Origin of the sequence: Phenylobacterium sp., assembly GCF_030693625.1 — a bacterium.
Taxonomy (GTDB): domain Bacteria; phylum Pseudomonadota; class Alphaproteobacteria; order Caulobacterales; family Caulobacteraceae; genus Phenylobacterium; species Phenylobacterium ferrooxidans.
Genome location: NZ_JAUYAF010000024.1, coordinates 55,777 through 110,535 on the forward strand (window position 1 = coordinate 55,777; position 54,759 = coordinate 110,535).

Consider the following 54,759-nt stretch of genomic DNA (forward strand, 5'->3'; position numbering starts at 1 on the left):
GTCCGGGATGTCCTCCACCCGGTCACGAAGCGGCGGCAGCCGCAGCGGGGCGACGTTGAGCCGGAAGAACAGGTCCTCGCGGAACAGCCCCTGCTGGATCAGGCCCCGCAGGTCACGGTTGGTGGCGGCGATGATCCGCACATTCGGCCGGCGGCCAGTCTTCGGGTTCAGGGCCGGCTCGGAGCCGTCGATGACACGCAGCAGCCGGGTCTGGGCGTCCAGCGGCATGTCGCCGATCTCGTCCAGGAACAGGGTGCCGCCGTCGGCCTCGACGAGCTTGCCGTGGTCGCCGTCCTCGCGGCCGAACAGCTCGGTCTCCACCCGCTCGCGCGGCACTGCCGCCAGGTTGATGACCACGAACTTGCCGTCCTTGCGGCGTCCCATCTCGTGCAGGGCGCGGGCCACCAGCTCCTTGCCGGTCCCCGACTCGCCGAGGATCAGCACGGTGAGGTCGGCGCCCACCAGGCGGGCGATCGTCCGATAGACGTCCTGCATGGGCCCCGAGCGGCCGATCAGCGGCAGGCGCTCGTCGCGCACGGCGCGGGCCTGGGCCTTGGATGCCTCGGAGTCAGCCGGCTTGGCCAGGGCCCGACGCGCCGCCGAGGTCATGTCGTCCAGGTCGAAGGGCTTGGAGATATAGTCGAAGGCGCCCACCTCGGCGGCGTTGACCGCCGTCAGCAGGGTGTTCTGTGCGCTCATGACGATGACCGGCAGCTTGGGGCGGTCCTTGCGAATGCGCGGCAGCACGTCGAAGACGTTCTCGTCAGGCATCATCACGTCGGTGACCACCAGGTCCCCCTCCCCGTCCGAGACCCACTTCAGCAGGGTGGTGGCGTTGCCGGTCGCCCGGACCTGGTACCCAAGTCGGGCGAAGGCCTGACTGAGCACCAGCCGGATCGAGGAGTCGTCGTCGGCGATCAGGATCTTCTTGTTGGCGTTGGCGATCGCGTTCATGCCGAGACGTCCTCTTCAGATGCGATGGGCAGCAGCACGCGGAAGGTCGTGCGACCGGGCTCCGATTCGAAATCGATCAGGCCGCCGTGGCCTGACACGAGCTTGGAGACCAGCGCCAGGCCCAGACCTGCGCCGTTGACCTTGGTGGTTACAAAGGGCTGGAACAGGCTGTCGCGCAGATGCAGCGGAATCCCCGGGCCGTTGTCCTGGATGCGGATCTCCAGAGGCGCGCCGCGCAGGGCTTGCCCCTTGGCGGCCCGGACCCGGACGCCGTGACGGTAAGCGGTGTGGATGGTGACCTCGCCGCGGTTGTCGCCCCGGCTGTGGGCCGCCTCCGAGGCGTTCTTCACCAGGTTCAGGAAGATCTGGATCAGCTGATCCTCATCGCCATAGGTCAGCGGCAGCGAGGGGTCATAGAGATCCTTCAACACCAGGCCGTCGGCGAAGCCGTTGACGGCCAGCGCCCGCACACGGTCCAGAACCTGGTGGATATTGATCGGCGTGCAGACCGGCAGGGCGTCGTCGGAGAAGGCCTCCATGCGGTCCACCAGCCGGCGGACACGGTCGGTCTCGTCGACGATCAGCTGGGCCAGCGGGGTGTCTTCGGCCTTGGCGCCAGCCTTCAGCAGCTGGGCCGCGCCTCGGATCCCCATCAGCGGGTTCTTGATTTCGTGGGCCAGCATGCGGCCGAGACCGACGATGGTGCGCAGACCGGCGGCCTCAGCCCCCGTGCGCTCCCCGCCCAGGGCGCCGCCCTTGACGTGCAGCGTCAGCAGCACCGAGCCATCGCCGAGCGGGGCCGCTGCGCCGTCGGCCTCGAAGGAGGGATGGCCGAACAGACTGATTTCCACACCGCGCTCGCGGACCGGAGCATCCTCCTCCAGGGCCCGATTGAGCAGGGAGACCAGGGCCGAGCCTTCCGGCAGGGCCGCGCCGAAGCGGCCCCGGGTCAGCAGGCTGAGCCCCTGGCCGAAAAGGGCCTCAGCGGCCTCGTTCACCGCCACCAGGGCGCCGTCGCCGTTCACCACCAGGGCTGGTTCAGGGGAGAGGTCGAAGGCCGCAGCCTTCAGGACATCCAGATTTATGCCGCTGCTTGCGGCCCTTGTTTGACTGTTCATGCCGCCAATCTCGTTTGGGGATCGCGCCAGAGCGCGATGAGGCCTTCCTCGACCAGGGCGGGATCCTCCAGGCGGCAGAGCGCGGAACGTGCGATCTGCCTGGCCTCGACCTGCATGGGCCAGGGCGCGTTATCGACATAGGACGCCAGATGCTTGCGGAAGATCCGCAGGCCCAGACGGTCGCCGTAGAAATTCAGGCTGTCCCGGAAGTGCTCCAGGGCGATGCCCAGGCGGGTTTCGACGTCAGGTTCGACGAAGGTTCCGCCGTTCAACTCGGTCTCGATCTGGGTGGCGACCCAGGGTCGGCCATAGACGCCGCGCCCGACCATGACGCCGTCGGCGCCAGACTGGGCCAGGGCCTCGCGGGCCGTGGCGCCGTCGACGATGTCGCCATTAACGATAACTGGGATGGAAACCGCAGCCTTCACCGCGCGGACGGCGGTCCAGTCGGCGACCCCCTTGTAGAACTGGCTGCGGGTGCGGCCGTGGATGGTGACCGCCTTGGCGCCGCGCCGTTCCGCCATCGCGGCGATCTCGGGCGCGTTCCTCGACTTGTCGTCCCAGCCCAGGCGCATCTTGACGGTGACCGGGATGTCGACGGCGTCCACCGTGGCGGCGATCAGCGCCTCGGCAAGGTCGGGCTCGCGCATCAGAGCTGAACCGGACTGGGCGCCGCCGGTTACCTCCTTGGCCGGACAACCGAAGTTCAAGTCGATGATGTGGGCGCCCGCCTGCGCGGCCAGCAGGGCGCCGCGCGCCATGTGGACCGGATCACGGCCGACGAGTTGAACCACCATCAGGGGAAGGCCCTCGCCCACTGCGGCCCGGCGCACGACATCGGGTCGGCCCCTGGAGAACTCGGCGCAGGCGACCATCTCGGTCGCCACATAGGCGGCCCCAAGCTTGCTGGCCGCCCTGCGGAACGGCAGGTCGGAAACGCCGGTCATGGGCGCGATCCACGCCCGACCCAACACTTCGATATCCCCGACCGCGAGCGTGTTGCTCATTTTGTAATCAACCCCATCGCCGCCTTTTTAGGCAATTTGTGCGGCGCCGTAAAGCCTAGACAGGACACGATCGCCCTCTAAACAACGTCGCCATGAACTTTTCTGCCGTCGTTGTCGCCGCAGGCTCTAGCACCCGGGCCGGACCAGGGGCGCCCAAGCCCTGGCGCAGCCTGGGCGGACGACCGATTCTGCGCTGGTCGGTCGAGGCCCTGAGCCGCGCCGGAGCCCGAGAAATCATCGTGGTCACAGCGCCTGAGCGCACGGCGGACGCCGATGAGGCCCTCGCAGGTTTGGCGAGTTGGAAAGCCGTCCCGGGCGGGGTCACGCGGGCTGAGTCGGTCCAGGCGGGCCTCGCCGCGCTCTCGACCCCCGACGAAGAAGCGGTTCTTGTCCACGACGCCGCCCGGCCCTTCGTGACCTCCGCCCACGTCCAGAGCCTGCTGGTCGCCCTGGCCGAGGCTGAGGGCGCTGTTCCCGCCCTCCCCGTGGCCGACACCCTGAAGCGTGGCGTGGACATCGTCGCCGAGACGGTGTCGCGAAACGGCCTCTGGCGCGCCCAGACGCCGCAGGCGTTCCGCCTCCGCACCCTGAGGCAGGCCTATGGCGCCTGGCCCGCCGACGCGGAGCCCACCGACGACGCCGCCGTGGTGGAGCGCGCCGGAGGCAAGGTGGCCCTGGTCCCCGGCGATCCCCTGTTGATGAAGCTGACCTATCCGGAGGACTTCGCCATGGCCGAACAGCTGGCGGGCGGGCGGCGGATTGTCCGCACCGGCTTCGGGGTCGACGCACACCGCTGGGGGCCAGGCGAGGCGGTCTGGCTTTGCGGGGTCAAGATCGACCACGACCAGACCCTGGTCGGCCATTCCGACGCCGACGCCGGCCTGCACGCCCTGACCGACGCCATCCTGGGCGCCATCGGCGAAGGCGACATTGGCGAGCACTTCCCGCCCACCGATCCCCAATGGAAGGGCGCCTCCTCTGACCGATTCCTCGTCCATGCGGCCAAGCTGGTGGCGGCCAAGGGCGGATCGCTCCTCAACGTCGACGTCACCCTGATCTGCGAGCGTCCGAAGATCCGCCCGCACCGCGACGCCATGCGCGCGCGCCTGGCGGAACTGCTCGCCCTGCCCCTCGACCGGGTCAGCGTAAAGGCGACCACGACCGAAGGCATGGGCTTCACCGGCCGGGGCGAAGGCCTGATGGCTCAGGCGGTGGCGACGGTGGAGACGCCCGCCTAGGGCAGCCAGTCCCAGCGTTCCTTCATCCGGCCGTAGAGGGCGCCCACGAGGTTCGTGTAGTCGTCGGTCCAGGGCCGCGCGAGGGTGGGTTCGCTGGGCGTCCAGCGCCGATCGGCCGCGAAGGCGGCGAGCGCCGCCTCGTTGCGCGCCACGATCAGGGCGTCCTCCGAAGATTCCCACAGCATGGGCGAGTTCTTGGCCGCGCCATGCCGCTGCAATAGCGCCTCCCCGCCGGCGGCGTAGGCGACCGCCATGGCCGGACTGCGCAGATCCAGGTTCCGGTTCGACAGGTGGAGGATCAACACCCCATCAGGCTTGATGTGGGTCAGGTAGGCCTTCATCGCCTCCACGGTCAGCAGGTGGGCGGGAACACTGTCGGAGGAGAAGGCGTCGATCAGCAGGATATCGAACTGGTTCGTCGGTTGCCGGGCCAGGGTCAAGCGGGCGTCGCCCACCACGTAGTCGATCTGGCCCTTGGCGCATTCCGTCGTGTAGCTGAAGTGTGCTGGGTCGGTGGCGACGCGGATCACCAGGGGGTCGATCTCGAAGAAGGTCAGGTGATCTCCTGGCCGGGTATAGGCCGCCACGGCCCCTGTCCCCAGGCCCACGGCGCCGATCCGCAGGACGCGCCTCTCCCCCAGTCGCTGGGTGAACACCTGGCCGATGGGGGTCTCCGGCGCGTAATAGACCAGGGGACGGCAGCGCCAGCGCGGGTCCTGGGCCTGGGCGCCGTGCAGGGTCGTACCATGCGAGAGCATGCGAACCGTGCCTCCCATCTCGGGCAGTTGCAGCTCCGACTGTCGGACCACCCCGAAGAAGCTGCGCCAGCTCTTCAGTACGTCGACCTTGTCGCCCGCACCCTCCGCCGCCAGCGAGATGATGGTGATGATCCCGAAGAAGACGATGCCGCGGCGGCGCACCAGGAAGGCGCAGACGACGGCCACGGCCAGGGCGACCTTCACGAGCAGCAGCATCAGATCGTGGCCGGTCATGCCGAGCATGTCGGCGCGGCCGATCTGGCCGGTATAGGCGGCGAAGGTCGCGACCGGCGCCGCGACAGCCGCGAGGCAACCGAGCGCGAAGGTCACCCAGCGCCAGCGCTCGATGGGCCCCTCGCCCCAGGGGCGGACCAGACAGGCCAGCGCCAGGACCAGGGGATACTCCCAGACATTGTTGAAGATCGCCGGGGCGAGGAAGGCGTTGAACCCGCCGCCCACCACGCCGCCGAAGGACATCCACAGATAGAACTCGGTCAGCCGGCTCGGGTTCGGCCGCCGCGCCACCAGGGCCTGGTGGCACATCAGGGCGGTCAGGAAGTAGGCCGAGAGGTGGATGAATAGCTGCAGGAAGAGGTTGCTGGCCTTGAAGGGCAGCAGGGAGGCGCAGGCCGCCACGGCGGCGGCCTGCAGGATCAGCGTCGTGTCTTGCGAGATCGCCGGCTTGGTGGAGAAGGCGATGATGAAGGTGACCAGGTAGAGGGCCAGCGGCACCACCCAGATGAAGGGGGCGGAGGCCACATCTGTCGTCAGGTGGGTGGTGACCCCCATCATCAGGCTGGAGGGGATGGCTGCCAGGACGACCCAGGTCAGCCGGTTGCGCCAGGTAGGCGCGTCGCCGCCGGCCTCGGCGGTCTCGGTCACAACGGGCGCGGGCGCAGCGGCCCCCCGGGTGACGAAATACATCAGCGCGGCCATCAGCAGGATGAAACCGCCGTAGCCCAGGCTCCAGCCCATGGCCTGGGCGTGCAGGCTGGTGAGCGGCTCCACGACGATCGGATAGGCCAGCAGCGCGATCAGGCTTCCGAGGTTGCTGGCGGCATAGAGGGCGTAGGGTTCGGAACCGCTGTCGGCGTGCAGCGTGCGCGCGTGCCAGGCCTGCACCAGGGGCGCCGTGGCCGACAGCACTGCGAAGGGCGCGCCGATCGAGACGGCCATCACCCCTAGCAGCCACAGGGCCGGATGCTCCGAACTGGGCGCGCCAAAGACCCCGGTGACATGCATCGGCAGCACCAGGGCGGCGAGGATCATCGCAGCCAGGTGGATGCCCGCCTGCATGCGGATCGATTGCACGCGTTGCAGCGAATGAGCGTAGCCGTAGCCAACCAGCAGGGCGGTCTGGAAGAAGGCCAGGCTGGTGTTCCAGATCGACGGCCCGCCCCCCAGCAGGGGCAGGACCAGCTTGGCGATCATCGGCTGGACCAGGAACACAAGGCTGGCGCTGGCGAAGATGGTCAGCACGAACAGCAGCGGCGATCGGCCCACGGCGGAGGTTGCGGCGACGTCCTGCGTGGTCATGTTTCGAATCGTCTTGTATCCGGGGTCGCGGCGATGTTGTGGTCTCGCTTCAACCTTGCCTAGCTGTGTCGGAGTCGCGCGCCCATGTTTTCCCTCGAGATCGAGACCCTCGCGCGCCTGCTCATCGACGAGGCCCGGGAGCGCAACCTGCGTATCGTCACCGCCGAGAGCTGCACCGGCGGCCTGGTGGCCGGCGCCATCTGCTCGATCTCCGGTGCGTCGGACGTGTTCGAGCGGGGCTTTGTCACCTACACCAATCGCGCCAAGCAGGAACTTCTCGGCATTCCGGGCGACCTGCTGGCCGACCTGGGGGCGGTATCCGAGCCCGTGGCCCGCATGATGGCCGAGGGCGCGCTGGAAGCGTCAAACGCCCACATCTCAGTGGCCATCACCGGAGTGGCGGGTCCCCACGGCGGCACCTCGTTCAAGCCCGTGGGCACGGTCCATATCGCCACGGCGCGGACCAACCACGGCCTGATGCACCGCCAGGAATTCTTCCAGTACGAGACCCGGTCGGAAATCCAGCTGGCCGCCGTGCAGGTGGCCCTGCAGGCGCTACGCGACCGGATGAGTTAGCCGTAGAGCGCCTTCGCCCGAGCCTCGAAGCACGCCATCAGCTTGTCGACGGCGTGTGAGAAGTTCGAGGTCAGCAAGGCGCCCAGCATCTTCGACTTGAACTCGAACTCGATGTCGAACACGACGCGGGTCCCCTCGCCCTCGGGCTCAAACCTCCACCGGTTGCGCAGGGATTTGAACGGTCCCGAGATCAGGCCGACGTCGATCTGGCGCCCTGCAGGGTCGCGGCGCACGCGGGTGGAGAAGGTCTCCTTCAGGAAGGAGAAGCCGACCTTCGCCTCGGCGTCGGTCCAGCTCATGCCCTGGCTGTCGGTGCGGCTGTTCCAGGTGCGCATGCCCACGATCCACGGCACGAACTGCGGATAGGCCTCCACGTCGCCAACCAGAGTGAGCAGCTGGTCCGGCGTGTAGGGCAGAGTTCGGATGACCTGGTGGCGCAAGACCTAGGCTGCGTCCTTGGCCCGGCGGGCGGCCTGCAGCTTGGCGAAGTCCTCGCCGGCATGGTGCGATGAGCGGGTCAGGGGGCTGGCCGAGACCATCAGGAACCCCTTGGCCCGCGCGATCTCCTCATAGGCGTGGAACTCGTCCGGCGTCACGAACCGGTCGACCGCGGCGTGCTTGCGGGTCGGTTGCAGGTACTGGCCGATGGTCAGGAAATCGATGCCGGCCGAACGCATGTCGTCCATCACCTGCATGACCTCCTCCTTGGTCTCGCCCAGTCCGACCATCAGGCCTGACTTGGTGAACTGTTCAGGGTCGCGCTCCTTCACCCGCTCCAGCAGGCGCAGGGAGTGGAAGTAGCGGGCGCCTGGGCGGATCGACAGGTAGAGGCGCGGGACAGTCTCCAGGTTGTGGTTGAAGACGTCGGGCTTGGCGTCGATCACCAGCTCGGCGGCCGAGGCCGGCTTGCGCAGGAAATCCGGGGTCAGGATCTCGATGGTGGTGCCGCTGGCCTGGGCGCGGATCGCGCGCACCACCTGAGCGAAGTGGTCGGCCCCACCATCGGCCAGGTCGTCGCGGTCCACCGAGGTGATCACCACGTGCTTCAGGCCCATCTTGGCCACGGCGTCGGCGACGCGGGCGGGCTCGGTGGGGTCGAGGGCCTGCGGCTTGCCGGTGATGACGTTGCAGAAGGCGCAGGCCCGGGTGCAGGTGTCGCCCATGATCATCATGGTGGCGTGGTTGATGCTCCAGCACTCGCCGATGTTCGGGCAGGCGGCTTCCTCGCAGACCGTGGTGAGGCCGTGTTCCTTCACCAGGGCCTTGGTGACCGAATAGCCCGGTGAGCCCGGGGCGCGGACACGCAGCCATTCGGGTTTGCGCAGCATCGGCGTGTCGGGCCGGGACTGCTTTTCAGGGTGCCGCGGCCTTGCGCCGGTGACGGTGTCGATAACGGTCGCCATGCCCCCTAGATCGGCGTTCGGGCCGCTTGGATCAAGCCACGATTGAGCAGCCTTGCGCCACAGCGGTGAACTGGGTTCAAAGACGGCATGGTCCGCGCCCTGGCAGTCGCCGCTTTGCTCCTGTTGCTCGCGGCGTGCGGCCGCGGCGATCTGATGGGGCCGTTCGCGGAGACCCAGGCGCCGCCGGCGCTCAGCCCCCGCTTCTACCCGCCAGAAGGCTGGGCCTGGGGCTTCATTGAGACCGGCGGCAAACCCGCCCAGCGCTACGGCGTCGCCGCCGGCTGGCGGGCGCCCAGGGCCACGGTCGTGATCCTGCCGGGCTACGGAGAGTCGGCCGAGGCCTGGTTCGAGACCGCCAGCGGCCTGATCCGGCGCGGCTACACCGTCTGGATCCTCGAGAGGGCGGGTCAGGGCGGGTCGGCTCGCTACACCCTGCCCCGCGACCTTGGGTTTGTTCCGAGCTTCGAGCCCGATGTCGCCAATGTCGGCGCCCTGGTCCGGGTGGTGATCCGTCCCCCGGAAACCTCCCCGCTGATCCTGCTGGGCCATGCCGACGGCGCGGTCGTGGCGCTGCGGGCCGTGGAGGCCGGGCTGAAGGTCGATGCCGTGATCCTGTCGTCGCCGGACGTCGCGTCGCGCGCCGTCAGCGCAGACTCGGCCCAGGCGCTCGCAGGCCGCGCGGGCCTCGGCCGACTGCCGTCGACCGACTGGCGGCCCTGGAGCCGATCAGCGCCCGACGCGCGCGGCCAGGGCCTCACCCACGACGCCTGGCGCGGGCGGGTTCAGCAGGCCTGGCAGACCGCCAATCCGGACCTGCGCATGTCGTCACCCAGTCTCGGCTGGCGCGGCGCCCACCAGGCCGCCAGCCGCGCGGCGGAGGCCAACGCCGGCGCGGTGAAGGCCGAGGTCCTGATGCTGCTGCCCGACAAGACCACCAAGGAAGCCCTCGCGCTCTGCAAGGCCCTGCCCCACTGTCGCTCGGTCGCCGTCCCGGGCGCCTTTGCGGCCCTGCACCTGGAGGAAGATCGCTTCCGTCAGCCCTGGATGGACCAGGTCACCGGCTATATCGCCGCCAGAGTCGAGGCCGAGCGCCAAGCTGAAGTCGCCCCGCCTGCGGCCGAAACCCCGGCCCCGGCCCCGACTCCAGAGGAGAATTCCCCGCCCCCGCCCTGAAACCGCCTCACGCATTGTAACGTATCCTTGCAATGACGAACCCGGACGATAGGCTTGCGCTCCAAGAACCGGCGATCCGATCGGGGAGGTCTTCGCCTTTGTCGCGTACATTTGATCCGCTTGAGAGCCAGAAGACCCTGTTTGGGGCTCTGCTCGACGCCCGCGCCCAGTTCGGCGCCAAGAAACCGATCCTGGAGGACCAGGAGCGCAATCCGCTGTCCTATACCGACATGATCCGGGCCGCCTTCGCGCTTGGCCGGAAGATCGCGGCGTTCACGGAAAAAGGCGAGCGGGTCGGGGTCATGCTGCCCGCAAGCTCAGCCGCCATCGTCACCTTCTTCGCCCTGCACGCCTTCGGGCGCGTCCCCACCATGCTGAACTTCACCTCCGGCATCCGGAACCTGAAGGGTGCCTGCAAACTGGCCGGGGTGAAGCGGGTGCTGACCGCCCACCGGTTCATCGAGCAGGGCCAGCTCCACGATCTGGTGGACGCCTTGGAGGAGGTCTCGACCGTCACCTACCTGGAGGAGGTGCGTGAGAAGATCGGTCTGGCCGACAAGATCTTCGCCGCCACCGCCGGCGCCTTTCCCAGGGCCTTCCTGGCCGAGACCAAGCCAGACGATCCCGGCGTCATCCTGTTCACCTCCGGCAGCTTCGGCGTGCCCAAGGGCGTGGTGCTGAGCCAGGCCAATCTAGTGTCCAACGTCTACCAGATCGCCTCCCACATCCCGCTGGATCCGGACTGGGTGATGTTCAATCCCCTGCCCACCTTCCACTGTTTCGGCCTCACCGGCGGCGCGCTGTTGCCCATCCTAACCGGCATGAAGGCGTTCCAGTATCCTTCGCCCCTGCACACCAAGGTGATCCCGCCGCTGCTTAAGGATTCCAAGGCTTCCATCCTGCTGGCCACCGACACCTTCCTCAACCAGTACGCCCGGGTCGCCGAGTACGACGAGTTGGCCGGACTGAAGTTCATCGTCTGCGGCGCCGAGAAGGTGCGTGAGGAAACCCACAACCTGATACGCGACAGCTTCGGCGACGTGCCGGTGCTGGAGGGCTATGGCGCCACCGAGGCGGCCCCGGTCATCGCGGTCAACAAGCCCATCGACAACCGTCGCGGCACGGTCGGCGGCCTGCTGCCTGGAATGGAGACCCGCCTGGAACCGGTTCCAGGCATTCCCGGCGGCGGTCGGTTCTTCGTGCGCGGCCCCAATGTGATGAGCGGCTACCTGCGCCCCGATGGCTCGATCGAGCCCCTGACCGATGGTTGGCACGATACGGGCGACGTGGTGGACCTGTCCGACGATGACTGGGTCACCATTCGCGGGCGGGTGAAGCGCTTCGCCAAGGTCGGCGGCGAAATGGTCTCCCTGACCGCCGCCGAGGATCTGGCCGTCGCCGTCTGGCCCGACAACCGGCACGCGGTCATCGCCATGCCCGACACCCGCAAGGGCGAGCGCCTGGTGCTGGTCACCGACCGGCGCGACGCGGACTCCAGCGCGCTGGTGGCCCACGCCAAGGCCATCGGCGCGTCCGAGCTGAACGTGCCGAAGAAGATCCTCAAGGTGCCTGAAGTGCCGGTCCTGGGCACGGGTAAGACCGACTATGTCGCCATCCAGCGCATGGTTGAGGCCGAGGGCCGTCGCGCGGCATAACGCGCAAGAGTCCTAATCGGCGCTTGGCTGCCGTGGGGGAGCCGGGTCCATCCTGGCTCTGAGAGACGCAAACCTGCCCCGAGAGGAATACGCCATGGCCGAAGCCTGGATCATCGACGTCGCCCGCACCCCGCGTGGCGTCGGCAAGCCTGAGAAGGGCGCCCTGTCGGGTGTCCACCCGCAGCGCATCCTGTCCACGGTCCTCAAGGCCCTGGCCGAGCGCAACAACCTCAACACCGCCGACATCGACGACGTGATCGCCGGCTGCGGCACCCAGTTCGGCAAGCAGGGCTCCTGCATCGCGCGCATGGCGGCGCTGGACGCCGGCTACGCCAACGAGGCGGCCGGCATGTCCCTGGACCGCTTCTGCGGCTCGGGCCTGACGGCGGTGAACCTGGCCGCCATGGGCGTGATGTCCGGCGCCCAGGACCTCGTGGTGGCCGGCGGCGTGGAGTCCATGTCCTACGGCTCGACCCTGAAGCGCCAGGTCGGCCCGACCCTGGACTCCGGCAACGCCCACCTGCGCGCCATTCACCCGCAGCCGCACCAGGGTGTCTGCGGCGACGTCGTGGCGACCCTGGAAGGCTTCACCCGCGAGGACGTCGATGCGCTCGCCCTCGAAAGCCAGCGTCGGGCGGCTCACGCCATCGCCAACGGCTATTTCGACCGCAGCCTGATCACCGTCTACAATGACGACGGCAGCGTCGCCCTGGACCGCGAGGAGTATCCCCGCGCCGGCACGACCGCCGAGGGCCTGGCCGCCCTGAAGGCCGCCTTCGCCAGCCTCTATGACGTGCCGCTGGACGAAGAGGGTCTCAGCTTCCGCAAGCTGGTGGAAGCCACCTATCCCGACCTGAAGATCAACCACGTGCACCATGCCGGCAACTCGTCGGGCGTGGTGGACGGCGCCGGCGCCGTGGTCATCGCCTCGCCGGAATACGCCCGCGCCCATGGACTGAAGCCGCGAGCCCGGATCCGCTCGGTCTCCACGGCGGGCGACTCGCCGGAGTTGATGCTGAACGCGCCCGGCCCCGCCGCCCGCAAGGCGCTGGCCAAGGCCGGCATGACCATGAAGGACATCCAGCTGGTGGAGATCAACGAGGCCTTCGCCGTGGTGCCGCTGAAGTTCATGCGCGACCTGGACGTCGATCCTGCGATCGTCAACGTCAATGGCGGGGCCATCGCGCTCGGTCACCCCATCGGGGCCACGGGCGCCATGATCCTGGGGACGCTGCTGGACGAAATGGAACGCCGCGACCTGTCGGTCGGCATGGCCACCCTGTGCGCCGCCGGCGGCATGGCCCCGGCGGCGATCATCGAGCGGATCTAGATATGTAGCACCCGCCCATAGGCGTCGAGCGAGGCCTCATGCATGGCCTCGCTCATCGTCGGGTGGGGGAAGACAGTGGCGATCAGTTCCGCCTCGGTGGCCTCCAACGTCATGGCCAGGGCGAAGCCCTGGATCATTTCGGTGACCTCGCCGCCGATCAGGTGGGCGCCGATCAGGGCGCCGGTCTTCTCGTCGAAGATGGTCTTCACGAAGCCCTCGGTCTCGCCCGAGGCGATGGCCTTGCCATTCACCCGGAACGGGAAGCGACCCACCTTCACGGCGATGCCCTTCTCCTTGGCCGCAGCCTCGGTGATCCCTACCGAGGCGATCTGCGGGGTCGAATAGGTGCAGCCGGGGATGGGCGCATTGAGGTTGGAGGGCACCAGGCCCGCAATGTGCTCGATGCAGTGGACACCCTCATGGCTGGCCTTGTGGGCGAGCCAGGGCGGGCCCGCGACATCGCCGATGGCGTAGAGCCCGGGCACGCCCGTGGCGCCGTGGTTGTCGGTGACCACGTGGGTGCGGTCGATCTTCACGCCCAGGGATTCGAGGCCCATGTCCTCGACATTGCCGACGATGCCGACGGCGACGATGGCCACCTCGGCCTCCAGGACTTCTGAAGTTTGGGCGCCGCTTGCAGTGATGCGGACCCCCCCGGATTTCGGCTTCTCGACCTTTTCGACCTGGGCTCCAACGCGGAATTTGATACCGCGTTTTTCGAAGGCTTTCCGGGCAGTTGCGGAGACTTCCTCATCTTCCACGGGAAGGATGCGCGGCAGGGTTTCGATGACCGTCACGTCGGCCCCTAAAGCCCTGTAAAAGCTGGCGAATTCGATGCCGATCGCGCCCGATCCGATGACGATCAGAGATTTGGGCGCCGATTTGGGCGCCATGGCCTCGCGGTAGGTCCAGATGCGGTCGCCGTCCGGCTCCAGGCCCACGGCCGGGATAGTGCGGGCGCGGGCCCCGGTGGCCAGGATGACGTGCTTGGCGGTGAGGGTGCGCGCGCCGCCGGCCTTCAGGGCCACGACGACCTTGGGGGCGGGACTGCCCTTCTCAAGCCTGGCGGTCCCCTCCACCACCTCGATCTTGTGCTTCTTCATCAGGAAGGCGACGCCGGAGTTCAGCTGGGCCGCCACCTTGCGGGAGCGCTTGATGATGCCGGGGAAGTCGAAGGAGGCCTTCTCCACCTTGATGCCGTAGTCGGCCAGGTGGGAGAGCTGCTCATAGGCCTCGCCGGTCTTCAGCAGCGCCTTGGTGGGGATGCAGCCCCAGTTCAGGCAGACCCCGCCCAGGGCTTCCTTCTCGATGATGGCGGTCTTCAGGCCAAGTTGGCTGGCGCGGATGGCGGTGACATAGCCCCCAGGGCCGGAGCCGATGACGATCAGATCGAAGGTGTCGGCCATTACAGCAGCGCCTCGATGGCGCTTTCAAGCGACTTGGGTTCGACGGTGGGGGCGAAGCGCTCCACCACCTGGCCCTTACGGTCGACCAGGAACTTGGTGAAATTCCACTTCACATTGGCGGTGCCCAGCAGCCCCTTCTTCTCCTTCTTCAGATAGGCGAAGAGCGGGTGGGTCTTGGGGCCGTTGACGTCGATCTTGGTCATCATCGGGAAGTCGACGTCGTAGGTCAGGGCGCAGAAGCTGGCGATCTCCTCGGCGTTCCCCGGCTCCTGGGCGCCGAACTGGTTGCAGGGGAACCCCAGCACCACGAAGCCCCGGTCCTTGTACTTGGTGTAGAGCGCCTCCAGTCCCTCGAACTGCGGAGTGAACCCGCACTTGCTCGCGGTGTTGACGATCAGGACCACCTTCTCGCGGTAGGTGGACATCGGCGTCGCCTTGCCCTCCAGGGTCTCGGCGCTGAAGTCATAGATGCTCATGGCGCGCTCCTAGACGATCATCGTGATGGGATCTTCGATCAGGATCTTGAAGGCCTGCAGCCAGCGAGCGCCGATGGCGCCGTCCACCACGCGGTGATCGCAGGTCAGGGTCACCGTCATCACCGTGGCGATGGCCAGTTGGCCGTTCTTCACGACCGGGCGCGGCTCGCCCGCGCCCACCGAGAGGATCGCGCCCTGGGGCTCGTTGAGGATCGAGGCGAAGGCCTTGATCCCGAACATGCCGAGGTTGGAAATCGAGAAGGTGCCGCCCTGGAATTCCTCGGGCTTGAGCTTGCGGGTGCGGGCCCGGGCGGCCAGGTCCTTGGCCTCGGTGGCGATCTGGGCCAGGCCCTTGGTCTCGGCCGCGCGGATGATGGGCGTGATCAGCCCGCCGTCGATGGCGACGGCCATGGCGATGTCGGCGTGGTGATGCAGGGCGATGCCCTCGGGCGAGTAGGATGCGTTGGCCTCCGGCACCTGCTTCAGGGCGATGGCGGCGGCCTTGATCACCAGGTCGTTGACGCTGACCTTGACGCCCTGGCTCTCCAGCATGGCGTTGATCTTCACCCGGCCGGCCAGCAGGGCGTCGATCTCCAGGTCGATGGTGAGGGGGAAGTGCGGCACGTCGCGGAAGCTGTCGGTGAGCCGCCGGGCGACGGTCTTGCGCATGCCGTCCAGGGGCACGAGGTCGTAGGAGCCGTCCGGAACGCCCATCTGAGCCAGGCTCTGCACCTGACGCGGGGCCGACGCCGCCGCGCCGCCAGTGGCCGGGGCCTTCGCCGCGCCGGGGGCCGCGCCCTCCACGTCACGCTTGATGATGCGGCCGTGGGGCCCGGAGCCCTTCAGGGCCGACAGGTCGAGGTTCTTCTGGGCCGCGATCCGCCGGGCCAGGGGCGAGGCGAACACGCGCGTTCCCTGCCCTTCTCCCCTTGCGGGAGGAGGTGGCCGGTCGGAGACCGGTCGGATGAGGGGTTGGGCTCCCGCCTCAGCGCTAGCTGCAACTGGCTTTCCGGACGGTTCTGAGAGACCCCTCATCCGACCCTGCTCCGCAGGGCCACCTTCTCCCGCAAGGGGAGAAGGAGAAGGCGCCGCCGTCTCGCCCTCGGACAGTCTCGCGATCGGCGAATTGACCTTCACGTTCTCCGTGCCCTCGGGGACCAGGATGTCCTCGATGGTCCCCTCGTCGACGGCCTCGACCTCCATGGTCGCCTTGTCGGTCTCGATCTCGGCGATGACGTCGCCGGACTTCACCACATCGCCCTTCTTCACATACCACTTGGCGAGCGTGCCCTCCTCCATGGTGGGCGACAGCGCGGGCATCAGGATCTCAGTCGACATGGGTCAGGCGCTCGGGCGGTTGTGGGGGGCGCAGGCGCGCACGATGGTCATGACGGCTCCAGCGACAGGTGGGCGAGCTGGTCGGCGTTGGCCTCCCAGTTCTGGCCGTCGAAGGCGGTGAGGTCTAGATTGGCCGCCTCGTCCAAGCAGCGGGCGTTGACAGACCAGCCATCCGGATTGGAACGCGGGCGGTAGAAGCTCTTGATGCCGCATTCCGAGCAGAACAGGTGCTTGGCCACCCGGCTGTTGAAGGTGTACTCGGCCAGCCGCTCCATGCCCTTGGTCACCCGGAAGCGGCTCTCGGGCACGATGACGTGGATGTAGCCGGTCTTGGCGCACATCGAGCAGTTACAGCTCTGGGCCTCGACCACCTGCGGCAGGGCCACCTCGAACCGCACGCCGCCGCAATGGCAGCCTCCCGCCCGCCAGTTGAACGGGTCGGGGGTCATTTGTGCGTGACCGCCTTCACCGCCTTCACGATCTTGTCGACCGAGGGCAGCGACAGCGCCTCCAGATTGGCCGCGTAGGGCATGGGCACGTCCTCCTGGTGCACGCGGGCCGGAGGGGCGTCCAGGTAGTCGAAGGCGTGCTCCAGCACCCGCGCGATCACCTCGGCGCCGACGCCCATCGGACCCCAGCCTTCCTCGACGGTAACCAGGCGATTGGTCTTCTTGACGCTCGCCACGATGGTCTCGTGATCCAGCGGACGCAGGGTGCGCAGGTCGATCACCTCGGCCTCGATCCCCTCGCCCGCCAGCCGCTCGGCGGCCTCCAGGGCCAGACCGACGGCCCGAGAGTGGGCGGTGATGGTGACGTCGGTCCCCTCGCGGCGGACCTTGGCCTTGCCGATCGGCACAACCCAGTCGCCCTCGGGTACATCGAACTCCACCCCGTAGAGCATCTCGTGCTCCAGGAAGACCACGGGGTTGGGGTCTCGGATGGCGGCCTTCAGCAGGCCCTTGGCGTCGGCGGCGTCATAGGGCGCCACCACCTTCAGGCCGGGCACCTGGGCGTACCAGGCCGAATAGTCCTGGCTGTGCTGGGCGCCGACGCGGGCCGCGGCGCCGTTGGGCCCGCGGAACACGACCGAGCATTTGATCTGGCCGCCGGACATGTAGAGCGTCTTGGCGGCGGAGTTGATGATGTGGTCGATGGCCTGCATGGCGAAGTTGAAGGTCATGAACTCGATGATGGGCTTGAGGCCCGCCATCGCCGCGCCCACACCAAGGCCGGCGAAGCCGTATTCGGTGATCGGGGTGTCAATGACGCGGCGGTCGCCGAACTCCTCCAGCAGGCCGCGGGAGACCTTGTAGGCGCCCTGGTACTGGGCGACCTCCTCCCCCATCAGGAAGACGTTCTCGTCAGCCCGCATCTCCTCGGCCATGGCGTCGCGCAGGGCGTCGCGCAGGGTGGTCTTCACCAGCTTCACGCCATCGGGCAACTCGGGATCGCGCAGGGTCGGCTTGGGCGTCACGGGTGTCGCGCCTTCGCCCTCCGGCTGCGGCTGCGCGGCCTCGGCGGGCTGCTTTTCAGGATCGCCGCTGGCGGCGGGCTCGGGCTTGGTCTCGCTCTTCGTGGCCGGCGCATCGACCTTGGCCGACGGCGCGGCGGCGCCCTCGCCGGAGAGACGCGCGATGGGCGTATTGACCTTCACCTCCTCGGAGCCTTCCGGCACCAGGATCTCCTCGATCACGCCCTCGTCGACCGCCTCGACCTCCATGGTCGCCTTGTCGGTCTCGATCTCGGCGATGACGTCGCCGGACCGGACAGTGTCGCCCACCTTCACGTGCCACTTGGCGAGCGTGCCCTCTTCCATGGTGGGAGAGAGGGCCGGCATCAGTACGTCGGTCACTGAGCGGCCTCCAGGTAGACGTCGGTATAGAGCTCGGACGGGTCGGGCTCGGGCGAGGTGCGGGCGAATTCGGCGGCGTCGGCGACGATCTTCTTCACCTCGGCGTCGATGGCCTTCAGCGCGGCCTCGTCGGCCCAGCCCTTCTTCTCCAGCAGCTCCTGCAGGTGGTCGATGGGATCGCGGGTCTTGCGGACCTCGTCGACCTCTTCCCGGGTGCGGTACTTGGCCGGGTCGCTCATGGAGTGGCCACGGTAGCGGTAGGTCTTCATTTCCAGGATGTAGGGGCCTTCGCCCGAGCGGGCATGGGCGGCGGCCTTTCGGGCGGCCTCCTGGACGGCGATGACGTCCATGCCGTCAACCTCCTCGCCCGGAATCCGGAACGAGGCGCCGCGCTTGTACAGGTGGGTCTCCGAGGACGAGCGCTCGATGGAGGTGCCCATGGCGTACTGGTTGTTCTCGATCACATAGACGACCGGAAGCTTCCAGATCGTGGCCATGTTGAAGCTCTCATAGACCTGGCCCTGGTTGGCCGCGCCGTCGCCGAAATAGGTGAAGGCGACCTTCTTGTTGCCCTTGTAGCGGTTGGCCAGAGCCAGGCCGGTGCCCAGGCTCACCTGGCCGCCGACGATGCCGTGGCCGCCGTAGAAGTCCGCCTCGGTGGAGAACATGTGCATCGACCCGCCCTTGCCCTTGGACGAGCCGGTGAAGCGGCCAGTGAGTTCGGCCATGACTTCCCTGGGGTCCATGCCGCAGGCCAGCATGTGGCCGTGGTCACGATAGCCGGTGATCACCTGGTCGCCGGCCTCCTTGATCGACTGCACGCCGACCGCGATGGCTTCCTGGCCGATGTAGAGGTGGCAGAAGCCCCCGATCAGACCCATGCCGTAGAGCTGGCCCGCACGCTCCTCGAAGCGGCGGATCAGCAGCATGTCGCGATAGAACTTGAGCAGGGAGTCCTTGGTCATGGGGTCCGCACCCCCGCCAATGACACCGGTGTCATCCTTCTTCCGCTTGGAAGTCGAGCTCGTCTGCCCGCGCGCCATTCGTTTCTCCGTGGAGTTCGCCACTTGGGCCTCGTTCCCGAGTCAGTCTCACCCGAGAGCGTCATCGCTTCAGGTTCAAGCGAGAACGCTCCAAACCTTAAGTTAGAGCCCGACGGTCGCCAAAACCGGTGTCCACTTTCGGCTATCGGGCTCTAGAACGAACGAATCCGCCCTACGGCTTCACCCGGATCACATAGTCTCTCGGGTCGGCGAAACCTAGCAGGGAACGGGCCCGCTCTTCCAGCAGATCAGCCGAAAGACTGGTGTCGCGCAAAAGCCGGGCGCGAGCCTCGAGGTCCTGCCTCTCGACGCGCACCTTCTGCAGCTCGGAAATCTTGGCGGCCAGGGTGGCGTCGCGGGCGTCCGACGACAGCAGGCCCCGATCGCCCGTGAAGGCGTGGAACCCGAAATAGAAAATCAGGAGGGCCAGGGCGGCGGTCGGCAGATAGGGGCGGATACTTGCGAGCACGGGCCTGGAATCAACAGCGTTTCTGACCCCGCCAATGTCGTGCTTCATGTTTAATATTGCGTTGCGGTCAAGCTTGAGGCCGCGGGGCCAAGCATCGCATTGGATTGAGGTTATCTGCTCCAGCTCCTTGAAGCGACGGAGCGGAGTCCCACAGAGGCGCCCACGCCCAGCGCATCCTTCGGCCCTGGCGTGAGAAGGTGGCCCTGCGGAGCAGCGTCGGATGGCGGGGTTGAAGGGCCTATCCAGCAAACCAACCCGTCATCCCGGCCGCAGCGAAGCGGAGAGCCGGGACCCAGGGGCGGTGCGCACGGCCCCTGGGTCCCGGATCGGCCTATCGGCCGTCCGGGATGACGGGAGTTGTTTATCTGAGCGGGGAGCGTGCCCCCTCCCGCATCAGCTTCGCTGACACCTTCTCCCCTGGCGGGAGGCGGAGGCGCCGATTGATCCGTCGGGTTGCGGGGATCAGGCGGCGACGCCGAAGATCGCGCCTACGCCCGCCGTCAGGGCCATGGCCATGGCGCCCCAGAAGGTCACCCGGGCCACGGCTTTCCAGATCGGCGCGCCGCCCGCCCGTGCGCCCACGCCGCCCAGCAGAGCCAGGAAGGCGATGGAGGCGCCCGAGACCGCCGGCACAAGCGCCGGCAGCGGGGTGACGACGGCCAAGGCCAGCGGCAGGGCCGCGCCGACGGCGAAGGTGAGCGCCGAGGTGAAGGCCGCCTGCACCGGCCTGGCGGTGGTCATCTCGGAAATGCCCAATTCATCGCGGGCGTGGGCGCCGACGGCGTCCTTGGCCATCAGCTGGCGGGCGACCTCGTGAGCGAGGCCAGGTTCGACGCCCCGCTCGGCGTAGACGCCGGCGAGCTCGGCGAGTTCCAGCTCGGGCTGCGTGGCCAGTTCGCCCCGCTCCCGCGTCAGGTCGGCCCGTTCGGTATCGGCCTGGGAGCTGACCGAGACATATTCGCCCGCGGCCATCGACATGGCCCCGGCCACCAGGCCCGCGACCCCCGCCACCAGGATCTCGCCACGCCCCTGGGATGCGGCGGCGACGCCGACAATCAAACTGGCCGTGGAGACGATCCCGTCATTGGCGCCCAGGACGGCGGCGCGGAGCCAGCCGACCCGCTCAATCAGGTGCATCTCGCGGTGGGATCTCGACATGAGGCCTCCCTGTGCTGAGCCTGCAGCCTAGATCGAAGGTGAGCGCTTGACCCAGAGCATCCGCTGCAAGGTCCCATCGCGATCGATCAGCAGATGCTTCAGGGCGCCGAGGACGTGGAGGGCGATCAGGGGCCAGAACAGCTTGGTGGCCGCCCCGTGCACGGTCTCGGCGGCTTCGTGCAGCCCCTCCATCCGCACTGGGAAGGGGCTGGGGATCGCGAAGAGGTCGAAGACCTGGATCGGACGGGCGCCCGACCAGATGGCCAGGGGGCCGCTGACCAGCAGCACGGCGATCATCAGCAGGAACAGGCCCTGGACCGCCATGGCCAGCCGCCGAAACCAGACGTTCGGCTCCAGGGTGCGAGGATGGGGCTGGGACAGGCTCCACAGCAGGCGCGCGGCCAGGAAGGCGAAGAGCAGGACCGCCACCGAAACATGGAGATTCTGCGCGGCCAGCTTGGCGGCCCGATCAGGCGCCTCCTCCATCTGCTCGCCCAGCAGGTAGAGGACCGTCACCCCGACAGCGCTGATCCAGTGCAGGGCGATGGCCGCCCAACCGTAGGCGACGCGGGTGTTTCGGAGGGACATGGCAAGGCTCCAGGCGATCCTGCTCATGACGCGTCCCGGTCCGCGCCGCCTTGATCGGGATCAAGGACGGCGCTTGGGATCAGCGGCCCTTGAGCGCCGCGCGGCCGAGATAGACCGCCTGGTCGCCCAGCTCTTCCTCGATGCGCAGGAGTTGGTTGTACTTGGCGGTGCGGTCGGAGCGGGCCAGCGAGCCGGTCTTGATCTGCCCGCAGTTGGTGGCCACCGCCAGGTCGGCGATGGTGAAGTCCTCGGTTTCGCCCGAGCGGTGGCTCATCACGGAGGTGTAGCCGGCCCGGTGGGCCATCTCCACGGCGTCAAGAGTTTCGGACAAGGTCCCGATCTGATTGACCTTTACCAGGATGGAGTTGGCCAGGCCCTTCTCGATGCCCATGGACAGGCGCTTGGGGTTGGTGACGAAGAGGTCGTCGCCCACGATCTGAATCTTCGCGCCCAACTTGTCGGTCAGCAACTTCCAGCCGTCGAGGTCATCCTCGCTGCAGCCGTCCTCGATGGTGACGATGGGAAACTGGGAGACCAGGCCCGTCAGGTAGTCGACCATGCCGGAGGGATCGAGGGTCTTGCCCTCCCCGGCCATGACGTACTTGCCGTCCTTGAAGAACTCGGTGGCGGCGACGTCCAGGCCCAGGACGAAGTCGCGTCCGGCCTTGTAGCCGGCGGCCTCCCCCGACTTGACGATGAAGGCCAGGGCCTCTTCGGCGGTGGCGATGTTGGGGGCGAAGCCGCCTTCGTCGCCGACATTGGTGTTGTGACCGGCGGCCTTCAGCGCGCTCTTCAGGCCGTGGAAGATCTCCGCGCCCATGCGCAGCCCCTCGGCGAAGGTGGCGGCGCCGGTAGGCAGGATCATGAATTCCTGGATGTCGATGGGATTGTCGGCGTGGGCGCCGCCGTTGATGATGTTCATCATCGGCACCGGCAGGACGCGGGCCGAGACCCCGCCGACATACTTGTAGAGCGGCAGGTCGGCGGCGGTCGCCGCGGCCTTGGCCACCGCCAGGCTGACGCCGAGAATGGCGTTGGCGCCCAGGCGGGACTTGTTGGGGGTGCCGTCCAGTTCGATCAGCAGGGTGTCGAGGCGCCGCTGGTCCTCGGCCTCGAAACCGGAGAGCGCGTCGTAGATCTCGCCATTGACGGCGTCGACCGCCTGCAGGACGCCCTTGCCGCCGTAGCGGCTCTTGTCCCCGTCCCGCTTCTCCACCGCCTCGTGGGCCCCCGTGGAGGCCCCGGAGGGCACCGCGGCGCGGCCGATGGAGCCGTCTTCCAGCACCACGTCGACTTCGACCGTCGGGTTGCCCCGGCTGTCGAGAATTTCGCGGGCGGTGATGTCGACGATCTCGGTCATGGCGGTCCCCGGGTGGGCATTGAGAAAAGGCGCGCGACCCTTAGCCAGCTTCGGCCCCGGGGGCAATCTTGCGGAGGTCTCGGGGCGCGCGGGCCTCTTGTCCAGATCGGACAGACGCCCAAGGCAAAGCCACCCGCCGCGGATGCCGCAGCGGGTGGCTTTTCTAGTCTACGAGCTCGAAGGTCCGCGCGCCCGAAGGCGCGGCGAGGAAGAGCTAGTCTTCCTTCGGCGTGATGACCTGACGGCCCTTGTACATGCCGGTCTTCAGGTCGACGTGGTGCGGGCGCTTCAGTTCGCCGGTTTCCTTGTCTTCGACATAGGAATTGGCGCCCAGGGCGTCGTGGCTGCGGCGCATGTTGCGACGCGAGGGCGAGACTTTGCGTTTCGGAACGGCCATGGGAGAATCTCTCAGGCGTGGAAATGGAAGCGGCGACCTGCGGGCCGCCGACGTGAGCGCGGGTGTATGACGCAAACCCCGCTTCGTTTCAAGCGCCCTGGCCGAAAGCTTTTGCGAGCCGCTTGGGCGCCACATTGACCCAGGCCATCCTCATCAGTCCAGAGAGGGTCTGGGCGTCCATCGCCGCGCACTGGACCACGGTCCAGCCGTTGCGGCCCCAGTAGCCATCCACGGCCTCGACAACGCCCGGATGGGCCTGCGCGAGGTTGTGCTGGTCCTCCGGGTCGAGCTTCAGGGTGGCGCGGGGTTCGTCGCCCAGGGTGGCGAAGATTTTCCCCTTCACCCGGAAGGAGGTCGAGTCGAAGTGCGGCTGTTCCTCCGCCTGCGGCAGGGCCAGTGCGATGGACCGGATGTCGTCGCAGGTCAGCATGGGCTGAGCCTGACTCGAAAATCGCCGTCAGACCAGACGCGAGCGATCCTTCGCCGCGCCGATGAAGCTGGCGAACAGGGGGTGAGGCTCGAAGGGGCGGCTCTTCAGTTCCGGGTGGAACTGGACACCGATGAACCATGGGTGGTCGCTGCGCTCGCAGATCTCCGGCAGCACGCCATCCGGCGACAGGCCGGAGAAGGCCAGGCCGGTCTGCTCGATGCGCTCGCGGTAGTCGATATTGACCTCGTAGCGGTGCCTGTGGCGCTCGCTGATGGTCACGTCGCCATAGATCTCGCTGACCTTGGAGCCCGGCGTCAGGACAGCCTCGTAGGCCCCCAGGCGCATGGTGCCGCCCAGGTCGTCGCCTTCCTTGCGGACCTGGCGCTCATTGCCCTTGGTCCACTCGGTCATCAGGCCGACGATGGGCTCGGAGGTGGGGCCGAACTCGGTGGAGGACGCCGCGCCGATGCCCGCCAGGTTCCGGGCCGCCTCGATCATGGCCATCTGCATGCCGAAGCAGACGCCGAAATAGGGGACCATGTGCTCGCGGGCGAACTGGACGGCGCGGATCATGCCCTCCGAGCCGCGCTCGCCGAAGGCGCCGGGCACCAGGACGCCGTGCACCTCGGTCAGGCGCTCGGCGATCAGGCCCTCCTCGCGTTCGAAGGCCTCGCCCTCGATCCAGTCGAACTTCACCCGCACGTTCTGGGCGACGCCGCCGTGGATCAGGGCCTCCACCAGGGATTTGTAGGCGTCGGTGAGGCCTGTGTACTTGCCGACGATGGCGATGTTCACCTCGCCGTCCGGGTTGGTCAGGGTGTCGGAGATCGACTGCCAGCGCGACAGGTCCGGCGCCGGCGCGGTGTCGGCCATGCCGAAGACGTCGAGCACTTCGCGGTCCAACCCCTGGGCGTGGTAGTCCAGGGGCACGTGGTAGATGTTGGCGCTGTCCATCGCCTGGATGACGGCGCTCTCACGGACATTGCAGAACTGGCCGATCTTGCGGCGTTCGCCGGCCGGGATCGGCATCTCGCAGCGGCAGAGCAGGATGTCGGGCTGGATGCCGATGGACCTCAGCTCCTTGACGGAGTGCTGGGTCGGCTTGGTCTTCATCTCGCCAGCGGTCTTGATGTAGGGCAGCAGGGTCAGGTGGATGTAGCAGGCGTGGCCGCGGGGCAGCTCCTGGCCCAGCTGGCGGATGGCCTCGAAGAACGGCAGGCCCTCGATGTCGCCGACCGTGCCGCCGATCTCCACCAGGACGAAGTCGACGCCCTCCCCCGGGTCCGACAGCACGAACTCACGGATCTGGTCGGTGACGTGGGGGATCACCTGGACGGTGGCGCCGTTGTAGTCGCCGCGCCGCTCCTTCTCGATGATGGTCTTGTAGATCTGGCCGGTGGTGATGTTGTCGGCCTTGGTGGCGTTCACCCCGGTGAAGCGCTCGTAGTGGCCCAGGTCCAGGTCGGTCTCGGCGCCGTCGTCGGTCACGAAGACCTCGCCGTGCTGATAGGGGCTCATCGTCCCCGGATCGACGTTCAGATAGGGGTCGAGCTTGCGAAGGCGGACCTTGTAGCCCCGCGCCTGCAGGAGCGCGCCAAGCGCGGCGGAGGCGAGACCTTTTCCCAAGGAGGAGACCACGCCGCCGGTGATGAAAATGTACCGGGTCATGGGCGTTCAGAGTAGCGGTGATTCGGGGCCTTGGCGCTCAGGTGATTCGCGAAAACCTGTTGAGGGGCGCAAAGGCCGCACCCGGCAAGCCATGGGAGATCGCGCCGCAGATGCGGCGATGAGGTCGGCTTGCCCATGAAAACCTTAGATCAGGGGTTGGTCGGCGCAGGCGCGGCCGGGGCGCCCTCGGCGTCGCCGGTGAAGGGATTGCGGACCTGCGGGGTCGGGGCCGACAGCGGCGGCGGGGCCGCGTTGGGGTCGGTGGGCGCCGGTTGGGCGGGCTGGTTCAGCTTGTTGGGGTCGATGGCCTCGATCTTCATCCGGTCGACGACGGAATCCGAAGCGCCCTGACGTCCCGACAGCAGGGTGAGCGCCAGGCTGATGATGAAGAAGATCGATCCGAGGATCCACGTGATGCGGGTGAGCAGGTCACCGGCGCCCCGCGCGCTCATGAAACCGGACGGGCCGCCCCCCATGCCGAGCGCGCCACCTTCGGACCGCTGCATCAGCACCACGGCGATGAGGCAGATGCAGACGATGATGTGGATGGTGAGCAGGATGCCAAGCAGCATGTGTACGTCCGGTAGCCTCGGCCGAAGGAACGGAGCCGAAATGAAGCGCGCGCTCTACCACTGAGAGGGACGCAAGGCCATAGCTAGGGCGTTGCACGTGTCGAGCAAGCCCATGATTCTCGAAACCGAACGCCTGAGCCTCCGTCCGCTTGAGGTTTCGGACGCCGCCCTGCTGTTTCCGATGATGAGCGACGCCGAGGTCATGGCCCACTGGGACGTGCCCGAGATCGACGACCCAGACCTGATCGCCGCCATCGTCGCCGGCCAGGTGGAGGACATGGCGGCCGGGCGGGCGGTGTACTGGGCCATGCGCGCCCTGGAGGGCGAGGAATTCCTGGGAATCTGCGACCTGTCGGATATCGACCGCTGGCACAAGCGGGCCGAGGTCGGCTTCATGCTCGGCCGCGGCGCCTGGGGCCAGGGCTATGGTCTGGAGGCCATGCGCGCGGTGATCGCGCACGCCGCCTCAAGCGGCATCCGGCGGCTGACGGCGCGGACGCATCTGGGCAACCGGCGCTCCGACGCCCTGCTGGAGAAGTTGGGGTTCACCGAGGAAGGCCTGCTGCGGGGCCACGTCCTGCGCGACGGCGACCGCCGCGACTGCCGGCTGTTCGGCTTGCTGCTCTAACCCGGGGGATTATGTGAGAGGGATGACCGACCATCCGATCCAACTCGCCGGCTTCGACCACATCGTCCTGCGCATCCGCGACAAGGCCACGATGGTCGGCTTCTACATCGAGGTGCTGGGCTGTTCGATGGACTGGGACCGGCCGGAGCTGGGCCTGACCCATCTGCGGGCCGGCGTGAACCTGATCGACTTGGTGACCCTCGATGGTCCGCTCGGGGCATTGGGCGGCGCGGGCCCGGGCGTCGAGGGGCGGAATCTGGACCATTTCTGCCTGACCGTCGCGCCCTTCGACAGGGCGGCGATCCGGGCCCACCTGACGGCGCATGGCGTGACCATCACCGACGAGGGCCCGCGCTACGGCGCGCACGGCGATGGGCTGTCGCTGTACCTGCAGGATCCCGAAGGCAACACGGTGGAGTTGAAGGGCCCCTAACCCGCCGTTTCCGGCACGCCGGCCGACGACGACGCCGGGCGCTCCGCCAGCAGCCGTTCCTGCGTGCCGCGGCTGAGATAGAGGAAGTTGGCCGGCAGGCCGAGGCGCTTGCTGGCCTCGCAGGGCGCGGAGCCCGGGACCGGGATGCGGTCGGCGAGCTTGCCGGCGGCCGTCAGAGCGATGCGGTCTGTCGCCGTCAGGTCGTACTCAGCCCCCAGGGCCAGCTTCTGGCGCACGACGGACGGCAGCAGGGAGACCGAGGCCCGGCCCACCGCCCTGTGCAGGAACTTCGGCGTGCCCGGCGCGGCCTGGCCCGACTGGATGATGTCCAGGAATTCGGTGACGATGGGGTGCGGCTCGAAGCGGGGCGCCAGCATCTGCATCATCCCCAGGACGTCCGCGTTGGACTTCGGCGAGGACTGCACGCCGTAGAGCCGGGCGATGGGGCCGGCCTCTTCGTAGAAGCGGGTCTTCTCGGCCTCGCTCAGCGGCGAGACGAAGCGGTCATAGGCGTTCAGGAACCCGTAGCCGGCCGTCGCGCTGACCCAGTCCAGCAGTTCGACGTCGAGAGCCTTGTAGGCCTCGCCGGACGGGGTGTTCCCGGCCACGCGGCCATGCATGTTGGTGACGCCCTGGATGACCCGTCGCGCCGCGCTCTGCGGACCATAGACCCCGACCATGGCGGCGACGCCGGTGCGCCTGGAGCGTCCGATGGGGTCGGTCTTGAAGGTCGAATGGTCCCAGACGCCTGAACGGATGCGGGGGTCGGCGAATTCCAGCAGCACGGCGGCCACCCCGCCGACCGCCAGCGCGATCGGGTTCTTGTACACTCGCCAGTGGACGGAGCCTGGATCCAGAAACGCCGGCTCCCCCACGGGCTGGCCGTAGTCGATCTTCCAGCCGAGATAGGAGGTCATATCGGTCATGGCCGAACTCCGGAGGGGATGTGCATAACGATCCGCAGGATCGTCGCGATGCACGGCCAGGCATCAAGCTATCGAATTCGACAGGTCCGGAAGGCTTCACATGACCTCGCCCCGCTTCACAGTCGAACGGCTCGCCTGGCAGGACCAGCCGCTGGGCGAGGTCGCCCTGCCCGCCGGCGTGTTGCGCGCGACCCTGGGGTTGGGCTCGGGTCTGACCCGGCGTCCAGGCGACCCACCGGGGCGATTATGGGCGTTGGGCGACCGGGGGCCGAACCTCAGCATCAAGCAGGCCCGCGAGGACTACGGCGTCGAGGGCCTGGACCACCTGCGCGAGGTGGCGGGGGCCAAGATCCTGCCGATGCCGCAGATCGGGCCCAGCCTCTCGGAGCTGCAGATCACCGGCGAACGGATCGAGCGCCTTCGGACCCTGCGCTTGCGGGTGGCCTCGGGCGCCCCGGTGACCGGCCTCCCTCTCCCTGGGGGCGCCGAGGGATCCATGGAGCCGCTGTTCGACGTGGAAGGGCGGCCGCTGGCTGCGGACGTGAACGGGGCGGACTCGGAAGCGGTCGCGGCCCTGGCCGACGGCTCGTTCTGGGTGGCGGAGGAGTATGGGCCCTCGCTGATGAAGGTCAGTGAGCAGGGCGTGGTGGAGACCCGCTGGACGCCGCAGGGCTTGGCCTGGCCCGGCGCCGTGGACCTGCTCCCCGCGATCGCGGGGCGACGGCGGCTCAATCGCGGCTTCGAGGGGCTGGCGGTGTCGGCCGACGAGACCCGCCTCTATGCGGGGTTCCAGAGCGCCTTCGAGGGGGACGAGGCCGGGGCCGTGCGGATCTGGACCCTGGACGCGGCGTCAGGCGCCCTGCTGGCGGAGCACAGCTACCCCTTCGACCCGCCAGACAGCTTTCTCCGGGACCTCGAGGCCGGGCCGGTGGGGCCCGCCGACCTGAAGATCGGCGAACTGCTGTGCGTGGGCGAAGGTCGCCTGCTGGTGTTGGAGCGGATTTCCCACACCAGCAAGGTCTACGTGGTCGACCTGAGGGGCGCTGGCGGGAACCTGCGAAAAGAGCTGGTCTTCACCAGCGACGACGCGCCGGAGGTCGCACCGGACCTGGAGGGCATAATCCTGCTGTCGGACAGGGAAATCCTCCTGGTGAACGATAACGATTTCGGGATCGAGGGCGTGGAGACGCGGTTCTTCAAGGTCACCCTGGAACGGCCCCTTCAAAGCCCGGCCGGCGGCCCCATCTAGGGGGGCCGCCCCCTTCCCGCCCCATGAGACCGTCCTGACCACCCGCCGCGCCCTGCTGGGACAACTCGCCTTCCTAGGCGCCGGCGCGGCCGGCATCGTCTTTGTGCGCAACGGTGGGCAGTTTGGCGCGCCCCGGGTGATCTTCCCCGGAGACGTCTCGGGAAGCGGGTGGATCGACCTGCCGCGCGCCGGGGGGTTCATCATGCTGCGGGGCGCGGTGGCCGGCGCCCCGATCCGGGTGCTGGTGGATTCCGGCGCCCAGTCCTCGGCCATCGACGCCGGATTCGCCAGCCGCCTGGGCCTGGCCGCGGGCCTGCCTCTGCCGGTCCTGGCTTACGGCGTCGGCGGCGGGCCAAGCGTCACCCACACGGTGGGGCTGGATCTGGATCTGGGGGCGCTGAGGATCGAGCGGATCCGCGCCGCGGTGCTGAATCTGGCCGCCATCTCGGCCTTCACCAACCAACCCTTCGACATGTTGCTGGGACGCGATGTCCTGCGTTCGGTCATCCTGGAGGTGGACTATCCCCGCCGGCGCGCCGCCTTCCTGCGGCACGAGGCCTATGCCCCGCCCAAGAATTCTGTGCTGGCCCCGGTGACCCGGAAGAGCGGCGGACTGCATTTGCAGGTCAGCGTTGAATCCGGGGCGCCGATCTCGGCCCTCGTCGACACCGGGGCCTCCGGCGCCCTGGCGCTTTCGGATCAGGCCGCGGCCGCCGCGGGCCTGCTCGATCAGGCCCGCAAGCTGACTTCCGTTCGGTCCATCGGGATCGGCGGGGCCAGCGTGGATCGCATGGTCACCGCCCACCAGGTTCGGTTCGCGGGCTTCACCCTGCGCGATGTGAAGGTGAGCATCTTCGCGGCGCAAGCCGGAAGCCCGCTGCCGGACGGCCTGATCGGCGCCGGTCTGCTGAAAGGGTTCCGCGTGGGCCTGGACCACAGGGCGGGCGCGCTGCACCTCAGCGAGGCTGGAACAGCGGCCTGAGGCGTTCGTTGAGTACGCAGCAACTCCCGAGGAACAGCCGATGCCCCCCCGCCCCCAGATCGGCAACGCCGCCGGCGAAGCCACCAAGGAATCTGACATCACCGGCAAGCCCGACGCGCCCGATCCCGGGGCTGAACGCGACCTGGCGGAGGCTGCGGGCGGTGGCGGCAACGCCTTGGGCGACGGGCTTTCGGGGACCAAGAGCACCCTGGCCGGCGCCGACGCCAAGGGCCAAGAGGGCGACGAGGATGTGGGCCGCGGCGGCGACTAGACGGCTGCGATGATCCCCAGGAAGTCGGCGGCCTTCAGGGACGCGCCGCCCACCAGGGCTCCGCCCACCTCGTCGGCATGCAGGATCTCGGCGGCGTTGGAGGGCTTCACCGATCCGCCGTAGAGGATGGCCACGGTCGCGCCATGGGCGCCGAAGATCGAGGTCAGGGTGTCGCGAATGGCGCGGTGGACCTCGACGATCTCCTCGGTGGAGGGCGTCAGGCCCGTGCCGATGGCCCAGACGGGCTCATAGGCCACGGAGAAGGCCTTGCCGGCCAGTTCGGCGGGGAGCGAACCCCGCACCTGCCCGGTGACGATCTCCAGGGCCTTGCCGGCCTTGCGTTCGTCCAGGGTCTCGCCGACGCAGACGATGGGTTCCAGGCCCGCGCGCAGGGCCGCCTGGGTCTTGGCGGCGACCAGGGCGTCGGTCTCGCCGTAGACGGCGCGGCGTTCGGAGTGCCCGAGGATCACCAGCTCGGCGCCGGCGTCCGCCAGCTGCTCGGCCGCCACGTCGCCGGTATAGGCGCCGGAAATCTCAGCGCGGCAGTCCTGGCCGCCCACCAGCACATTGGTCGCCTTGAGCGCGTCCGCCATCCGGGACACCAGGGTCGCCGACGGACAGATGGCCACCCGCGCCCGGGTCGATCCGAGGCCCGCGGCGGTGGCCAGGGCCTCCCCGAGGGACGCGGAATCCCCGTTCATTTTCCAGTTTCCGGCGATCAAGGGGACGGGGGCGGTCATCAAGGCCTCGCTTTTGTCGTGTTCCTTGGGCGAGTAAGGCGCCTTGAGAATTCTGTCACGCGCTTGCGGGGTCCAAGCGGCCTCCACTATACCGCCCGTTCCGATGCTCGCCCCGCGGGGCCAGGAAGACCGCCAAATGCTCGCCGCCATCCGTCAGTTCGCAAAATCCTGGGTCGCCCTCGTCCTGATCGGCTTGTTGGTCGTGAGCTTCGCCCTGTTCGGGATCAATGACGTGTTCACGGGGAGCACGTCGAACGCCGTGGTGACGGCGGGCTCGCGCACCGTCTCCGCCGCCGACTTCAAGCGGGAGTTCGACAGCTTCCGCAAAGGCGCCGAGCAGCAGGTGGGTCAGCCGATCACCAACGAGATGGCCGCGGCCAATGGCCTGGACACCCGCGTCCTGAACGAGGTGGCGAGTCGGGAGGCCTTCGGCGAGATGCTGGCCAAGATCGGCATCAAGCCTTCCGACACCCTGATCACCCGCGAGCTGCAGAAGATCCCGGCCTTCTTCGACCAGGTCTCTGGCCGCTTCGACAAGAACCTCTACGCTGAGCGCCTGAATGAGAATGGCCTGACGCCGCCTGCCTTTGAGCTGATCATGCGCGACCAGGTCGCCGGCAGCCACATGGTCTCGGCCCTGGCCAATGGCCTGCGGGTGCCGCGGGCCTATACCGCGCTCGGGGCGATCTACGCGATGGAGAGCCGCGATGTCGGCTACTTCACCATCGATCCGCGCAACGTCACCGCGCCCGCCCTGCCCACCGACGCCCAGCTCAGCGAGTTGATGAAGGAAAACGCCGCGGCCCTGACCCGGCCTGAATTCCGCACGCTGACCGTGGTGCATTTCAGCCCGGCGATGATCAGCGCCAACCTGCCCATCGATCCGGCCGAGCTGCAGAAGCGCTTCGAATTCCGCCGGGACACCCTGTCGCGGCCCGAGACCCGCAGCCTCGTGCAGATCCCGGCCAAGGACGCCGCCGCGGCCCAGGCCGTGGCCGCCCGGCTGGCCAAGGGCGAGGATCCCGGCGCCATCGCCAAGTCCCTGGGCGTCGACGCCATCACCTATGCCGACAAGCCGCGCACCGCCATCGCCGACCCCAAGGTGGGCCAGGCCGCCTTCACCCTGCCCGTCGGCCAGATCACGCCCGTGAAGGGCGACCTGGGCTTTGCGGTCATCCGGGTCAGCAAGGTCACGCCCGGCCAGGCCGTGACCCTGGAGGAGATCCGGCCCCAGCTCGAGGCCGAGCTGCGCAAGGACGCGGCCGCCGAGAAGGTCTACGAGATGACCCAGGCCTATGACGACGCCCACGGCGGCGGCGCCAACCTGGCCGAGTCCGCCAAGAAGGCCAATGTGCCCACCTTCACCATCGGCCCCGTCTCCGCCCAGGGCGCGGGACCCCAAGGGCAGCCGGTGTCGGGCATCAATCCCAAGCTGCTGGCGACCGCCTTCAGCCTGCCGCAGGGCGGCGAGAGCGGGGTCGAGGAGGCCGGAAACGGCGAGTACTACGCCATCCGCGTCGAGAAGATCACGCCCAAGTCCATGCCGCCCCTTGCCGAGGTGAAGCCGCAGCTGGTCCGCGTCTGGATGATGCGCGAAATGGTCAAGCGTCTGCAGGTGAAGGCCGACGAACTTGCCGCCCGGGTGCGCAAGGGCGAAACCCTGGAAGCCGTGGCCTCCAGCATCGGCGCTCGTGTGGGCCGCGCCACCGGCCTCGACCGCCGCAACGCCGGCCAGAGCCAAGCCCTGTCCCAGGACGCCCTGATCAAGACCTTCGGCGCCAAGCCCGGCGAGGTCTACACCGCCGAGGCGCCCACCTTCGGCCTGGTGGTCGCCAAGCTGGAGGCGGTTCGCGCCCCGACCGGCCCGACCCTGGCCCGGATGACCGAGGAGAGCCGCCCGCAGATGACCGAGTCGACCTTCCGCGAAATTCAGGCCGACGCCCAGAAGGCGGCCGGGACGCTGGTGAAGGTGAAGACCTATCCCAACAACGCCCGGCTCGCGATCGGCCTGGAACCCATCGAACCCAAGAAGGACGCCCCGGCGCCCAAGACGGAAAAGGCCAAGTGATGATCGAGCCTGCGTTTGCGGACTTTGAGCAGAAATATGCCCAAGGCGCGCCGCAGGTCGTCTGGACCCGTCTGATCGACGACCTCGAGACCCCGGTCTCGGCCTATCTGAAGATCGCCCACGGCCGGCCCTACGCCTTCCTGTTTGAGAGCGTCGAGGGCGGGGCCTGGAGGGGTCGCTATTCGGTCATCGCCATGAAGCCGGACCTGGTCTGGAAGTGCCGTGGCGATGTGGCGGAGATCGCGCAAGGCCCCGCCATCGAGTCCGGTCAGTTCGTGACCCAGTCGGGCGGCGCCCTGGATTCACTGCGCGACCTGGTGGCGGCCTCGCGGCTGGACCTGCCGGCCGGCCTGCCGCCGATGTCGGCCGGAGTGTTCGGGGCCATCGGCTACGACATGATCCGCTTGGTGGAGAAGCTGCCGGACATCAACCCGGACCCGCTGGACCTGCCCGACGGCTTGATGATCCGACCGTCCATCGTGGCGATCTTCGACGCCATCGCCCAGGAGATCATCCTGGTGACGACCGTGCGCCCCGACAGCCTGTCGGCCAGGGACGCCTTCGACGCCGCCCAGGCGCGGCTGGCGGGCGTCATGGATGACTTCCGCAAGCCTGCCCCGCCACTGGCCGGAAACGGCGTGCCTGAACCCGACGCCTTCACCACCCCGGTGAGCCGCGAGGACTACCGGGCCATCGTCGGCCGCGCGAAGGACTACATCCGCGCCGGCGACATCTTCCAGGTGGTGCCGAGCCACCGGTTCCGCGCGCCCTTCAGCCGCGATCCCTTCGCCCTCTACCGCTCCCTGCGGCGGATGAACCCCTCGCCGTTCCTGTTCTATCTGAACTTCGGGGATTTCCAGCTGGCGGGCTCGTCGCCGGAGATCCTGGTGCGGCTGCGGGACGGCAAGATCACCATCCGCCCCATCGCCGGCACGCGGCCCCGCGGCGCGACGCCGGAGGAGGACCGCGCCCTGGAGGCCGAGCTGATCGCCGACCCCAAGGAGCGGGCCGAGCACCTGATGCTGCTGGACCTGGGCCGCAATGACGTGGGCCGGGTGGCGATGCTCAACAAGGCCGGCGCCAACGAGCCGCCCAAGCCCTCCAAGGGGTCGCATGTCCGAGTGACGGCCAGCTTCTTCGTGGAGCGCTACAGCCACGTCATGCACCTGGTCTCCAACGTCGAGGGCGACGCGCCCGACGGCCTGGATCCAGTGGACGTGCTGATGGCCGCCCTGCCGGCCGGCACGCTGTCGGGCGCGCCCAAGGTGCGAGCCATGCAGATCATCGACGAGCTGGAGCTGGAGAAGCGCGGCATCGCTTACGCCGGCGCGGTCGGCTATTTCGGCGCCGACGGCTCGGTGGACACCTGCATCGTGCTGCGGACGGCCTGCTTCAAGGACGGGATGATGTACGTCCAGGCCGGCGGCGGGGTGGTGGTCGATAGCGACGCCGACGCCGAGTACGACGAGACCCTGCACAAGGCCCGCGCCCTGCGCCGGGCGGCCGAGGAAAGCTGGCGATTCGTCTGAGCCTGAGGGCTATCGCCGACAGCGCTTAGCGCTCGCCCTGCACCACGTGCTGGGTGATCACCGGCGGGGCGAGGATCATGGCGGTGGCCAGGGTGAGCGCGGTCGAGGCCGCGAACGCCGCGGCGCACAGCACCGGCCACATGGATTCCTTGATCGCCGGGGTCACCAGCAGCAGCCGGGCGCGGGCGATCTGGTCGGCGTCGAGGACGGAATCAGCGGTCGTCATGGCCACAGGGTCCGCCCAACTCGCACAGCATGCAATGCGCGGACTTGGCGCAGCAGCGCCTACAGCCTAGATGGACACCCATGATCCTGGTCATCGATAACTACGACAGCTTCACCTACAACCTCGTCCACTATCTGAACGAGCTGGGGGCGGAGACCCTCGTCTATCGCAACGACGCCATCACCGTCGAAGAGGCGCTCGGCCTGAAGCCCGACGGCATCTTGCTGTCGCCCGGCCCCTGCACCCCCAACGAGGCTGGCATCTGCCTGGAGCTGATCGAGAAGGCCCCCGAGAATCTGCCGATCCTGGGGGTCTGCCTGGGCCACCAGTCCATCGGCCAGGCCTTCGGCGGGCAGGTGGTGCGCGCCAAGGCCACCATGCACGGCAAGACCAGCCCGATGCACCATACAGGCAAGGGGGTGTTCGCGGGCATGCCCCAGGACTTCACCGCCACCCGCTATCACAGCCTGTCGGTGGCGCGTGACACCCTGCCCGACGTCCTGGAGATCACCGCCTGGACAGAAGACGGCGAGGTCATGGGCTTCCAGCATAAGACCCGGCCCATCCATGGCGTGCAGTTCCACCCGGAATCCATCGCCACCGAGGGCGGCCACCATCTGCTGGCCAATTTCCTGGAACTGGCCGGCGTGCCGCGAAACGTGCCGGCCTGATGTCGGACGCTTTCAAGCCGCTTCTGGGCCGGCTGGCCGACGGCCAGACCCTGTCGGACGAGGACGCCGGGGAGTTCTTCGCCGCCTGCCTGCGGGGCGAACCCTCGCCGGCCCAGGTGGCCGCGGCCATCACCGCCATGCGCCTGCGCGGCGAGACGGTGGGCGAGATCACCGCCTGCGCCAAGGCCATGCGCCGCGCCGCGGTGACCCTGGATCCGCCTTATGCCGTGATGGACGTCTGCGGCACCGGCGGTGACGGCCTGCATACGCTGAACATCTCCACCGCCGTGGGCTTCGTCGCCGCCGGCGGCGGGCTGAAGGTGGCCAAGCACGGCAACCGCGCCCTGTCCTCGCGGTCCGGCACCGCCGATGTGCTGACCGAACTGGGGGTGGACATCAACGCTCCCGTCGACCGGCAGATGAAGGCCCTGGATGAGGCCGGCATCTGCTTCATGTTCGCCCAGGCTCATCACGGCGCCATGCGTCATGTCTCGCCGATCCGGGCGGAGCTTGGTTTCCGCACGGTGTTCAACCTGCTGGGACCGCTGACCAACCCGGCCAACGCCAAGCGCCAGGTCATGGGGGTCTTCGCCGAGCGCTGGGTCGAGCCCCTGGCCCGCGTGCTGGGGGCCCTGGGCTCGGAGCGCGCCTGGGTGGTGCACGGCGGCGGCATGGATGAGATGACCACCACGGGCGAGAGCGTCGTGGCCGAATGGCGCGACGGCCAGGCCAGGCTCTTCACCATCACCCCGGAAGCCGTCGGCCTGCCCCGCGCGGCCCTGGCCGACCTCACCGGCGGCAGCCCGGCCGAAAACGCGGTGGCCCTGCGCGCCCTGCTGGACGGGGAGACCGGCGCCTATCGCGACATCGTACTGTTGAACGCCGCGGCCGCCTTCCTGGTGGGCGAGAAGGTCGAGACCCTGCGCGACGGCATCGACCTGGCGCGCGCGGTGATCGACGACGGCCGGGCCAAGACGGCGCTCACCACCCTGGCCGCCATCACGAGCGCGCCATGAGCGACATCCTCGACAAGATCGCCGCCTACAAGCGCGTCGAAGTGGCCGAACGAAAGGCGCTGCGCACCGTGGAGCAGGTCGAGGCCGCGGCGGCCCGGGCCTCGGCGCCGCGCGGGTTCCGCGTCGCCCTGGAGCGGGCCCATGCGCCGGGCCGCCTGGCCCTGATCGCCGAGATCAAGAAGGCCTCACCCTCCAAGGGGCTGATCCGCGAGGACTTCGATCCGCCGTCGCTCGCCAAGGCGTATGAGGCGGGCGGCGCGGCCTGCCTCTCGGTGCTGACCGACACGCCGAGCTTCCAGGGGGCTGACAGCTTCCTGACGGCGGCGCGCGACGCCTGCGCCCTGCCCTGCCTGCGCAAGGAGTTCCTGGTGGACCCCTGGCAGGTGGCCGAATCGCGGGCCCTGGGGGCCGACGCCATCCTGGTGATCATGGCCATGATCGACGATTCCACCGCCCGCGACCTGATGGCCGAGGCGGCGCGATTCGGCATGGACGCGCTTGTCGAGGTGCACGACGAGGCCGAGATGGCGCGCGCCGGCGACCTGGGCGCGACCTTGGTGGGGGTCAACAACCGCGACCTGCGCAGCTTCAGCATCGACCTGGCCATCACCGAGAGATTGGCGGCGCTCGCCCCCGCAAACGCCTTGCTGGTAACGGAAAGCGGCATCTTCACCGCCGCCGACGCAGCCCGGCTGGAGCGCTCTGGCGCCAGCGCCATGCTGGTGGGGGAAAGCCTGATGCGTCAGGCCGACGTGGCCGCCGCGGCGCGAGCGCTTTTGGCCTAGCTTTCGGTCAACTTGACATTAACGAAGAACGTCTAGAGAACATCGGCAAGGTTTCCGCTTTGTTCTTCAAGGGCTCGTCGTCCAATGCTCACTCGTAAACAGCACGAATTGCTCATGTTCATCCATGAGCGGATCAAGGAGAGCGGTGTCTCGCCCTCCTTCGACGAGATGAAGGAGGCCCTCGACCTGGCCTCCAAGTCCGGCATTCACCGCCTGATCACGGCGCTGGAGGAACGCGGCTTCCTGCGCCGCCTGCCGCACCGGGCCCGCGCCCTGGAAGTGGTGAAGCTGCCGCAGCAGGCCACCACCTCTTCCCCGCCCAAGGGCCGCGCCCCGTTCAAGCCGCAACTGGTCGAGGCCGGCGCAGCCCAGCCCGCGATGAACGCGGCCAACGACACCCGCGAGATTTCGGTCCTGGGCAAGATCGCCGCCGGCACCCCAATCGAGGCGATCCAGCAGGAGCGCGACCGCATGCACGTGCCCGAGAGCATGCTGGGCGCCGGCGAGCACTACGCCCTCGAAGTCCAGGGCGACTCCATGATCAACGCTGGCATCCTGGACGGCGACTATGTCGTTATCCGCAAGACCGACACCGCCACCTCCGGCGAGATCGTCGTCGCCCTGGTGATGGGTGAGGAAGCCACCCTCAAGCGCCTGCGCAAGAAGGGGGCCTCCATCGCCCTGGAGGCCGCCAACCCGGCTTATGAGACCCGCATCTTCGGTCCCGACCAGGTCCAGGTGCAGGGCCGGCTCGTCGGGCTGATCCGCAAGTACCACTAGGCGCCGTCAGTCGGCCTGATCGGAGATAGCACCGCCGGTCCAGGGCCGCTGACCGCGCAGGCTCTGGGCCCACACAATCCGCCAGCCGGAGGCCGCGCGGTAGAGTTCGGCCGACCCGCCCCTGGCGAAGTCGTCCTGCGTCAACAGCAGCGCTCCGGGGCAGTCGGCGGCGATCGCCGCGCCCCGCACCACGACCACCTCGGCCCATTGGCAGAACAGCGGCAGCTTCTTCTCGATCGTCGAGGCGCGACGGGTGAAGACGGCGGCCACGCGAGGCGATGAGCCAACGCGCGGGGCACAAGACCAGCGGTCACAGTCATAGAGGGCGTCACGGGCCGCCAGACCCTGCACGGCTGGTTCCAGGCCGCGCCGGCGGGCCCAGAGCTCGGCCCCGAACAGCTTGACGTCAGGTCGGAAGAGAACCGCCGTCCTGCCCTCCCGCACCGCCAGGGTGGAGCCGTCGGCGGCCACCCAGATGTCAGGCGTCGGCGGGCGGGGCGCCAGGCTGACGGCCAGGGCGAAGGGCAGGCCCAGCCAGCGCAGTGGCCCCTTCCACAGGCAGAGCCAGAGGATGCCAAGGAAGGCGGCCGCGAGGGTCCAGCCCGGCGCGCTGGCGATGATCAGCTGGGCGTTGGGCATGGCCGAGGCCTTGGCGGCGATCAGATTCATGGTGTCGATGGCGACCCCGGCGGCTCGCAGCGGCCAGTCGCCCAGGCCGAAGGGCGCCAGGATCGCGCCGAGCGCCAGGGCCGGCATCATCAGGAAGGACGAGATCGGCGCCACCAGCAGGTTGGCGATCAGCCCGAAGGTGGACACCCGGTTGAAATGCTGCATGGCGAAGGGGCCAGTCGCCATTCCCGCCACGAAGCTGGCGGCCAGGCTGGCGCCCAGCCAAGTCCCCACACCCTGGACGGCGCGGATCGACCAGGGGGCGTTGATCTCGCGGATCGGGCGGGGCCAGAGCTCGGCCATGGCCACCAGGGCCGTGGTGGCGGCGAAGGACATCTGGAAGCCAGGCTCGGTCACCGCCTCGGGCTGCAGGGCCAGGATCACCAGGGCGGCGATGGCCAAGGTGTGCAGGCTGATGGCGCGGCGATCCACCAGGATGGCCCCGAAGGCCGCCGCCGCCGTGATCGCCGCCCGCTCCGCCGGCGCCGGCGCGCCCGAGAGCACCAGGTAGCTCAGCACGGCGGCAAGGCCGAACAGGGCGGCGGTCTTCTTGCTGGACACCCGCAGGGCGAGCCAGGGCCAGGCGGCGATCAGCAACCGCACGCCCGCGAAGGCGAAGCCCCCGACGATGGCCATGTGCAGGCCCGAGATCGAGATGATGTGGGCCAGGCCCGAGGCGCGCAGGGCGTCCACCTGCTCGCGGGGCACGAAGGCTTCATGACCGGTCACCATGGCCGCGGCCAAGCCGCCGCTCTCCACCCCGATCTCGTCGACGATCTTGCGGGCCAGGGTCCACCGGGCGGCGTTGACCCGCATCTCCAGCGCCAGCCTCCAGGGCGGCGGCTCGGCGAAAATATCCCGCGGCGAGGTCAGGGTGAAGCCGACGCCGCCGATCCCCTCGAAGAAGGCGTCGCGGGCGAAGTCGTATGAGCCGGGGCTGGCGGGCGGCGGCGGCGGGTTGAGCATGCCACGCACGCGGATCGCCACGCCGGGCGCCGGCAATGGCGTGTCAGGCTGCAGGGTCATGCGGGCGCGGATCGGCGTCGCCTCCGGGGCCAGGCCGCTGACCCGAATGGGGGCGAGCAGCAGGCGCGGCCCGCCCTGCCCCGGATTGGCGATGTCCACCACGAAGGCCTCGACCGTTTGCATCCCCTCGCCGCTTGGCGCGATCGGCGCGCGGACCTGCTGCGTACGCAGCTTGCCGGCGGCGAATCCCGCCAGGGCGAAGGCCAGGAGCGTGAGCGCGATGAGCAGAACCCGGCCGCCGCCCCAGCGAGCGCGGGCCAGCAACATGAGACCGGCGAGCCCCAAGGCGGCGATTGCCAGCCCCGCCACAGGCTCGCGCGGCAGGGCGAAATAGGCCGCGGCGCCGCAGCCGAACGCGACCGGAGTCCACAGGCTGAGCCGGTCGGCCTGGGCGGCCGCCTGGGCGCGCAGCCAGGCGAAGACTTCGGCGGCGCTAGGAAGCTTGCGGACGGGCGTGTTAATAGGCGCCGCGATCGCGTCGGCCTCCGCCGGCGCCGCCTCACCCACAGTCCCGAGCTCGATGTCCGACCGCCCCGTCGTCACCCGTATCGCCCCCTCGCCCACCGGCTACATGCATATTGGCACGGCCCGCACGGCCTTGTTCAACTGGCTTTACGCCAAGCGCACCGGCGGCAAGTTCCTGTTGCGTATCGAAGACACCGATCGCGAACGCTCCACCCTGCCCGCCGTCCAGGCGATCTTCGACGGCATGGACTGGCTGGGCCTGATCCCCGATGAAGAGCCGGTGTTCCAGGCCGCGCGCGCCGACAGGCACGTCATCGCCGCCCAGGAGCTGCTGGCCAAGGGCCGCGCCTATCGCTGCTACATGACGGCCGACGAGCTGACCGCCGAACGCGAAATCGCCCGCGCCGAGGGCCGTGCGGTCCAGTCGCCCTGGCGCGATCAGGACGCCAACTTCAACGACCGTCCCCATGTCGTGCGCTTCAAGAGTCCCCGCGAGGGCGAGACCGTGATCCACGACCGGGTGAAGGGTGACGTCACCTTCAAGAACAAGGACCTGGATGACCTGATCATCCTGCGGACTGACGGCACGCCCACCTACAATCTCGCCGTCATCGTCGATGACCACGAGATGGGGGTCACCCATGTGATCCGTGGCGACGACCACCTGAACAACGCCGCCCGCCAGACCCTGATCTATGAGGCGCTGGGGTGGGAGGTTCCTGTCTGGGCCCACCTGCCGATGATCCACGGGCCCGACGGCGCCAAGCTGTCCAAGCGCCACGGCGCCCAGGCGGTGAGTGAATTCGACGACATGGGCTACCTGCCCGAGGCCATGCGCAACTATCTGGCGCGCCTGGGCTGGGGCCACGGCGACGACGAGATCTTCAGCGACGAACAGGCGCAAAGCTGGTTCGACGTCACCGACGTGGTCAGCGCGCCCGCCCGGCTGGATTGGGCCAAGCTGAACCACATCAACAACCACTATCTGCGCCTCGCCGACATCGACCGGCTGGTGGCCCTGACCCAGCGGGTCCGGGCGAGCCGCGGCGAGCCCGTGCACGACGCCGACTCAGCCATCCTGCACCGCACCATTCCCCTGGTCCGCGACGGGGCCAAGACCCTACTGGAGCTCGCCGACGCCGTGATCTTCGCCCTGAAGCCGCGGCCGCTGGAGCTGCCGGAAAAGGTGACCGGCATGCTGAATGAAGAGACCCGCGCTCGGCTAACCCGGTTGCGCGAAAACCTCGCCGGCCAGGCCGATTGGGAGGTCCCCGCGCTGGAGGCGGCCCTTCGGGGCTTCGCCGAAAGTGAGGGCGTAGGCCTTGGAAAGATCGGGCCCGCCTTACGTGGCGTCCTGTCTGGCGGCGCGTCGGCGCCTGATCTGGCGGGCGCCCTGGTAAGCCTCGGAAAAGCGGAAAGTCTCGGCAGGCTTGACGATGCCCTTTCACCCGCTGCGTAAGGCGGTATAAGGCTCGCCAAACAGACGTTTTGTTCCAGACATGCGAAGGGGATGGCATGGCCGACACGGCGAAGATGAGCATCGGTCAGAAGACCGTTGAACTCCCGATTCTGAAGGGCGTCGACGGTCCGGACGTCGTCGATATCCGCAAGCTCTACGCCGAGGCCGACGTCTTCACCTACGACCCAGGCTTCACCTCCACGGCGTCCTGCGAGAGCAAGATCACCTTCATCGACGGCGACGCGGGCATCTTGCTGCACCGCGGCTATCCGATCGACCAGCTGGCCGAGAAGTCCAGCTTCCTCGAGGTCTGCTACCTCCTGCTGCACGGCGAACTGCCGACCGCCGCCGAGGCCGAGGAATTCGAGAAGACCATCACCTACCACACGATGCTGCACGAGCAGTTCGATCGGTTCTTCCAGGGCTTCCGTCGCGACGCCCACCCGATGGCGATCATGGTCGGCGCCGTCGGCGCGCTCTCGGCCTTCTATCACGACAGCACCAACGTCGAGGACCCGCAGCAGCGGATGATCTCGTCGCACCGGCTGATCGCCAAGATGCCGACGATCGCGGCTCGGGCCTTCAAGTACTTCCGCGGCCAGCCCTTCGTGCATCCGCGTAACGACCTGTCCTATGCCGAAAACTTCCTGCGCATGTGCTTCTCGGTCCCAGCCGAGGATTGGGTTCCGAACCCTGTGCTGACGCGCGCCATGGACCGCATCTTCATCCTGCACGCCGACCACGAGCAGAACGCCTCGACCTCGACGGTGCGTCTGGCGGGTTCCTCGGGCGCCAACCCGTTCGCCTGCATTGCGGCCGGCATCGCCTGCCTCTGGGGCCCGAGCCACGGCGGCGCGAACGAAGAAGCGCTGAACATGCTCAAGGAGATCGGCACCGTCGATCGCATCCCCGAGTACGTGCAGGGCGTGAAGGACCGCCGCTACCGCCTGATGGGCTTCGGCCACCGGGTCTACAAGAACTACGACCCCCGCGCGACGGTCATGCAGAAGACCTGCCACGAGGTCCTCGCCGAGGTCGGGAATTCCGATGACCCGCTGCTGAAGGTGGCCATCGAGCTGGAGCGCATCGCTCTCTCGGACCCCTACTTCATCGAGCGCAAGCTGTACCCGAACGTCGACTTCTACTCCGGCATCACCCTGCGCGCCCTGGGCTTCCCGCCCGAGATGTTCACCGTGCTGTTCGCCGTCGCCCGCACCGTGGGCTGGATCGCGCAGTGGAAGGAAATGATCGAGGATCCGTTGCAGAAGATCGGCCGTCCGCGCCAGATCTACACCGGCGCCGCGCAACGCGACTACACCGCCATCAGCACGCGCTAAGCGCTTTCTCGGTCGAGTTTGAGATCATCCGCCGCGCCCTCGGGTTCGGCGGATTTTCTTTGGCTGTCAGGCGATGATCTTGAGGATGGCGTCAGCCGCCGCATCCGAGGGATCGGGCCCGCCACGGCCCATCTTCTCAAGGGCGCCGTACTGGGCGGCGACCTGACGGCCGGCGATGTCGGCATTGTCCAGGCGCAGGGCGGCCTCGCGGGCGAGGTTCTCCGGCGTGCAATCATCCTGGATCAGCTCGGGGGCGACGATCGTTCCCGCGGCGATGTTGAAGAGGGTGATAGGCCGCTTCACCAGCCGGTTGACCAGGGCGTAGGTCAGCTTGTCGATGCGGTAGCCGATGACCATGGGACAGCCGGCCAGGGCCAGCTCGATGGTGACGGTGCCCGAGCAGGCGAGCGCGGCGGTGGCGGCCTTCATGGCGTCCCGCTTGGCCTGATCGCCTTCCACCACATGGGCGCGGCGGGGCCAGCCGGCGACCTGCGCCTTGACCGCCGCGGCGACGGTCGGCGCGGCGGGGATGACAATCTCCAGGTCCGGGTGGCTGGCCTTCAGAATCAGGGCGGCCTCGCCGAAGGGCGGCAGGACCCGGGCGATCTCGCTGGGACGACTGCCAGGCAGGACGAGCAGGATCGGGGCCTGAGGCGAGATGCCGAGATCCTTGCGCAAGCGCGCGGGATCCGCCTTGGAGAAATCCACCTTCAGGGCGGCGTTGCCTACGAAGGTGGTGGCCAGGCCCTCCGCCTCGAAATAGGGGGCGTCGAAGCTGTGGATCGACAGCAGGTGGTCGACGGCGCCCGCCAGCACCTTGGCGCGGCCCTTGCGCCACGCCCAGACCTGGGGGGCGACGTACTTCACGAGCGGAATTGAGGGATCGATCTTCCGCAGGCGGTGGGCGACGCGCAGGCTGAAGGCCCAGGAATCGATCAGCACCACCACGTCGGGCTTCTCACGGGCGGCAAGCGCCACGGTCTGGTCCACCATTTTCATCGCGCGGGGGTAGACGGCGAGCGCGTCCACCACGCCCAGGATGGAGAGCTGGGCGATATCGAACAGGCTTTCCACGCCCTGGGCGGCCATCTGGGCGCCCCCTGTTCCTATGAAGCGCACCTTGTCGCCCAGGCGGGCGCGCAGGGCCTTGGCCAGGCCCGCGCCCCGGTCGTCACCGGAGGCCTCAGTGGCTACCAGCATCACGCAGAGCGGCTTGCTCACGGTTCCACTCCGAAGATGAACAGGCCCAGTTCGTCGGCCAGCTCGATCACCGCCTCGCGGTCCAGGACCAGCAGTCCGCCAGCCTCCCCCACGATACCCGCCAAGCCGGCGGCGGCGGCCCGCTGGACAGTGGCGAGACCGATGGTGGGGAGATCGACACGGGTCTCCTGAATCGGCTTGGGCGCCTTGGCGATCACCCCGCGATAGGTGCCGGGGGTTCCGCGGATGGCGGTGGGGATTTCGTGGGCCACCCGGCGCAGCATGGCGTCGGTGCCCTCCTGGGCCTCGACCGCCAGCACCAACCCGTCGCAGACCACGGCGCCCTGCCCCACATCCAGGCGGCCGATCTCGCGGGCCACCAGCAGGGCGCGGTCGATGTCCCCCTGGTGCTCGGGACCCGGCGACACGGCGCCGAGGGCGCCCTTGGGCAGGGTGAGATCGCTCTTGGCCTCGTGGGCGCCTTCGATGGTGAAGCCCTCCTTGGCGAATTCGTTCAGCACCACCCGCAGCAAGGCGTCGTCGCCATGCCGCGCCGCCGCAATGATCGCCGGCAGCAGGGCGAGGCCGCGAAGGTCAGGCTTCAGCGTCTTGAAGTCCGGCCGGCTGACATTGCCCACCAGGCAGACAGCCTGGCACCCGGCGCGTTTCAGGGCCTTGATGGTCTTGCCGATCTCGGCGAGGCCGACATCCGCGCCCGGGAAGCGCTTCAGCTGCGGCTCGGCGAAGCCCTTGAGTCGAGCGATGAAGACCGCGCGGCCGGCCTGCTCGCAGTGCTCGGCGATCTCCAGGGGCAGCGTGCCGCCGCCGGCGATCAGGCCGAGTTTGCGCATGCGGCGGCTAGACCTCGCGCTCGGGCAGGCAGAGCGGGCGGCTGCCGTCGGCGCGGATGAAGTCGATGATCTCGCGGACCTCCTCGGACCCGGCATAGGTCTCGATGGTGTCGTCGAGGCGCTCCTGGAAGGTGCCTTCGTCGGCGAAGAGCATGCGATAGGCGGCGCGCATCGTATTGATGGTCTCGCGGCTGAAGCCCCGGCGCTTCAGGCCCACCAGGTTCAGCCCCTCGAGGTGGGCGTGGTTGCCCCAGACCGAGCCATAGGGGATGACGTCCTTCACCACGGCCGCCAGGCCGCCGATCATCGCGTGCCGCCCGACCCGGGTGAACTGATGGACGGCGGCCAGGCCGCCGACGATCACGAAATCGCCGATCTGGCAGTGGCCGCCCAGCGTGGCCTGCTTGGTCAAGATCACGTTGTCGCCGACCTTGCAGTCGTGACCGACATGGCTCTCGATCATGTACAGGCCATCAGACCCCACGCTGGTCACGCCGCCGCCGTTGACGGTGCCGACGTTCATGGTGGCGTGCTCGCGGATGATGTTGCGGTCGCCGATCACCAGCTGGGTGGGCTCGCCCTTGTAGGCGGTGTGCTGAGGCGGGCCGCCGAGCATGGCGAAGGGATAGACGGTGTTCCCCGAGCCGAGCTCGGTGTGGCCGTCCACGACGATGTGGGAGACCAGCCTGGTGCCCGCGCCGAGCCTGACATTGGGCCCAACCGTGCAGAACGGGCCGATGACCACGCCGTCGCCAAGGGCCGCGCCGTCGGCGATGATGGAGGTGGGATGGACCTGGACGCTCATTGGGTGGCCACGACCATGGCGGCGAACTCGCATTCGGCCGCCACCTTGTCGCCCACCATGGCCTGGCCCTGGAACTTGAAGAGGTCGCCGCGGGCGCGGATCACCTTGACGTTCAGGCGCAGGACGTCGCCGGGCCGCACCGGCTGGCGGAAGCGGCCGTTGTCCACCGAGACGAAGAAGATGGTCTTGCCGGCCACGTCCACCTCGAGGGACTTGGACATCAGCACCGCGCCGGTCTGGGCGAGCGCCTCGATAATCAGCACGCCCGGCATGACCGGATAGTCCGGGAAGTGGCCCTGGAAGAAGGGCTCGTTGATCGTCACGCACTTGATGCCGACGATGGATTCACTGGCCTTGTAGTCCTCGCAGCGGTCGACCAGCAGGAAGGGATAGCGATGCGGGATCCGCTTCACGATCTCGGTGATGTCGATCTCGGTGGGAGACTCATTGACGGGGGCCTTGCGGCTCATTGATCAGGTTCCTCGCGACGGCGCACGGCGGCCGCCTTGGTCAGCCAGGCGACTTCGCGCAGCCATTGTCGCATGGGCATGGCCGGGTATCCGCCCATGACCGCCTTGGGGGCGACGTCCCGGAAAACGCCGGCGCCCGCGCCGATCTGAGCGCCTTCGCCGATGATGACGTGGTCGGCCACTCCGGCCCGGCCACCGAACGCCGAGCCATCCCCAATCGTCACGCTGCCTGAAATCCCCGTGAAGGCCGCCATCACACAGTTGCGGCCGACGCGCACGTTGTGAGCGATCTGCACGAGGTTGTCGATCTTGGTGTTCTCCCCCAGGACCGTGTCCTCATAGGCTCCGCGGTCGATGCAGGTGTTGGCGCCGACGGTCACCCCGTCCTGCAGAATCACCCGGCCAAGCTGCGGGATATCGATCACCCCGGTGGGCCCGGCGGTCGCGCCGAACCCGGCCTCGCCGATGACCGCGCCAGCCAGGATCTTCACCCGATCGCCCAGCAGGGCGCAGTGGATGCTGACATTGGCGCCGATGACGCAGTCACGGCCAATGGCGACCCCAGGTCCGATGACGGTGTTGGGGCCGACGACGGAGCCCCGGCCGATCTGGGCGCCCTGACCGATGACCACACCAGGGCTGATGATCGCCCCCTCCTCCACCCTCGCGTCGCGGGAGACCGCGGCTGCCCCGGCGTGCAGGCGCGGCCGGTGGAGCCGTTGGCCGGACATGGCGTAGGCGGCGGTGGGTTGGCGGGTCACCAGGGCGACGCAGCCCTGGGGCACGAGGCCGATGTCCCGATCGGTGACGAAACACGCCGCGGCGCGGGTCTCTGCCAGCTCGGCGGCCAGCTTGCGATCGGAGAAGTAGGTGATGCTGTCGGCGCTCGCTCGCGCCAGGATCGCAACGCGGGCGACCTGCACCGAGCCGGCCCCGGGCGCCGACAATTCGGCCCCGGTCAGCGCGGCGAGCTCCGCCAGGGAGACGGGGCCCAGATCTTCGAAAAAGCGCGGGTCAGGCATCAAGCACTCTCAGCTCGACCCGCGCATAGCCCGAGTCGTTCTATTTGCGGGCGGGAGCCGCAGCTTGCGGGGCGGCGGCCGGTTGGTCCAGCCGTTCGCGCTCAAAGGCGAACTGAGTGATCTTGGCGTTGAGGCCGGTGAGGATCGCCGGGCTGATGTCCATGGCCGGATTGGCGACCAGCACGGACTCGGCGCGCAGCAGGACGCTGCACTGACGCTGCTGGTAGACCTGACGCATGATCGGCTCCATTTCCTGGCCGACGCGGCCAAGGGCCTTCTGCTGCGTGCGGTCAAGCTCATTGTCCCGCTGCTGCGACTTGCGCTTGTAGGCATTCAGCCGCACCTGCAGGCCGGCCGCACGGGTGTCGAAGGTTCCCTGGTCCAACGTGGCCTTCTGGCTCTCCAGAGCTTGGCCGTCCCTCTGCAGGGCGGCTTCCTCGGCCTTCAGCTCGGCCTCAACTTGGGCCAGGATCTGCTGCATGCGGGTCTGGACGTGCTTGCCCACCGTTGAGCTGGAGATGACGCCCTGGATCGACATGACGCAGACCCCTGGAAGGGCGGGACCGTGAGTGATGGTCGGCGCGGCCGCCTGGGCGAAGGCCGAGGAGCTGGCGCTGAGCGAGAGCGCGGCGACGCAGGTCGCCGCGACTAGGTTTTTGATCGTCATGGGGGTCAGAACTTCGTTGAAGTGGAGAAACGGAAGGTTTCGGTCTTGTCGTAGTCTTCTTTGGCCAAAACTTGGCTGAAGTCGAAACGGATGGGACCCATCGGAGACTTCCAGAACACCGAGAGACCGGCCGTGGCGCGCAACGACAGGTCGTCGAAGATCAGCGGATCGCGCGTCCCGGCAGGATAGGGAAGGTTTGTGACCGGATTGATCGAGCCGGGCTGATATTCCTTGTCCACGTCATCCAGCAGGCCGACGGTGCCGAAGTCGGTGAACAGGGCGGCCTTGATCCCGTACTGCTCGGGCACGAAGGTCGGAATGGTCAGCTCCACCGAACCGATGGCGTAGGCGCGACCACCCAAGGCGTCACTGCGGGCGAAGTTGGTGTCCCGCGGGCCAAGACCCGCCGTCTCGAAGCCGCGGAAGCTGTTGCCGCCCTTGTAGGAGCGGTCGTTGATGCGGATCGTGTCGCCGCTCCAGCCGGCGATATAGCCCGCCTGGCCAGTGACGCTGAGGATGAAGTTCTTGTTGAAGCCGTGGTACCAGCCGCCGTCGATGTCGGTCTTGATGTAGTTCACATCGCCGCCGACGCCGGCCAGGTCCTGGCTGATATCGGCGTAGAAGCCGCGGGTCGGATTGATCGGATTGTTCCGGCGATCCAGGCGCAGGCCATAGCCCACGAGAGAGGTCAGGAACGCTCCGCGCTGGGCGCAGAGCGACAGGGAGACGATCGGCGAGGTCGGATCGCAGTAGGTGTCGTCAATGTCCACCTCGTCCTGCCGCAGCACGTAGCGCGTGGTCATCGACGAGTTCAGGGTCAGCGGGAACCCGGCGCGCAGGTTCATGCCCAGCGTGCTGGTCTGATAGGCCGAGTAGTCGGTCAGGTCGTAGCGGTAGGAGTAGATGTCCACCCCGGCCCGCAGATTGCGACCCAGGAAGCGCGGCTCAGTGAAGGAGAAGTCCACCTGCTGGCGCAGGGAGCCCACGGAAATCCGGGCCCGCACATCCTGGCCGCGGCCCCGGAAGTTGCGCTGGGTGACACCGAGATCCAGGACGAGCTGGTCGACCGACGAATAGCCGGCGCTGAACGAGAGCTCCCCGGTGGGCTGCTCCTCAACCTGCACCTGCAGGGTCGTGCGGTCCGGCGCGGATCCCGGGATTTCGGTGATGTTGACGTCCTTGAAGAAGCCAAGGGCGCGGATGTTGTTCTTCGACCGGTCCACCAGGGCGCGGTTGTAGGCGTCGCCCTCCACCAGGTTCAATTCCCGGCGGATGACGTAGTCGAGGGTCTGGCTGTTGCCGACGATGTCGATGCGCTCGACATAGACGCGCGGACCTTCACGGACCTGGAAGACCACGTCGACGGTCTTGGTTTCCCTGTTGGCCACATAGCGCGGCCGGACGTCCACCGAGGCGAAGCCCGCGGCGCCGGCGGCGAAGGTCAGGGAGTCGGTGGCGCTCTCGATGATCTCGTCGCGATAGAGCTCGCCCGAGCGGATCGGCACCAGCTGCAGCAGCAGGTTCTTGTCCAGCTTCTGTAGTTCGGTCTCCACGGAGATCTTGCCGAACTTGTATTCCGGGCCCTCGTCAAGGGTATAGGTGATGACAAAGCCATTCTTATCGGTGGACAGTTCGGCCACGGCCGAGATCACGCGGAAGTCGTAGAAGCCGCGGTTACGGTAGTGCTTGCGCAGCTGTTCCTTGTCGTACTCGAGCCGATCAGGGTCGTAGTTGGCGTTCGAGGAGAAGAACTTGTACCAGCTGGTCTGCTCGGTCACGACGACGTCGCGCAGGTCGTTGTCGGAGAATTCCTGGTTGCCCAGGAAGTTGACCCGCAGCACGCCGCTCTTGGGCCCTTCGTCGATTTCGAAGATCAGGTCGACGCGTTTCTGGGGCAGCTCGACGATCTTCGGCGACACCGTGGCGGAGATCCGCCCCGAGCGGCGATACAGCTCGACAATGCGCTGCACATCGGCCTGGACCTTGGCGCGGGTGAAGATGCCGCGCGGACGCACGGTGACCTCGTCGCGCAGCTTGTCTTCCTTCAGGCCGGAATTGCCCTCGAAGACCACCTTGTTGACGATCGGGTTCTCCACGACCGTGATGGTCAGGTCCCCGTTCAGCAGGTTGATCTTCACATCCGAGAACAGGTCTGTGCGGAACAGCGCCTTCAGCGCCAGGTCGAGCTTGGCGGGGTCGGCGGCCTCACCGGCCTGGATCGGCAGATAGGAGAGCACGGTCGACTGCTCGATACGTTCATTGCCCTGAACAATGATACGCTGCACGACGCCGCCTTGCTCAGCGGCCTGGGCGAAGGCGAGACTCGGCAGGGTGATCGCGGTCGAGCCCAGAAGCAGGGCGAGACCGGAGGCGAGCGCGGCGCGGTGGGCGCGGGTTCTTTGCATCGTTTCTGCCGTCAACGGAAATGGGGGGGGTCAGGAAAGCAGACCGCCGAGGATTTTGAACACACGCAGTTGCTGCAGATCGTTCCAGGTCGCGAACAACATCAATCCCAGCAACAGCGCAAGGCCCACACGATAACCCGCGGCCTGAACCTTGGCCGCCAGAGGCCTGCGGGCCACAGCTTCGTAGGCGTAGAACAGCAGGTGGCCACCGTCCAGCACAGGCACCGGCAGCAGATTCATGAAGCCGATGCCCACCGACAGCACGGCGGCGAGACCCAGCAGGGCGACGCCGGCGCCGAGAACCTGTGATCCGAGGTCGGGCGCTCCCAGGGCCCCGGTCTGCGCGACCTGGCCCGAGACCCGGGCGATGCCCAGGGGCCCGCTCAGCTGGTCGGCGGAGACCTGACCCGTGACCATGCGGCCAAGGTAGTAGACCGTGGTGCTGAGCACGCGCCACGTCCGTTCGATACCCTTGCCGACGGCTTCGATGGGATTGTAGCGGACATGCACATAGTCCTCGCGCGCCTGAGCGGGCACGATCCCCAGGGTGCCCTGGAGACGTTCGCCGCCGAGACCGTCGGAGCGCATCTGCAGCTTGGAGGTGGCGGTCAGCGACACCTCATCGGTTCCGCGGCGCACCACGAACACCGTGGGCAGGTTCACCCGAAGCTGGGCCACCTCGGCCAGGTCCATGAAGCTCTTGACCGGACGGCCGTTCGCCTCGGCGATGAGGTCGCCGGCGCGGAATCCCGCCTGGGCGGCGGGACTGCCGGCGGCCACGGAGGCCACCTTGGCCGGCAGGAGGTGTTCTCCGAGGGCGAAGACCAGGGTGGCGAACAGGATGACGGCGAGGACAAAGTTGGCCATCGGGCCCGCGGCGGCGATCACCGCCCGCTGCCAGATCGGCTTGAAGTGGAAATAGCGGGAGAGCGCCCCCTCCCCTTCGCGGGCCACGATGGACTGGCGCAGGGTCTCCAGGTCGTCCTGGTCGGGCACGCTGGCGGCGTTGTCGTCGCCGGCAAAGGCGACATAGCCGCCGACCGGCGCCCAGCCGATCCGCCACTGCACCCCCGACTTGTCGGTCCAGGACGCGATGGCCTTGCCAAACCCGATGGAGAACCGGTCGATGGCGACGCCGAAACTCTTCGCCGCCCAGAAGTGCCCCAGCTCATGGATGGTGACCACAAGGGTCAGCACCAAGATGAAGGGCACGATGTAAATCAGAGCCGTCTGAAGAAATGAAAGCATGGCGAGGCTACTCCCTACGACGCCGGACTGAGCCCGGCGACGACATCGCACGCAACGCGACGCGCCATCGCATCTGTCGCCTTCGCACTCTCAAGAACATCGCTGTTGGGTTCCCCCGCGAGGCCTTTGGCCTCAACACATTCGAGTGTGTCGGCTACGATTGCGGCAATATCGAGAAAGCCTATGCGGCGGTCAAGGAAAGCGGCCACCGCGACCTCATTGGCCGCATTCATCACCGCCGGGGCCGCGCCGCCGGCCGCGAGCGCGTCCTTGGCGATCTGCAGGGCGGGGAATCGTTCGTAGTCGGGCGCCTCGAAGGTGAGCTGTCCGACCTGGGCGAGATCCAGCTTGGGCGCGGGCCAGGGCAGACGGTCGGGCCAGGCCAGGGCGCAGGCGATCGGAGTGCGCATGTCGGGCGTTCCCAGCTGAGCCAGGGTCGAGCCGTCCACATATTCCACCATCGAATGGATGATGGACTGCGGATGGACGATGACGTCGACACGCTCGGCCGGCATGGCGAACAGATAGGCCGCCTCCACCATCTCCAGGCCCTTGTTCATCATGGTGGCCGAGTCGATGGAGATCTTGACCCCCATGTCCCACATCGGGTGGGCCACGGCCTGTTCGACACTGGCCAGCCGCATCTGTTCCCGCGTCCAGCCCCGGAATGGTCCGCCCGACGCGGTCAGGACCAGCCGCGAGACATGCTGGGCGACCATCGGGTCGAAGACCTGGAAGATCGCCGAGTGCTCGGAATCCACCGGGATCACCACCCCGCCCGCCAGCTTGGCGATGCGCAGCAGTTGCGGCCCGGAACAGACCAGGCTCTCCTTGTTGGCCAGGGCCACGATGGCGCCGGACCGCGCCGCCGCCAGGGTGGGCCCGAGACCCGCGAAGCCCACGATGGCCGACATCACCCACTGGGCGTCCATGGCCGCGGCCTCGACCACGGCGCTGGGTCCGGCGGCGGTGGCGACGCCCGTGCCGGCCAGGCGATCACGCAGTTCGGCAAGCTTGGTCTCGTCCTCGATCACCGCCAGCTTCGGCCGCCACCGGCGGGCCTGTTCGGCGAGGCGTTCGACATTGCGGCCCGCGGTCAGGGCGATCATCTCGACCTCGGCCCCCGACTTCTCGATGAGGTCGAGGGTGGAGACGCCCACCGAGCCGGTGCAGCCCAGGACGCTGAGGCGGCGCGGAAGGCTCAATGCCCCCATCCCAGGTGGTTCACCAGGCGCGCGGCGGCGATGATCACGACCGCGAACAGCAGGCCATCGACCCGGTCCAGCAGGCCGCCATGGCCGGGAATGAGGTTGCCGGAGTCCTTCACCCCGAAGCGGCGCTTCAGAGCCGATTCCCAGAGATCGCCGGCCATGGTGGCCAGCCCGCCCAGCAGCCCCACCAGGGCGCCGGCGGCCATGTTGAGTTCGAAGGCCGGGATGATGGTCATGAGCGCGCCCACGGCCATGGCGAACACCAGCCCCCCCACGAAGCCCGACCAGGTCTTGTTGGGCGAGAACCGCGGCCAGAGCTTGGGGCCCTTCAGGGCGCTGCCAACGGCGAAGGCGGCGATGTCGGCGGTCCAGGTTATGGCGAACAGCATCAGGGTCCACCACTGCCCCTGGGGCATGGCGCGCAGCCAGATCAGGCAGATGCAGGCGATGCCGATATAGAAGACCCCGAAGGCGGCGTCCGACGGTCGCTCTGCGACGCCACGCGCCACGAGGGCCGAGGCGACCCCGCCCAGAAGCAACCCGCCCCAGGCCAGCCACATGTGGTCGCGGTGGGCCAGGAACACCCCGGCGAGGATCGCCACGGTGACGGCGGTGGAGACCCGGATCGGCGCATAGGGCGCGCTCATCCCGCCCCATTCGATGGACAGCAGGGCGACGGCCACGGCGACCAGAACCAGGAACGGCCAGCCGCCCGCCGCCAGGCCGGTGTCGAACCAGACTGCGGCCAGGGCGGTGGGCACGAGAACGGCGGCCGAGGCCACCCGCACGCCCAGATTGGTCCAGTTGAAACGCTTAGCCGGCGGCAAGGACATCGTCCGCGACGGCGCCATACCTGCGCTCGCGCCGGTGGAACTCATCGATCGCCGCCTGCAGATGATCTGGCGTGAAGTCTGGCCAGAGAACGTCGGGGAAGACGAACTCGGAATAGGCCGACTCCCACAGCAGGAAGTTGGAGAGGCGTTGTTCGCCGCTGGTGCGCACCACCAGGTCGGGAGGCGGCAGGCCGCCGGTGGAGAGCCTGGCCTCGAAGACTGTGTCGGTGATCGCCGCGGCGTCGATCTTGCCGGCCAGGGCGTCGGCCACCAGGGCGCGAGCGGCGTCGACGATGTCGGCCCGGCCGCCATAGTTGAAGGCCACCTGCAGGAAGAACTTGTCGTTATGAGCGGTGCGGGTCTCGGCGCGCTCGACAATCTCGGCGATGTCGGGGGGAAGACCCTCTCGGCGGCCGAGAATGCGGACCTTCACGCCCTCACGGGTGAGCTTCTCCAGGTCGCTGTTCACATAGTGCTTCAGCAGCCGCATAACCTCGGCGACCTCGCCGGCGGGGCGGCGCCAGTTCTCGGTGGAGAAGGCGTAGAGGGTGAGCCAGCGGACACCCTGGTCGGGAGCGGCCTCCACCACCTTGCGAATGGCCTCCACGCCCTTGGGATGACCCAGCTTGCGCGGCAGGCCCCGGCGCTTCGCCCAGCGGCCATTGCCGTCCATGACGATCGCCACGTGCAGCGGCGTGTCCTTGGGGGGCGGCTCTGTGGGAGCGGAGGCCATCAGGTTTTCCGTTTCGTCCTTTAGGGCAGTGTGGACGACTAAACCTGCATGATCTCTTGCTCTTTGGTTTTCAAGGCTTCGTCCACGCGCTTGATGGCCTCGTCGGTCATCTTCTGGACCTCGGTCTCCATGCGCTTCAGGTCGTCCTGGTTGATGGCCCCGTTCTTCTCGGCCTTCTTCAGGTCGTCGTTGGCGTCGCGACGCACGTTGCGGACGGCGATCTTCTGCTGCTCGGCATACTTGCCGGCGATCTTGGCCAGGTCCTTGCGGCGCTCCTCGGTGAGCGGCGGGATCGGGATGCGCAGGTTCGTGCCTTCGTTGACGGGATTGAAGCCGAGGCCCGACGAGCGGATCGCCTTCTCCACCGACACCACCATGCCCTTGTCCCAGACGCTGACGGTGATGGAGCGGGGCTCCGGCACGCTGACGGCGGCCACCTGGTTCAGCGGCACGGTCGAGCCATAGGCCTCCACCATCACCTGATCGAGCAGGCCTGCCGAAGCCCGGCCCGTGCGCAGGCTGGCGAACTCGTCCTTCAAGGCGGCGATC

Annotated in this window: 54 protein-coding genes and 1 pseudogene (2 of these 55 cut by a window edge); 19 read left to right on the forward strand and 36 right to left on the reverse strand. The window is 68.1% G+C overall.

Annotation, left to right across the window (positions count from 1 at the left end; translation table 11 throughout):
* The 3 genes in view from Q8N10_RS05165 to dusB are tightly spaced (each overlapping or abutting the next) and all read right to left on the reverse strand, a layout consistent with a single transcriptional unit that may run on beyond the window.
* Positions 1 to 954, reverse strand: the 5' portion of a protein-coding gene (locus Q8N10_RS05165) for a sigma 54-interacting transcriptional regulator (protein WP_304777123.1). The gene continues 477 nt to the left of window position 1, outside the view; 954 of the gene's 1,431 nt are visible here — the first part of the coding sequence; the start codon lies at positions 952 to 954; its stop codon lies off the left edge, out of view.
* Positions 951 to 2,072, reverse strand: coding sequence for a nitrogen regulation protein NR(II) (locus tag Q8N10_RS05170; RefSeq protein WP_304777124.1), 1,122 nt, complete (start codon positions 2,070 to 2,072; stop codon positions 951 to 953). The genes Q8N10_RS05165 and Q8N10_RS05170 overlap by 4 nt, the downstream gene beginning before the upstream one ends.
* Positions 2,069 to 3,079, reverse strand: coding sequence for a tRNA dihydrouridine synthase DusB (gene dusB / locus Q8N10_RS05175; RefSeq protein ID WP_304777125.1), 1,011 nt, complete (start codon positions 3,077 to 3,079; stop codon positions 2,069 to 2,071). Before dusB ends, Q8N10_RS05170 begins: the two co-directional genes overlap by 4 nt.
* Positions 3,080 to 3,171: 92 nt before the next feature.
* Here dusB and Q8N10_RS05180 point away from each other — a divergent pair, with 92 nt between their 5' ends.
* Complete coding sequence (locus Q8N10_RS05180; RefSeq protein ID WP_304777126.1) at positions 3,172 to 4,317, forward strand: bifunctional 2-C-methyl-D-erythritol 4-phosphate cytidylyltransferase/2-C-methyl-D-erythritol 2,4-cyclodiphosphate synthase; 1,146 nt, start codon at positions 3,172 to 3,174, stop codon at positions 4,315 to 4,317.
* Here Q8N10_RS05180 and Q8N10_RS05185 read toward each other — a convergent pair.
* Positions 4,314 to 6,611 (reverse strand): spermidine synthase, encoded by a 2,298-nt coding sequence (locus Q8N10_RS05185; protein WP_304777127.1) that lies wholly within the window; start codon positions 6,609 to 6,611, stop codon positions 4,314 to 4,316. The two genes, Q8N10_RS05180 and Q8N10_RS05185, sit on opposite strands and share 4 nt — an antisense overlap.
* A gap of 84 nt (positions 6,612 to 6,695) precedes the next feature.
* Between Q8N10_RS05185 and Q8N10_RS05190 the strand changes: the two genes are divergently transcribed.
* Complete coding sequence (locus Q8N10_RS05190; protein WP_304777128.1) at positions 6,696 to 7,187, forward strand: CinA family protein; 492 nt, start codon at positions 6,696 to 6,698, stop codon at positions 7,185 to 7,187.
* Here the strand turns inward: Q8N10_RS05190 and Q8N10_RS05195 are convergent.
* Positions 7,184 to 7,627 carry a type II toxin-antitoxin system RatA family toxin gene (locus tag Q8N10_RS05195; RefSeq protein WP_304777129.1) on the reverse strand — a complete coding sequence of 148 codons (444 nt, stop codon included), beginning with the start codon at positions 7,625 to 7,627 and terminating at the stop codon, positions 7,184 to 7,186. The genes Q8N10_RS05190 and Q8N10_RS05195 overlap by 4 nt on opposite strands.
* A 3-nt stretch (positions 7,628 to 7,630) precedes the next feature.
* Complete coding sequence (gene lipA, locus Q8N10_RS05200) at positions 7,631 to 8,590, reverse strand: lipoyl synthase (protein WP_304777130.1); 960 nt, start codon at positions 8,588 to 8,590, stop codon at positions 7,631 to 7,633.
* A 153-nt stretch (positions 8,591 to 8,743) separates the two neighbouring features.
* Here lipA and Q8N10_RS05205 point away from each other — a divergent pair, with 153 nt between their 5' ends.
* From Q8N10_RS05205 to Q8N10_RS05215, 3 genes are all read left to right on the forward strand, one after another.
* On the forward strand, positions 8,744 to 9,763 hold the full coding sequence (locus Q8N10_RS05205) for an alpha/beta hydrolase (protein WP_304777131.1): 1,020 nt from the start codon (positions 8,744 to 8,746) through the stop codon (positions 9,761 to 9,763).
* A 98-nt stretch (positions 9,764 to 9,861) separates the two neighbouring features.
* Positions 9,862 to 11,418 (forward strand): AMP-binding protein, encoded by a 1,557-nt coding sequence (locus Q8N10_RS05210; protein ID WP_304777132.1) that lies wholly within the window; start codon positions 9,862 to 9,864, stop codon positions 11,416 to 11,418.
* 94 nt (positions 11,419 to 11,512) lie between these two features.
* Entirely contained in the window at positions 11,513 to 12,748 is a 1,236-nt protein-coding gene (locus Q8N10_RS05215; RefSeq protein ID WP_304777133.1) for an acetyl-CoA C-acetyltransferase, read from the forward strand.
* On the opposite strand, the gene lpdA is transcribed toward Q8N10_RS05215, so the two are convergent.
* From lpdA to Q8N10_RS05250, 7 genes are all read right to left on the reverse strand, one after another.
* A complete protein-coding gene (lpdA, locus tag Q8N10_RS05220; RefSeq protein WP_304777134.1) occupies positions 12,745 to 14,154 on the reverse strand; it encodes a dihydrolipoyl dehydrogenase in 1,410 nt (469 codons plus the stop codon). The genes Q8N10_RS05215 and lpdA overlap by 4 nt on opposite strands.
* Positions 14,154 to 14,630, reverse strand: coding sequence for a glutathione peroxidase (locus Q8N10_RS05225; protein WP_304777135.1), 477 nt, complete (start codon positions 14,628 to 14,630; stop codon positions 14,154 to 14,156). Before Q8N10_RS05225 ends, lpdA begins: the two co-directional genes overlap by 1 nt.
* A gap of 9 nt (positions 14,631 to 14,639) precedes the next feature.
* Positions 14,640 to 15,968: a pyruvate dehydrogenase complex dihydrolipoamide acetyltransferase gene (locus Q8N10_RS05230; RefSeq protein ID WP_304777136.1), complete on the reverse strand. Its 1,329-nt coding sequence runs from the start codon at positions 15,966 to 15,968 to the stop codon at positions 14,640 to 14,642.
* Between the two features lie 47 nt (positions 15,969 to 16,015).
* On the reverse strand, positions 16,016 to 16,417 hold the full coding sequence (locus tag Q8N10_RS05235; RefSeq protein ID WP_304777137.1) for a GFA family protein: 402 nt from the start codon (positions 16,415 to 16,417) through the stop codon (positions 16,016 to 16,018).
* Complete coding sequence (locus Q8N10_RS05240; protein ID WP_304777138.1) at positions 16,414 to 17,820, reverse strand: pyruvate dehydrogenase complex E1 component subunit beta; 1,407 nt, start codon at positions 17,818 to 17,820, stop codon at positions 16,414 to 16,416. Before Q8N10_RS05240 ends, Q8N10_RS05235 begins: the two co-directional genes overlap by 4 nt.
* The gene (gene pdhA, locus Q8N10_RS05245) at positions 17,817 to 18,863 is read right to left on the reverse strand and encodes a pyruvate dehydrogenase (acetyl-transferring) E1 component subunit alpha (RefSeq protein WP_304777139.1); all 1,047 of its coding nucleotides are present in this window, start codon (positions 18,861 to 18,863) and stop codon (positions 17,817 to 17,819) included. The genes Q8N10_RS05240 and pdhA overlap by 4 nt, the downstream gene beginning before the upstream one ends.
* A gap of 172 nt (positions 18,864 to 19,035) precedes the next feature.
* Complete coding sequence (locus tag Q8N10_RS05250; RefSeq protein WP_304777140.1) at positions 19,036 to 19,332, reverse strand: septum formation initiator family protein; 297 nt, start codon at positions 19,330 to 19,332, stop codon at positions 19,036 to 19,038.
* A 220-nt stretch (positions 19,333 to 19,552) separates the two neighbouring features.
* Between Q8N10_RS05250 and Q8N10_RS21005 the strand changes: the two are divergent.
* A pseudogene (locus Q8N10_RS21005) lies at positions 19,553 to 19,670 on the forward strand (hypothetical protein); the annotation flags it as partial.
* Positions 19,671 to 19,794: 124 nt separating this feature from the next.
* Here Q8N10_RS21005 and Q8N10_RS05255 read toward each other — a convergent pair.
* From Q8N10_RS05255 to secG, 7 genes are all read right to left on the reverse strand, one after another.
* Positions 19,795 to 20,490 carry a VIT family protein gene (locus tag Q8N10_RS05255; RefSeq protein WP_304777141.1) on the reverse strand — a complete coding sequence of 232 codons (696 nt, stop codon included), beginning with the start codon at positions 20,488 to 20,490 and terminating at the stop codon, positions 19,795 to 19,797.
* A gap of 27 nt (positions 20,491 to 20,517) precedes the next feature.
* The gene (locus Q8N10_RS05260) at positions 20,518 to 21,078 is read right to left on the reverse strand and encodes a cytochrome b (RefSeq protein WP_304777142.1); all 561 of its coding nucleotides are present in this window, start codon (positions 21,076 to 21,078) and stop codon (positions 20,518 to 20,520) included.
* Between the two features lie 79 nt (positions 21,079 to 21,157).
* Positions 21,158 to 22,438, reverse strand: a complete 1,281-nt coding sequence (eno, locus tag Q8N10_RS05265; protein WP_304777143.1) for a phosphopyruvate hydratase — start codon at positions 22,436 to 22,438, stop codon at positions 21,158 to 21,160.
* 214 nt (positions 22,439 to 22,652) lie between these two features.
* Complete coding sequence (rpmF, locus tag Q8N10_RS05270; protein ID WP_215340463.1) at positions 22,653 to 22,835, reverse strand: 50S ribosomal protein L32; 183 nt, start codon at positions 22,833 to 22,835, stop codon at positions 22,653 to 22,655.
* A gap of 88 nt (positions 22,836 to 22,923) precedes the next feature.
* Positions 22,924 to 23,265: an MmcQ/YjbR family DNA-binding protein gene (locus tag Q8N10_RS05275; protein ID WP_304777144.1), complete on the reverse strand. Its 342-nt coding sequence runs from the start codon at positions 23,263 to 23,265 to the stop codon at positions 22,924 to 22,926.
* 27 nt (positions 23,266 to 23,292) lie between these two features.
* Positions 23,293 to 24,933 carry a CTP synthase gene (locus Q8N10_RS05280; protein WP_304777145.1) on the reverse strand — a complete coding sequence of 547 codons (1,641 nt, stop codon included), beginning with the start codon at positions 24,931 to 24,933 and terminating at the stop codon, positions 23,293 to 23,295.
* A 149-nt stretch (positions 24,934 to 25,082) separates the two neighbouring features.
* The gene (secG, locus tag Q8N10_RS05285; RefSeq protein WP_304777146.1) at positions 25,083 to 25,505 is read right to left on the reverse strand and encodes a preprotein translocase subunit SecG; all 423 of its coding nucleotides are present in this window, start codon (positions 25,503 to 25,505) and stop codon (positions 25,083 to 25,085) included.
* A gap of 112 nt (positions 25,506 to 25,617) precedes the next feature.
* On the opposite strand from secG, the gene Q8N10_RS05290 reads away from it, so the two are divergent.
* Both Q8N10_RS05290 and Q8N10_RS05295 read left to right on the forward strand, forming a co-directional pair.
* The gene (locus Q8N10_RS05290; protein ID WP_304777147.1) at positions 25,618 to 26,133 is read left to right on the forward strand and encodes a GNAT family N-acetyltransferase; all 516 of its coding nucleotides are present in this window, start codon (positions 25,618 to 25,620) and stop codon (positions 26,131 to 26,133) included.
* Between the two features lie 22 nt (positions 26,134 to 26,155).
* The gene (locus Q8N10_RS05295) at positions 26,156 to 26,566 is read left to right on the forward strand and encodes a VOC family protein (RefSeq protein WP_304777148.1); all 411 of its coding nucleotides are present in this window, start codon (positions 26,156 to 26,158) and stop codon (positions 26,564 to 26,566) included.
* Here Q8N10_RS05295 and Q8N10_RS05300 read toward each other — a convergent pair.
* Complete coding sequence (locus Q8N10_RS05300; RefSeq protein WP_304777149.1) at positions 26,563 to 27,492, reverse strand: oxygenase MpaB family protein; 930 nt, start codon at positions 27,490 to 27,492, stop codon at positions 26,563 to 26,565. The two genes, Q8N10_RS05295 and Q8N10_RS05300, sit on opposite strands and share 4 nt — an antisense overlap.
* Positions 27,493 to 27,592: 100 nt before the next feature.
* Here Q8N10_RS05300 and Q8N10_RS05305 point away from each other — a divergent pair, with 100 nt between their 5' ends.
* From Q8N10_RS05305 to Q8N10_RS05315, 3 genes are all read left to right on the forward strand, one after another.
* Entirely contained in the window at positions 27,593 to 28,741 is a 1,149-nt protein-coding gene (locus Q8N10_RS05305) for an esterase-like activity of phytase family protein (RefSeq protein ID WP_304777150.1), read from the forward strand.
* A 136-nt stretch (positions 28,742 to 28,877) separates the two neighbouring features.
* Positions 28,878 to 29,723, forward strand: coding sequence for an aspartyl protease family protein (locus tag Q8N10_RS05310; RefSeq protein WP_304777151.1), 846 nt, complete (start codon positions 28,878 to 28,880; stop codon positions 29,721 to 29,723).
* A gap of 40 nt (positions 29,724 to 29,763) precedes the next feature.
* A complete protein-coding gene (locus tag Q8N10_RS05315) occupies positions 29,764 to 29,994 on the forward strand; it encodes a hypothetical protein (protein WP_304777152.1) in 231 nt (76 codons plus the stop codon).
* Here the strand turns inward: Q8N10_RS05315 and tpiA are convergent.
* A complete protein-coding gene (gene tpiA / locus Q8N10_RS05320; protein ID WP_304777153.1) occupies positions 29,991 to 30,734 on the reverse strand; it encodes a triose-phosphate isomerase in 744 nt (247 codons plus the stop codon). The genes Q8N10_RS05315 and tpiA overlap by 4 nt on opposite strands.
* A 136-nt stretch (positions 30,735 to 30,870) precedes the next feature.
* Here tpiA and Q8N10_RS05325 point away from each other — a divergent pair, with 136 nt between their 5' ends.
* On the forward strand, positions 30,871 to 32,802 hold the full coding sequence (locus Q8N10_RS05325) for a peptidylprolyl isomerase (RefSeq protein WP_304777154.1): 1,932 nt from the start codon (positions 30,871 to 30,873) through the stop codon (positions 32,800 to 32,802).
* Positions 32,799 to 34,331 carry an anthranilate synthase component I gene (gene trpE, locus Q8N10_RS05330; protein WP_304777155.1) on the forward strand — a complete coding sequence of 511 codons (1,533 nt, stop codon included), beginning with the start codon at positions 32,799 to 32,801 and terminating at the stop codon, positions 34,329 to 34,331. The genes Q8N10_RS05325 and trpE overlap by 4 nt, the downstream gene beginning before the upstream one ends.
* A 25-nt stretch (positions 34,332 to 34,356) precedes the next feature.
* Here the strand turns inward: trpE and Q8N10_RS05335 are convergent, their stop codons facing one another.
* Complete coding sequence (locus Q8N10_RS05335) at positions 34,357 to 34,557, reverse strand: hypothetical protein (protein WP_304777156.1); 201 nt, start codon at positions 34,555 to 34,557, stop codon at positions 34,357 to 34,359.
* An 80-nt stretch (positions 34,558 to 34,637) separates the two neighbouring features.
* Here Q8N10_RS05335 and Q8N10_RS05340 point away from each other — a divergent pair, with 80 nt between their 5' ends.
* The 4 genes from Q8N10_RS05340 (at position 34,638) to lexA (ending at position 37,809) form a co-directional block, all read left to right on the forward strand.
* The gene (locus tag Q8N10_RS05340; protein WP_304777157.1) at positions 34,638 to 35,228 is read left to right on the forward strand and encodes an aminodeoxychorismate/anthranilate synthase component II; all 591 of its coding nucleotides are present in this window, start codon (positions 34,638 to 34,640) and stop codon (positions 35,226 to 35,228) included.
* Positions 35,228 to 36,244, forward strand: coding sequence for an anthranilate phosphoribosyltransferase (gene trpD, locus Q8N10_RS05345; RefSeq protein ID WP_304777158.1), 1,017 nt, complete (start codon positions 35,228 to 35,230; stop codon positions 36,242 to 36,244). The genes Q8N10_RS05340 and trpD overlap by 1 nt, the downstream gene beginning before the upstream one ends.
* Complete coding sequence (gene trpC, locus Q8N10_RS05350; protein ID WP_304777159.1) at positions 36,241 to 37,029, forward strand: indole-3-glycerol phosphate synthase TrpC; 789 nt, start codon at positions 36,241 to 36,243, stop codon at positions 37,027 to 37,029. The genes trpD and trpC overlap by 4 nt, the downstream gene beginning before the upstream one ends.
* Before the next feature lie 84 nt (positions 37,030 to 37,113).
* The gene (lexA, locus tag Q8N10_RS05355; RefSeq protein ID WP_304777160.1) at positions 37,114 to 37,809 is read left to right on the forward strand and encodes a transcriptional repressor LexA; all 696 of its coding nucleotides are present in this window, start codon (positions 37,114 to 37,116) and stop codon (positions 37,807 to 37,809) included.
* Positions 37,810 to 37,815: 6 nt separating this feature from the next.
* Here lexA and Q8N10_RS05360 read toward each other — a convergent pair whose 3' ends face one another.
* The gene (locus tag Q8N10_RS05360; protein WP_304777161.1) at positions 37,816 to 40,047 is read right to left on the reverse strand and encodes a ComEC/Rec2 family competence protein; all 2,232 of its coding nucleotides are present in this window, start codon (positions 40,045 to 40,047) and stop codon (positions 37,816 to 37,818) included.
* Here Q8N10_RS05360 and gltX point away from each other — a divergent pair.
* Both gltX and gltA read left to right on the forward strand, forming a co-directional pair.
* Positions 40,025 to 41,428, forward strand: a complete 1,404-nt coding sequence (gene gltX, locus Q8N10_RS05365) for a glutamate--tRNA ligase (protein ID WP_304777162.1) — start codon at positions 40,025 to 40,027, stop codon at positions 41,426 to 41,428. The two genes, Q8N10_RS05360 and gltX, sit on opposite strands and share 23 nt — an antisense overlap.
* Positions 41,429 to 41,484: 56 nt before the next feature.
* The gene (gene gltA / locus Q8N10_RS05370) at positions 41,485 to 42,765 is read left to right on the forward strand and encodes a citrate synthase (RefSeq protein WP_304777163.1); all 1,281 of its coding nucleotides are present in this window, start codon (positions 41,485 to 41,487) and stop codon (positions 42,763 to 42,765) included.
* 66 nt (positions 42,766 to 42,831) lie between these two features.
* Here the strand turns inward: gltA and lpxB are convergent, their stop codons facing one another.
* The 12 genes in view from lpxB to frr are tightly spaced (at most 40 nt apart) and all read right to left on the reverse strand, a layout consistent with a single transcriptional unit that may run on beyond the window.
* Positions 42,832 to 43,986 (reverse strand): lipid-A-disaccharide synthase, encoded by a 1,155-nt coding sequence (gene lpxB / locus Q8N10_RS05375; protein WP_304777164.1) that lies wholly within the window; start codon positions 43,984 to 43,986, stop codon positions 42,832 to 42,834.
* A complete protein-coding gene (locus tag Q8N10_RS05380) occupies positions 43,983 to 44,816 on the reverse strand; it encodes an LpxI family protein (RefSeq protein WP_304777165.1) in 834 nt (277 codons plus the stop codon). Before Q8N10_RS05380 ends, lpxB begins: the two co-directional genes overlap by 4 nt.
* Before the next feature lie 7 nt (positions 44,817 to 44,823).
* On the reverse strand, positions 44,824 to 45,621 hold the full coding sequence (lpxA, locus tag Q8N10_RS05385; RefSeq protein ID WP_304777166.1) for an acyl-ACP--UDP-N-acetylglucosamine O-acyltransferase: 798 nt from the start codon (positions 45,619 to 45,621) through the stop codon (positions 44,824 to 44,826).
* Positions 45,618 to 46,091: a 3-hydroxyacyl-ACP dehydratase FabZ gene (fabZ, locus tag Q8N10_RS05390; RefSeq protein WP_304777167.1), complete on the reverse strand. Its 474-nt coding sequence runs from the start codon at positions 46,089 to 46,091 to the stop codon at positions 45,618 to 45,620. The genes lpxA and fabZ overlap by 4 nt, the downstream gene beginning before the upstream one ends.
* A complete protein-coding gene (lpxD, locus tag Q8N10_RS05395; protein ID WP_304777168.1) occupies positions 46,088 to 47,113 on the reverse strand; it encodes a UDP-3-O-(3-hydroxymyristoyl)glucosamine N-acyltransferase in 1,026 nt (341 codons plus the stop codon). Before lpxD ends, fabZ begins: the two co-directional genes overlap by 4 nt.
* A gap of 40 nt (positions 47,114 to 47,153) precedes the next feature.
* Complete coding sequence (locus Q8N10_RS05400) at positions 47,154 to 47,780, reverse strand: OmpH family outer membrane protein (protein WP_304777169.1); 627 nt, start codon at positions 47,778 to 47,780, stop codon at positions 47,154 to 47,156.
* A 5-nt stretch (positions 47,781 to 47,785) separates the two neighbouring features.
* Complete coding sequence (gene bamA / locus Q8N10_RS05405) at positions 47,786 to 50,185, reverse strand: outer membrane protein assembly factor BamA (protein ID WP_304777170.1); 2,400 nt, start codon at positions 50,183 to 50,185, stop codon at positions 47,786 to 47,788.
* 30 nt (positions 50,186 to 50,215) lie between these two features.
* Positions 50,216 to 51,433 carry an RIP metalloprotease gene (locus Q8N10_RS05410; RefSeq protein ID WP_304777171.1) on the reverse strand — a complete coding sequence of 406 codons (1,218 nt, stop codon included), beginning with the start codon at positions 51,431 to 51,433 and terminating at the stop codon, positions 50,216 to 50,218.
* Positions 51,434 to 51,447: 14 nt separating this feature from the next.
* Positions 51,448 to 52,647: a 1-deoxy-D-xylulose-5-phosphate reductoisomerase gene (gene dxr / locus Q8N10_RS05415; protein ID WP_304777172.1), complete on the reverse strand. Its 1,200-nt coding sequence runs from the start codon at positions 52,645 to 52,647 to the stop codon at positions 51,448 to 51,450.
* Positions 52,635 to 53,477, reverse strand: coding sequence for a phosphatidate cytidylyltransferase (locus Q8N10_RS05420; protein WP_304777173.1), 843 nt, complete (start codon positions 53,475 to 53,477; stop codon positions 52,635 to 52,637). Before Q8N10_RS05420 ends, dxr begins: the two co-directional genes overlap by 13 nt.
* Positions 53,458 to 54,210, reverse strand: coding sequence for an isoprenyl transferase (locus Q8N10_RS05425; RefSeq protein WP_304777174.1), 753 nt, complete (start codon positions 54,208 to 54,210; stop codon positions 53,458 to 53,460). Before Q8N10_RS05425 ends, Q8N10_RS05420 begins: the two co-directional genes overlap by 20 nt.
* A gap of 38 nt (positions 54,211 to 54,248) precedes the next feature.
* Positions 54,249 to 54,759 carry the 3' portion of a ribosome recycling factor gene (gene frr / locus Q8N10_RS05430; RefSeq protein ID WP_304713588.1) on the reverse strand. The gene runs 56 nt beyond the window's last position, so 511 of the gene's 567 nt are visible here — the last part of the coding sequence; the start codon falls outside the window, past its right edge — the gene reads right to left on this strand; it ends in the stop codon at positions 54,249 to 54,251.

Bases quoted from the DNA above. Each gene is read 5' to 3' on its own strand.
- Q8N10_RS05170 (WP_304777124.1), bottom strand. From the start codon at position 2,072: ATGAACAGTCAAACAAGGGCCGCAAGCAGCGGCATAAATCTGGATGTC.
- dusB (WP_304777125.1), bottom strand. From the start codon at position 3,079: ATGAGCAACACGCTCGCGGTCGGGGATATCGAAGTGTTGGGTCGGGCG.
- Q8N10_RS05180 (WP_304777126.1), top strand. From the start codon at position 3,172: ATGAACTTTTCTGCCGTCGTTGTCGCCGCAGGCTCTAGCACCCGGGCC.
- Q8N10_RS05185 (WP_304777127.1), bottom strand. From the start codon at position 6,611: ATGACCACGCAGGACGTCGCCGCAACCTCCGCCGTGGGCCGATCGCCG.
- Q8N10_RS05190 (WP_304777128.1), top strand. From the start codon at position 6,696: ATGTTTTCCCTCGAGATCGAGACCCTCGCGCGCCTGCTCATCGACGAG.
- lipA (WP_304777130.1), bottom strand. From the start codon at position 8,590: ATGGCGACCGTTATCGACACCGTCACCGGCGCAAGGCCGCGGCACCCT.
- Q8N10_RS05205 (WP_304777131.1), top strand. From the start codon at position 8,744: ATGGGGCCGTTCGCGGAGACCCAGGCGCCGCCGGCGCTCAGCCCCCGC.
- Q8N10_RS05215 (WP_304777133.1), top strand. From the start codon at position 11,513: ATGGCCGAAGCCTGGATCATCGACGTCGCCCGCACCCCGCGTGGCGTC.
- lpdA (WP_304777134.1), bottom strand. From the start codon at position 14,154: ATGGCCGACACCTTCGATCTGATCGTCATCGGCTCCGGCCCTGGGGGC.
- Q8N10_RS05225 (WP_304777135.1), bottom strand. From the start codon at position 14,630: ATGAGCATCTATGACTTCAGCGCCGAGACCCTGGAGGGCAAGGCGACG.
- Q8N10_RS05230 (WP_304777136.1), bottom strand. From the start codon at position 15,968: ATGTCGACTGAGATCCTGATGCCCGCGCTGTCGCCCACCATGGAGGAG.
- Q8N10_RS05235 (WP_304777137.1), bottom strand. From the start codon at position 16,417: ATGACCCCCGACCCGTTCAACTGGCGGGCGGGAGGCTGCCATTGCGGC.
- pdhA (WP_304777139.1), bottom strand. From the start codon at position 18,863: ATGGCGCGCGGGCAGACGAGCTCGACTTCCAAGCGGAAGAAGGATGAC.
- Q8N10_RS05255 (WP_304777141.1), bottom strand. From the start codon at position 20,490: ATGTCGAGATCCCACCGCGAGATGCACCTGATTGAGCGGGTCGGCTGG.
- Q8N10_RS05260 (WP_304777142.1), bottom strand. From the start codon at position 21,078: ATGTCCCTCCGAAACACCCGCGTCGCCTACGGTTGGGCGGCCATCGCC.
- eno (WP_304777143.1), bottom strand. From the start codon at position 22,438: ATGACCGAGATCGTCGACATCACCGCCCGCGAAATTCTCGACAGCCGG.
- rpmF (WP_215340463.1), bottom strand. From the start codon at position 22,835: ATGGCCGTTCCGAAACGCAAAGTCTCGCCCTCGCGTCGCAACATGCGC.
- Q8N10_RS05275 (WP_304777144.1), bottom strand. From the start codon at position 23,265: ATGCTGACCTGCGACGACATCCGGTCCATCGCACTGGCCCTGCCGCAG.
- Q8N10_RS05280 (WP_304777145.1), bottom strand. From the start codon at position 24,933: ATGACCCGGTACATTTTCATCACCGGCGGCGTGGTCTCCTCCTTGGGA.
- secG (WP_304777146.1), bottom strand. From the start codon at position 25,505: ATGCTGCTTGGCATCCTGCTCACCATCCACATCATCGTCTGCATCTGC.
- Q8N10_RS05290 (WP_304777147.1), top strand. From the start codon at position 25,618: ATGATTCTCGAAACCGAACGCCTGAGCCTCCGTCCGCTTGAGGTTTCG.
- Q8N10_RS05295 (WP_304777148.1), top strand. From the start codon at position 26,156: ATGACCGACCATCCGATCCAACTCGCCGGCTTCGACCACATCGTCCTG.
- Q8N10_RS05300 (WP_304777149.1), bottom strand. From the start codon at position 27,492: ATGACCGATATGACCTCCTATCTCGGCTGGAAGATCGACTACGGCCAG.
- Q8N10_RS05305 (WP_304777150.1), top strand. From the start codon at position 27,593: ATGACCTCGCCCCGCTTCACAGTCGAACGGCTCGCCTGGCAGGACCAG.
- Q8N10_RS05315 (WP_304777152.1), top strand. From the start codon at position 29,764: ATGCCCCCCCGCCCCCAGATCGGCAACGCCGCCGGCGAAGCCACCAAG.
- tpiA (WP_304777153.1), bottom strand. From the start codon at position 30,734: ATGACCGCCCCCGTCCCCTTGATCGCCGGAAACTGGAAAATGAACGGG.
- Q8N10_RS05325 (WP_304777154.1), top strand. From the start codon at position 30,871: ATGCTCGCCGCCATCCGTCAGTTCGCAAAATCCTGGGTCGCCCTCGTC.
- Q8N10_RS05335 (WP_304777156.1), bottom strand. From the start codon at position 34,557: ATGACGACCGCTGATTCCGTCCTCGACGCCGACCAGATCGCCCGCGCC.
- Q8N10_RS05340 (WP_304777157.1), top strand. From the start codon at position 34,638: ATGATCCTGGTCATCGATAACTACGACAGCTTCACCTACAACCTCGTC.
- trpD (WP_304777158.1), top strand. From the start codon at position 35,228: ATGTCGGACGCTTTCAAGCCGCTTCTGGGCCGGCTGGCCGACGGCCAG.
- trpC (WP_304777159.1), top strand. From the start codon at position 36,241: ATGAGCGACATCCTCGACAAGATCGCCGCCTACAAGCGCGTCGAAGTG.
- lexA (WP_304777160.1), top strand. From the start codon at position 37,114: ATGCTCACTCGTAAACAGCACGAATTGCTCATGTTCATCCATGAGCGG.
- gltX (WP_304777162.1), top strand. From the start codon at position 40,025: ATGTCCGACCGCCCCGTCGTCACCCGTATCGCCCCCTCGCCCACCGGC.
- gltA (WP_304777163.1), top strand. From the start codon at position 41,485: ATGGCCGACACGGCGAAGATGAGCATCGGTCAGAAGACCGTTGAACTC.
- Q8N10_RS05380 (WP_304777165.1), bottom strand. From the start codon at position 44,816: ATGCGCAAACTCGGCCTGATCGCCGGCGGCGGCACGCTGCCCCTGGAG.
- lpxA (WP_304777166.1), bottom strand. From the start codon at position 45,621: ATGAGCGTCCAGGTCCATCCCACCTCCATCATCGCCGACGGCGCGGCC.
- fabZ (WP_304777167.1), bottom strand. From the start codon at position 46,091: ATGAGCCGCAAGGCCCCCGTCAATGAGTCTCCCACCGAGATCGACATC.
- lpxD (WP_304777168.1), bottom strand. From the start codon at position 47,113: ATGCCTGACCCGCGCTTTTTCGAAGATCTGGGCCCCGTCTCCCTGGCG.
- Q8N10_RS05400 (WP_304777169.1), bottom strand. From the start codon at position 47,780: ATGACGATCAAAAACCTAGTCGCGGCGACCTGCGTCGCCGCGCTCTCG.
- bamA (WP_304777170.1), bottom strand. From the start codon at position 50,185: ATGCAAAGAACCCGCGCCCACCGCGCCGCGCTCGCCTCCGGTCTCGCC.
- Q8N10_RS05410 (WP_304777171.1), bottom strand. From the start codon at position 51,433: ATGCTTTCATTTCTTCAGACGGCTCTGATTTACATCGTGCCCTTCATC.
- dxr (WP_304777172.1), bottom strand. From the start codon at position 52,647: ATGGGGGCATTGAGCCTTCCGCGCCGCCTCAGCGTCCTGGGCTGCACC.
- Q8N10_RS05420 (WP_304777173.1), bottom strand. From the start codon at position 53,477: ATGTCCTTGCCGCCGGCTAAGCGTTTCAACTGGACCAATCTGGGCGTG.
- Q8N10_RS05425 (WP_304777174.1), bottom strand. From the start codon at position 54,210: ATGGCCTCCGCTCCCACAGAGCCGCCCCCCAAGGACACGCCGCTGCAC.